The sequence below is a fragment of the Roseateles sp. genome, assembly GCF_039595295.1.
Taxonomy (GTDB): domain Bacteria; phylum Pseudomonadota; class Gammaproteobacteria; order Burkholderiales; family Burkholderiaceae_C; genus Roseateles.
Genome location: NZ_JBCNLU010000036.1, coordinates 1 through 46,685 on the forward strand (window position 1 = coordinate 1; position 46,685 = coordinate 46,685).

A 46,685-nucleotide genomic window follows, 5' to 3' on the forward strand; every position below is an offset into this window, starting at 1 on the left:
CTCGAGCCGCTGGACGCCTCGATGCTGGACGGCTACCTGGCCGGCGTGCTGGTGCAGCCGCGCCTGATCCCGATCGAGGAATGGCTGCCGCCGGTCTTCGATTACGAAGGCCGTGAGCTGCCGGACGACGTCGATCCCGCTTGGCTCGCCCGCATCCGGGGTCTGGTGGAGCGCCGCTTCGCCTCGCTGAACCAGAGCATGCTGGAGCAGGGCTGGTTTTACCCCGTCGTGCTGGATGTGGACGCCGAAGAGGGCACCGAAGGCGTCGACGCCGCGCCGGCGACGGAGAAGGCCGACGTTGCCGACGACACCTCGACCGCGGCCGCGACCGAAGGCGCCGATCCGGACGCCATCCCGCTGCCCGACGATCCCATCACCCGCGCGCTGCTGCCGTGGGTCGGCGGGTTCGAGTACGCCGCCGTGACCTTCCCCGACCTGCACGAGCAGGCCGACGACAACATCACCTTGCTGCTGGCGCGTCTGTACCGCCACCTGCCGGCCGAGACGCCGGAGGAGAAGGAGATCGTCGAGACGATGGATCGCGAGCATCCGCTCAAGAACATCGACGAGGCCATCGAAGACCTGATCCTGACGGTGGTCGACCTGCAGGAAGCAACCGAGCAGCAGCGTTATCACGTTGAGCAAGTGCGGCGTGACACGCCCAAGCTGGGCCGCAACGATCCGTGCCACTGCGGCTCGGGCAAGAAGTTCAAGAACTGCCACGGCGCCGCTTGAACCGTCATCCGAATCGCCAACGGTCTGCTTGAGCGCCCGAGCTCAGGCCCAGCGAATCCAGCCGGCCGCCGTGAGGCGCGCCGGCTTTTTCACAGCTCGATGACCAGATCGGGCCGGAAGTCGTCCTGCTCGCCCTTGTTGGCGTAGCCCAGCGGATTGGCGACGACGCGGCAGCGGTGCGGCAGGTCGCCGCGCGGGCCTGAGGGCGACTCGACGACGTAGTCCTGCATGCAATGCAGGTGGCCGTGCAGCCACAGGTCGGCGTAGGGCAGCAACTCGTCCAGCGAGTTGCAGAAGCCGGCCGTCCCCGGCGCCAGTCCGTAGCGCGGATCCGCGCTACGCAGGCTGGGCGCGTAATGCGTGACCACCACGGTCTTGCCGTCGAAGGGCTGGGCCAGCGCATCGCGCAGCCAGGCCTGACACTCCAGTGCGAGATCCCGTTGGCGCTCGGCCAGCATGTGCTCGCCGTCGATCAGCGTGGAGTAGCGCCGCAGATAGAAGTTGGCCGCACGGAAGGCCTTCTCGCGCGCGGCCAGCTGCTTGGTCGGCGTGGCCTCGAGCGCCGCCAGCGCGTCGAAGTCGGCCCACAGCGTCGTGCCCAGGAAGCGCACGCCGTCGATGTCGATGCGTTCCCGGTCCAGCCACTCGATGCCCAGGTCCGCGCAGGTCTGGCGCAGGCGGGCGTGGGCGACGGTGTACTCGATGCCGTCGTACTCGTGATTGCCCGGCACGTAGAGCACCCGTGGCCAGGGCGCGCCCTCGCGCTTCGGGGAGAAGCGGCCCAGTCCGAAATCGTCCGTCACCAGCTTGGATCCGGCCTGATAGGAGCCGACGTCGCCCGCGATCACCAGCAGATCCACGCCGGGCATGGCGGTAGTCTGGAAGTCGGTCTGGCGCTCCAGGTGGAGATCGGAAATCAGTTGCAGGCGCACGGCGGGCGTCGGGTCGGCGATTCGGAAGCCCGCATTGTCCACGTGCGGCCGGGCCCTGGCCGCGAGCCTCCGCCGCCCGACCGACTTGAAGGACAGGCCTCGATTGACCAGGATCAAGGGGCAGGTTCAATGCGGGATCGCCTGCGCCGGCGCGACGGCTTTCCGGGGGTCCGGTGTGCCACACTCGCCGGCGGCCGGACTCCCGGCCATTCAGCCATCAGAGAGCCATCACAGAGGACACGACACCGATGAAGATCCTGGTCGCCGTCGACGGCAGCACGTATTCCAAGCGCATGCTGGCCTATCTCTCCGCCCACGACGAGTGGCTGGGCGGAGCCCACGATTACACGATCGTGCACGTGGTCGCCGCGGTCCCGCCGCGCGCCGCCGCCGTCATCGACAAGGCCACGCTGGCCGAGTATTACCAGGAAGAAGCGGAGAAGGTGCTCAAGCCCATCCGCGCCTTCATGGACAAGCGCGGCATCAAGGCGCAGTACGTGGTGAAGACGGGTCATGCGTCGGAGGCGCTGACGGCGGTGGCGGCCAAGGGCCGCTTCGACCTGCTGATGATGGGCTCGCACGGGCACACCGCGCTGGGCAAGCTGGTGCTGGGATCGGTCGCCACGAAAGTCATGGCGAACTGCGACATCCCGGTGCTGTTGATCCGCTGAGCGTCGGCCAGCAACCAGTCGGGCCGCGTGATGCGGCCCGATCGTTGGAATCAGCTGCGGCGGGTGCGCATCCAGGACAGGGGCGACTCCGCCTCGACCGCTGCGGGCGAGGACTCGGATTCCAGCCCGTAATCGCTGCGGCGGAAGTCCTCGTACTCGCTGGCGTCACCGAAGCTCGCTTCCATGCCGAACGCGGTGCCCATGTCGGCGGGTTCCGGCTCGTGGACACCAGGGCTGTTGCGGCGGAAAAGGCGCAGGGCGGAGGCGAAACTCATGATGGACCTCGTCGGCAAGTACGGGGTTGTCCGGCACGGCGCCGATGCGGTGCGCCGCGAGTGTTGCCACAGTTTGAACCAACCCGTCTGCGGGGGAATCCCCAGATCCGGTGCCGATTGAAAACCCGCTCACAAATCCGCACAAATTGCGGTATAGCCGCCACAGGTATGGTGGAATAACCACGCCACCCTCTTAGGTAGGATCCCCCCTGTAATGAGGGGTGACTATGCTCACGGCCTCCAGCAAATCGCTCGAAGCCGTCCATTTGTCATGTCTCCGCTGATTCACAAGTCGCTGACCTGGGCCATCGTCAGCAGCGTGGTCCTCGTGTCCACGTGGCTGGCCAGTAGCGTTCAGGACGCACATGACCGAGGCGGTTTCCGTCTGCGTCTGGTTCAACAGGGCGCGGCCCCCGCATCCAGCGTCCAAGCACCCGCTTACCGCGTCATCCCGACCGTCGCGGAAGCCCATCTCCAAGGCGCGCCGGTCAAGCGTTGAGTTCAGCCGTCGGCGTCCGCGCCGACGATCCGCAGGCCCGGTCTGATCCGTGCCTCAGCCGCGCAGCGCCTCCCGCGCGCCCAGCGCCAAGGCCTCCCCGATCTGATCCAGCAGCGCCGGTGGCGATCTGCCTTCGGGCACTGCGGCCGTTTCGCCGCCCAGCTTCCATTGATGCCAGTACAAGGCGACCTCGACCTGCACCTGCGGCCGTAGCGCCACAAGCTCCCCGCTCGCCAGCAGCGGCCGCACCTGGAGCTCCGGCGCCACACCGATTCCCCAGCCCATCCGCACCGCATTCACATAGGCCTCGCTGGACGGCACGTAGCGCGCATTCAGCCGCGCCGAGCGCAACCCCATCGCCTGCCTGACCCATTGCTGCTGCGTGTCGTCCTTGCGGTTGAAGACCAGGAAGGGCACCTGCGCGAAGTTGGCGGCGCTCAGCCCTTGCGGAAGCGCCGACGCGATGAAGGCCGGACTCGCGATCGCGATGTAGGGCATCACCCCCAGCGGCTGCGCGATGCAGCCCCGCAGCGCCTGCGGCACCGTGGTCACGCAGCCCAGCACCTCGCCCTGGCGCAGCCAGTCGTGGGTGAAGTCCTGATCGTCGACGATGAGCTCCAACCCGAAGCCTTCCCGCAGCCCGCGCTGCACCAGCGGATCCAGCGCTGGCAGCACCCAGGTCGCCAGACTGTCGGCGTTGACGGCGATGGGCAGCCGCTCCGTCTGTGCCGACTGCACGCCCAACTCCCGCACCACGTCCGAGCGCAAGGCCGCCAGCTGGCGCGCATAGCGCAGCAGCCGCTTGCCGGGTTCGGTCAGACGCAGCGGTCGCGAGCGCACCACCAGCAACTGGCCGACCTGCGCCTCCAGGCTGCGCAGCCGCTGCGACACGGCGCTTTGCGTGATGGCCAACGTCTCGGCGGCGCGCTCGAAGCTGCGCTCGTCCGCCAGCGCGGCCAGGCAGTCCAGCCCGGCGGCGTCGAGGTCCTTCATGGTGGGCCTTTCATAAGCATCGCTAATGTCCCCGCTGAGATATTAATCCCGCTTCATGGAATCAGGGTGCCTCAAGACAATCCGCTGTTCCGCCGGCGTTACCGGCCCGGCCGGTCTGCGGCTTCCCCTGCTCATCTCCTCCACGACGCCATGTCCCCCTTCAGCGCGGCCCTGATGCAAGGCTGGCTCACCGGAGCCGGTCTGATCGTCGCCATCGGCGCGCAGAACGCGCTGGTGCTGCGCCAGGGGCTGATGCGTCAGCACGTCGCGCCGGTGGTCTTCCTCTGCGCGATCTCGGACATCCTGCTGATCTGCCTGGGCGTCTTCGGCCTGGGCCGGCTGATCGCCGCCAGCCCGCTGCTGATGGAAGTCTTCCGTTGGGGCGGCGCGGCGTTTCTGCTGAGCTACTCGGTCAAGGCCGGGATGCGGGCGCTGTCGCCCAAGGCGGGCCTACAGGCTCAGGCTGGGAGCGCCTCGCTGGGCGCGGTCCTGGGCAGCACGCTGGCCATGACCTATCTGAATCCGCATGTCTATCTGGACACCGTCGTGCTGCTCGGCACCGTCGGCGCGCAGCAGCCTGAGGGCATGCAGGCGCCGTTCGCCGCGGGCGCGTCGGTGGCCTCGTGGATGTGGTTCTCGCTGCTGGGCTTCGGCGCCGCGGCCGTGGCCGGGCCGTTGCGCCGGCCGGCGGTCTGGCGCAGCATCGACGCCTTGATCGCGATCGTCATGGCCGTGCTCGGACTGCAGCTGATCCTGCGTCCGCTGGCCTGACCCGAACCCCGTCCGCGGAACCACAAGTTCTCCCAGGAGTTCCTCCCATGAAAGTCATCGTCCTCGGCGCCGGCATCATCGGCATCCACACCGCCTGGTACCTGCTGGACCAGGGCCACGACGTGGTCGTCGTCGACCGCCAGCCCGACGCGGCGCTGGAGACCAGCTTCGCCAACGGTGCGCAGATCTCGGTCTGCTTCTGCGAGCCCTGGGCCAACGCCGGCGCCCCCTTCAAGGTCGCCAAATGGCTGCTGCGCGACGACGCCCCGCTGCTGTTCCGCCCGCGTCTGGACCCGGCGCAATGGCGCTGGGGCCTGAGCTTCCTGGGACAGTGCACGACGGCTGCGTTTGAGCGCAACGTCGAGCAGCTCGTCCACCTGGGCCGCTACAGCCACCAGTCGCTGCAGTCGCTGGTGGCCGAGACCGGCATCGAGTACAACCGCCTGACCAAGGGCATCCTGCATTTCTTCGGCAGCGAAGCCGACTTCGAAGCCGGTGCGCAAGGCGCGGAGATCATGCGTCGCCACGGCGTCGACCGCCGCATCCTGAGTCGCGAGGAGACGCTGGCCATCGAGCCCGCGCTGCGCTCCGCCGGGCAGGCCGTCTATGGCGGCACCTACACGCCCAGCGACGAGTCCGGCGATGCGCGCGTCTTCACGCAGGCCCTGGCCCGCCTGGCCGCCAAGCGCGGCGCGCAGTTCCACTGGAACCACGACATCGTGACCCTGCAGTCGCAGGGCGCGGAGATCGCCGGCGTCCAGATCAAGTCCCGCGAGACGGGCGCGACGCAATGGCTCAAGGGCGACGCCTACGTGGTCGCGCTGGCGTCGTACGCGCCGGGCCTGATGAAGTCGGTCGGCGAGCACCTCAACATCTATCCGGCCAAGGGGTACTCGGCCACGCTGCGCCTGAAGAAGCCGGAGCAAGCCAGCACCGTCAGCCTGCTGGACGACGCGCGCAAGATCGCGATCTCGCGCCTGGGCGACCACGTCCGCATCGCCGGCACGGCAGAACTCGTCGGCCTGGACACCAGCCTGGACAGCCCCACCTCCAAGGTCCGCTGCGAGTCCCTGGTGCGCCGCTACGAGGAACTCTTCCCTGGCGTGGCCGATCTGTCCGAGCCCAACTACTGGACCGGTCTGCGTCCCAGCACGCCGACCAACGTCCCCTACATCGGCCGCAGCCAGAAGGCGTCCAACCTGTGGATCAACGCCGGTCACGGCACGCTGGGCTGGACGCATGGCGCGGGCTCCGGCCGCGCGCTGGCCGAGCTGATGAGCGGCAAGCGCCCGGAGCTGGAGTTCAGCTTCTACGGCGATGCGCTGCCCGCCAAGGCGGTGCGCGTTCCGCAGACGGCCTGAGCTCTGCGAAGAAGGGCGCGGCTAGAATCCGCGCCCTTTTCCATTTCTGCCGCGTCATGTCTTCCTCGCTCTCCGACCTGCCGCGCGATTTCTGCGCGATCGACTTCGGCACCTCCAACTCCGCCGTGGCGGTGCCTGATGCCGCGCGCGCCGGCGCGATGCGGCTGGTGACGCTGGAGGGCGACCATCCGACCATGCCCACCGCGGTGTTCTATTTCGCCGAGGGTCGCCATGACGCTGACGGCCCGCCGCGGGCCTTCGGCCGCGCCGCGCTGGCCGCCTACGTCGAAGGGGTGGACGGGCGGCTGATGCGCTCGATGAAGAGCATCCTGGGCTCCAGCCTCATTGACCAGGTCACCGACGTGGGCGGCGGCCGCGGCGTGAAGTACGCCGACATGCTGGCCGGCTACCTCAAGCGCCTGCGCCGTCAGGCCGCCTCCGCCGACGGCCATGAGCCGCGCCGCGTCGTGCTGGGCCGCCCGGTCTACTTCGTCGACGGCGAGCCCGAGCGCGACGCCGCCGCGCAAGCCTCGCTGACCGCGGCCGCGCGCTCCGTCGGTTTCGAGGACGTGCACTTCCAGTTCGAGCCCATCGCCGCGGCCTTCGACTACGAGCAGCAGACCGAGCGCGAGCAGATCGTGCTGGTGGCCGACATCGGCGGCGGCACGTCCGACTTCTCGGTGGTGCGCGTGGGACCGGACCGCATCAAACGCCTGGACCGGCGCGAGGACATCCTGGCCAGCCACGGCGTGCACATCGCCGGCACCGACTTCGACCGTCACATCGAGCTGACCGGCATCCTGCGCGAATTCGGCTACCGCGCCCACGGCCCGTCGCGTCCCGGTCAGCCCCCGCGCGAAGTGCCCAGCGGCATCTACTTCGACCTGGCGACCTGGCATCTGATCAACACCTGCTACAGCCCGCAGCGCGTCATGGAGCTGCGCAACATGAAGAGCTTCTACGGCGACGCGCGTCACCATTCGCGCCTGATGACGGTGCTGGAGGAGCGTCTGGGGCATGAGCTCGCGCACCGCGCCGAGGACGCCAAGATCGCGGTGGCCGGTGGCGGCGGCTGCTCCATCGACCTGGGCCTGATCGAGTCGGGCCTGAACGTGGATCTGTCCGAGGACGCCGCGGTCGGCGCGCTGAGCGGCGACATCGAGCGCATTGCCGAGGCCGGCCGCGACACCGTGGCCCGCGCCGGGCTCAAGCCCTCGGACGTGGACGCGCTGTACTTCACCGGCGGCTCCACCGGCCTGCGCCTGCTGGCCGAGCGCATCGCCTCGGACTACCCCGAGGCGCGCCAGGTCCGTGGCGACCGTTTCGCATCGGTCGCCACCGGGCTGGGCCTGCATGCGGCGCGCTTGTTCGCTGCATGACTTAACTTGGGGATGACCCGGGGGGACGAGCCGGGACGCGCGGGGGAGGCGCTGCTAGATTGCCGCCTTTGCTTCACGTCCCGGATACATCTCGATGCAGCACCGCCCCTTGTCGCTGATCCTTTCCCTTGCCGCCGCCTTCGGCGGTTTCGCGTCCAGCGCGGGCGCCGCATCGACCGCCACGTCCGCGCCGTCCGCGTCGCCCGAAGCGGCCGCCGGCTCGCTGGCGCAGACCTACCGCCAGCCCTCCGCGGCCATGCGGGAAGTGCTGGACTCCAAGGCGCTGCCGACCTACCAGGTCTCCAGCGATCAGCGCACCCTGGCCATCATCGAGAACCGCAAGTACCGCGCGATCTCGGAGCTCGCCCGTCCGGTGCTGCGTCAGGCCGGTCTGCGCTTCGATCCCGCCACCGACAGTCCGCAGCTGCTGACCGTCATCGATGCGCTGACGCTGCGCGCGCTGCCTGACGGCGCCGAGCGCCGCATCGCGCTGCCCGCCGGCGGCGCCTTCCACCACCTGCGCTTCTCGCCCGACGGCAAGCGCTTCCTGCTGAACCGCCGCACCGACACGGCGGTCGAGCTGTGGGTGGGCGATGTCGCCAGCGGCCAGCTCAAGGCCGTGCCCAAGCTCAAGCTGCACACCTTCCTGGAAAGCGATCTGGTCTGGGTCAACGACCATGAAGTGCTGCTGCTGAGCGTGCCCGCCAAGCGCGGCGCGGCGCCGGCGTTCAGCGCGCCCTCGGGTCCGTCCATCCAGGAGTCGCTGGGCCGCAACTCGCCCGAGCGCACCCAGCAGGACCTGCTGACCAATGCGCAGGAGGCCGCGGTCTTCGCCTTCCATGCGACGTCGCAGCTGACGCGCGTCGATCTGAACACCGGCGCGGTCCATGCGGTCGGCGAGCCCGGCATGTTCACCCACCTGGAAGCGCTGGGCACCGGCGGGGGCCAGGTCTTGACCATGCGCCTGCTGGCGCCCTTCAGCTACCAGGTCGGTTGGGACGATTTCGCGGCCCAGGCCGAGGTCCGCGATGTGTCCGGCAAGGTCACGCCGGTGGGCCGTCGCAAGCTCAAGGAAGGCGTGCCGGTCGAGGGCGTCATCACCGGCCCGCGTCACTTCTTCGCCTCGCCGGGCGCCGATGCGGCCGTGTACTGGGTCGAAGCGCTGGACGGCGGCGACACCCGCGTCCAGGCGCCCAACCGTGATCGTCTGATGCGACTGGACGCGCCCTACACCGGCGCGCCGCGCGAGGTGTATCGCGTCGCGCAGCGCCTGTCCAAGCTGGACTTCCTGGAGGGCGGCCGCCAAGCGCTGGTGCAGGACTTCGACCTGACGAAGATGCGCACCTCCACCGAGCTGGTCACCATGGACGGCAGCGCCCCGGGCAAGCGCCTGGTGGAACGCTCCGTGCGCGACCGCTACCGCGATCCGGGCACGCCGCTGACCCGCACGCAGGCCAACGGCCGCCGCGCGGTGCGCGTCGACGGCGGGGCGCTCTGGTACTTCGGCGCCGGCGCGAGCCCCGAGGGCGACAAGCCCTTCATCGACCGCCTGACGCTGGCGGACAACAAGACCACGCGCGTCTTCCAATCCGGCCGCAACGGCGACACGGCGCATTACGAGCGCCCGCTCGCGGTGCTGGACGCCGCCGGCGCGCAGGTGCTGACGGTGCGCGAGAGCGTCAACGAGCCGGGCAGCGTGATCCTGCGCGGCGGCGCCACGCTGGCCGACATGAAGACGGTGACCGAGGCCAAGGACCCGACGCCGCAACTGCGCGACATCAAGCGCGAGTTCGTCCGCTTCAAGCGTGCCGACGGCGTCGAGCTGTCGTTCTGGATGTACCTGCCGCCGGGCTACAAGACCGGCGAGCGCCGCCCGACCTTCGTCTGGGCCTATCCGCTGGAGTACACCGACGCGTCGACGGCCGGTCAGGTCAGCGGCTCGGGCAACCGCTTCAACACCTTCGCCGGCACCAGCCCGCTGATGCTGCTGCTCGACGGCTACGTGGTGCTGATGGACGCGACCATGCCGGTGGTGGGCGATCCCAAGACGGTGAACGACACCTTCATCGCGCAGATCACCGCCAACGCGCAGGCCGTCATCGACAAGGCGGTGGAGCTGGGCGTGAGCGACCGCGAGAAATTCGTCGTCGGCGGCCACAGCTACGGCGCTTTCATGACGGCCAATCTGCTCGCGCACACCGACCTGTTCAAGGCCGGCATCGCGCGCAGCGGCGCCTACAACCGCACGCTGACGCCCTTCGGCTTCCAGAGCGAGCGCCGCACCTATTGGGAGGCGCAGGACGTCTATCAGAAGCTGTCGCCGTTCAACTTCGCGGACAAGCTCAAAGAGCCGCTGCTGCTGATCCACGGCGAGGCGGACAACAACTCCGGCACCTTCCCGATCCAGAGCGCGCGCCTGTACCAGGCGCTGGCGGGCACGGGCGGCAATGTGCGCTACGTCTCGCTGCCCTTCGAGTCGCACGGCTACTCGGCGCGCGAGTCGCTGGGCCACACGCTGTGGGAGATGAGCGACTGGATGCGCCGTCAGGTCGGACCGGGCGCGCCCACTGGCGGCGCCACCGACGCGAAGGCGCCGGCAGCGCGATAAGCGCAGGCGATAAGCGCAGGCGCTGAGCGCCGCGGCGCAGGCGTCGATCAGCGCGGCCCGCGAGGGCCGCGCGGTCCGCCGAATCCACCGGCTCCGCCGGAAGGACCACCCCTCGGAGGGCCCCCGCGCGAGGGACCGCCACGCGGTCCGGACCGTCGCGCCGCCGGACGCGGCGCCGCCTGCGGTCGCGACACGTCGGCCAGCAGCAGGCTGGCGCGGACCAGGCATTCGACCGCCTCGTCCAGATCGGCGGCTGGTTCCAGGCTCTCGATCTCCTCGAGCAGCGCCTCGGCGTCCTCGAGGTCCTCGGGATCCAGATGCATGTAGAGCTGCGCGAGCGGCTCCGTGAGCTGGCCCTCATCCATGTTCATCAGCGCGGGGAACAGGTCCGCGGCGAGCGCGAAACCCGCGACCCAAGGCAGCACCGTCTCCGACGGAGACGCGTCCTCGTCGAGCTCGAAGACCCAGGGGTCGAACCACTGGCGATCGTTGATCGCCTGCTTGAGCTCACGTTCGCGGCGTTGCACGAGTTGCAGCAACGGCTGCGGGTCGTAGCCGCCGGGCGCGGCGCGGCCTTCGTCGCTGTCCAGCACCCAGCGCCACCAGTCGGAGAGCGGCACCGGCTTGGGCTGCAGGATCACGGCGACCAGGAAGCCGTCGAGCATCGAGGCGTCGAGCGGTTCCAGCGGCTGGGGCACGTCGTCCAGCAGCGATTGCAGCTCGTCGAGATCGTCGTCGCTCCATTCGGGCGGAGGGGCCGAGACGGACGAGGCGCTGGCGCGCGCTCCTTGTGGCGGGCGACGAGGGGAATGCTGCTGGGGCTTCTTGGGCGCGGTCATGGGTCTCGATTATCCGGGTGAGCGTGCTTCGTGCGGCACCGAACACTGGTCGCGGTACCGAGCGCGGAATCAGGTCGCTATTTCCGTAATGCGGAGCGCTGTTTACACCTGCTGACCAATTTCCGGGGTGTTCCCACCTCCAGGGGATGTCACCCCCTCAGGGTTCGCCCTAGAGTCCATCTCATGCGTTCCCGAGCGACAAGCTCACCGAATGCACCGATCCCAACGACGTCCTTTCTAGGACTTGCAACGCCCGGTCAGCTCTGCTGGTCGGGCGTCCTTTTTTGTGGATCGCGACCCACCGGCCGCAGCGCTTAGCATCGCGCGATGGCTTCTTCCGAATGGCTCGACACGGCATCGGTTTTCGATGCGCGCGGTTTCATCACGATCCCAGGCCTCCTTCCGGCCGCAGGGCTGGCATCACTGGCTCCTGTCCTCCTGTGCGACGGCGCGGTCGGTGGTTCCCGCTGCCTGCTGGCCCGTGCCGAGATCGCCGCGCTGGCGGTCCAGCTGGCGGCGCATCCGGAGGTGAGGGCGCTTGTGTCAGCGGAGCACGTCGCTGTCCAGTGCACCTACTTCGAGAAGTCGACCGATCGGAACTGGCTGGTCCCCATCCATCAGGACCTCAGCATTCCGGTCGCGCGACGAGTCGAATCAGAGCGGCTGCGAGGGTGGTCCGAGAAAGAAGGATCGATCTTCGTGCAGCCGCCTGTCGAGGTGCTGGAACAGCTCCTCGCGGTGCGCCTGCATCTGGACGATTGTGGAGAGGATGACGGGCCTCTGCGTCTGGTCGCCGGATCGCACCGACTGGGCATCGTGGGCCCGGAACGCGCCATTGCGGAGCGCGGCGCGCGTGGCGAGACGACATGTGCCGCGCGTGCCGGCGATGCGCTGGTGATGCGCCCGCTGGCGCTTCATGCCTCGTCGAAGTCCAGCGGCACCAGTCGACGACGTGTTCTGCACTTCCTCTACGGTCCGCCGACCTTGCCGGAGGGCTTGGACTGGGCCGTGGGGATACGCCTCGACGCGGGCACGCACTCGGCCGAGAAGTAGGTCATCCGGCGGCCCGCTCCCGCTTCTCCGCCCCCAACGCCGCCAGATGCACCATCGCCGCGCCGCCGAAGGCCAGGGCGTCCTCGACCGCCGCGACCGGGAAGTCGCGTCCCAGCGCCTTGGACAGCCGGCTGCGCAGCGCGTGGCCCGCATAGGTGGCGACGACCGCGCCCATCGCGCCGGCGAAGGCCGCGGGCCACGAGCGCCCGCCCGCAAGCGCCGCCCCTGAGATCGCGCCGCTTGCCGCGCGCGCCACGACGCCCACGGGCTCGGTGCGATCGGGCGTGGACGGCAGCTTGTCGACGACGAGCTCGCCGAGCGCCATCGGCGTGGTGAGCGCGACCGAGCGCGTCGTCGCGAGGAACGCCAGCGGCGAGTCGCTCACGTCGACCCAACCGAGCCGGGCCGCCCATGCGGTGGTCGTCAGCGGCGCGCTGGTCCGCGGCCCCGCCGTCGCGCCCAGCAGGAAGGCGAGCGCGAGCGTGCGACGCGAGTCAGCCGGCTTGGCGGCGACCACGGGCACGCCTTGCTCGCGCGCCTCGCGCACCACCGCGGCGCCCGCGCGCGCGTGTCGGAAGAAACGTCGCAGCAGTCCGCGCGCCGCTTCGGTGAACGCGCCGTAGACCAGGTGCGAGACGTAGGAATAGGGATGCGATTGCAGCGGCGCCCGGGTGATCGGATCGCCGAAGCGCAGCGCGGGAACGAGTGTCTCGTCGACCACGGTGGCGGCCGCGATGCCGAAGACGGTGCCTCGCCCGCAAGTCGCCCGCGGATCGATCTCCGCCGCGAGCCCGTAGACGCCGCCGACCAGCGAGCCCATCGCGTAATGCACCGCCTCGCCGGCGGCGGGTCGGCGTCGCGCCGGCAGCCGACGCCCGCTCAGCAGCGCAAGACGATCGGCGGCGCGCTCGGTGGAGGGCCAGCCCTTGACGCCCGAAGTGATGCCGATCTGCGCCAGCCCGGACTGAAAGGCGGTCATCGCCGCCGCGCCGATCAGACCGCCGAGCAGTCCTGACGCCGTGCCCAGGCAGAGATCCTTGCCGTCATGCGTGTCCATGCGCGTTCCTGTTGACGTCGGAAACGTGCACGCGGCAAGGGCCGTGCCCTCAGGCGCCGATCTGTCGATATGCCGATGCGTTGATGAGTTGATGCGCGAAGCCCCGATGCCCAGGGCGCTTCGCTCAGTCCATGCCTTCGGGCACCGGCAGTCCTTGCTTGCGGAGCTTGCCCGCAATGCCCGGCGCGGCCGCGCGCGCCGCGTCCAGATCGCGCTGCGCCGCCGCGGCGTCGCCCAGCTTCATCAGCGCCAAGCCGCGGCCGTAGCGCGCGCCCGTCAGCCGGGCGTCCAGTTGGAGCGCCTGATCGAAGGCTTCCCGCGCCCGCCGCGCGTCGCCCATGCGGAGCTGCACCCAGCCCAGCGAGTCGCGATAGATCGCGGATTGCCCGTCCTTGGCATTCGCCCGCTTGCAGTCCTGCAGCGCGAGCGGCAACTCCAGTCCCAAACGGGCGCGCAGCCAGCAGCGCTCGTTGAGCATGGGGGCCAGGGTGAGGTCGTCGGGGTGGGCGGTCTCCCACTGCGCCCATTGGGCGAGCGCCTCCGGCGCCATGCCGTAATGCGCGTAGATCGAGCCCATGACGAGGCGGAAGTTGCCCGAGGGCGGCAGCGCGCGGTCCAGCGCCGCCACGTCCGCCAGCGTGGCGGGACGGTTGTCCGACACGCGCAGCGTCGCGCGCAGCATCAGCGCATCGACCATCGCCGGATCCAGCCGCAGCGCCTCGTCGGCATCGGCCACGGCGCCGTCGCGTTCATTCATCGCCATGCGGACCTTCGCGCGCAGCACCCGGTGATGGGCGTCCTCGGGCTTGAGTTCGACCGCGCGATTCAGGTCCTTGAGCGCGTCCTCCTTGCGACCGGCGTCCAGCGCGATCGAGCCGCGCCGGGCCAGTGCGTCGGCGTCGTTCTCGTTCACCGGCGGCGGCGCCGAGGCGTAGCGCTGGTCGAAGTTGGAGGGGGCGGCGCCGGGCAGGGCGACGAAGGGCGCGCCGCCGTTCCAGGTCGCGTAGACCTTGCCTTGCAGGTAGGACACGTAGACCCGGTGCGACAGGAAGTAGTCCAGGCCGAGCAGCATGCCGTGGCTGTTGCTGTCGACGTCGTCGACGAGCAGGCGTTGATGGGTGATCTTCTCGCCGCCGAGCTGGAAGCTGTCGATGTCGGCGAGCCAGCGCGCGCTGTGGTCGTCGCCCAGACCGGCGGCCCGGCCGAAGGGCTTCATCTGGTCGGCGGTGATGCCGGCGCGGCGCGCCGATCCCAGCGCCAGCGTCGACGCGGGCGCGCCCGTGTCCATCAAGGCGCTGACCTTCACGCCGTTGATCCGCACCGGCACGCGAATGCCGGTGTCGCGCTCTCCGGCGACGCTGTCCATGTCGGCCTCGATCACGGGCGCGTCGCCCGCCCAATAGGCCATGCTGGCCTTCCTGCAATCGCCCTTGGGCAGCACGAGCCGCACCACCCCATGGGCCAGGTCGTACTCGGTGTCGGCGACGGCCAGGATGTTGCGCCCGAGGATGCCGCGGATGCCGTTGCCGAGCTCGCTGCCGCCGACGACGAAGTCGATCCGGTTGAGCTCGACGCCGCTGAGGCCGACCTTGGCGACGGTGGTGAGCCGCGCCTCGACGCCGCCGGTGTAGCCGGAGATGTGGGTGCCGAAGGGCAGCATGCGCTGCTTGAGCTTGAGCTCGTCGGCGGTGGAGGGCGTGAGGAAGCTGTAGAAGGCGCCGCTGTCGACCAGCATCCTCACTTCGGCGCCGTTGAGCGTGAGGGTCGCGACCGGACGCGATTCGACGATCTTGACCGGGATGGTCATCGGCTGCATCTGACAGTCGGCGGCATGGACGACCTGCGCGGCGCTCGACGCGATCGTCATCAGCAGGGCCGCCGCAGCAGCCTTCACGGTCCGGATTCGGGCGCCGGCGCGCGGCAGGCCGAACGGGCGCCGCTCGTTGTTCTTCTCTCTCACGGTCACACTCCCTCGAGTCTGGAATGCCGCGCGGTGCTTGTTCTGTTGCGCGGCGAGCGGGACTCTACTGCAGGCGTGTGACGGGGGCGATGGCCGCGGAGAGGGAGGATCGCGGCGGGATCAGTGGGTCAAGCTTTCCCGCACATGCGCGAGCGCGGCGACGACCTTGTACGAGGGCACGCCGCGGGTGTGCAGCTGCTTGGCGGCCTGCAGCAGCACCAAGTCCTGGAAGCTGAAGCGCAGACGCGTGTCGGGCGACAGCAGATCCTCGGCGACCAGCGCCTTGATGTAGCTGCGCGGCAGGCCGGTGATGTCGTGGGCCTGCTTCATGGAGAAGGGGGCGGGCGATGCGGTGGTGGCGGGCATGGTGGGCTCCTCTTGCGTTGGAGCCAACGGTACCGGGCCGCTTTGCGCGGCACTGCCGGAGAAGCGCGCCACGATGTGTAGGACGTGAGGAGGGCGGCCCGATCACACGCCCTGCGCGCAGCGCATCTCCATCGCCGGCGCGGGCGCGTGCTCCTGCAGCTTCAGCACCGGCACTTGCGCGCAGTTGGCGCAGCCGATCAGCAGCGCGGCGGCGGCCGTTGCGAATGAGGATCCCAGGAGTCGATGCGGAGCAGGCATGGCGAGGGTCAAGAGGAGCGCCTCGCGTCAACGCCGCGTTAGCTCCTGCGCGATTCGACGACCGCATCGTCAGCGTGCTGTTGCGCATCCGGCGTATCGTCCTCGCCTCCTCTCGATCCCGCCATCGCCATGTCCTCGACCCCGCGCAGCCCGGCCCGCCGCCGTCTCCTCCAGCAAGCCGCCGGCGCGACCGGCCTGGCGCTCCTGCCGCCAAGCGTCCAGCTCGCGCTGGCCAAGGCGCAGGCGCTGGAGCGCCCCGCCTCGCTCAAGGACATCAAGCACGTCGTGCTGCTGATGCAGGAGAACCGCTCCTTCGACCACTACTTCGGCACCATGGCCGGGGTGCGCGGCTTCGACGATCCCGAGGCGATGACGCTGCAAGGGCCGCATGCCGGCAAGTCCGTGTTCCAGCAGCCGGATCCGCAGAACCCCGATGGCTTCCTGCTTCCCTTCCATCTGGACACGCGCAAGACCAGCGCGCAGCGCATCCCGTCGACCAACCACAGCTGGAAGGTCCAGCACGAGGCCTGGAACGGCGGCCGCATGGACAACTGGGTGCCCGCGCATCGCAAGGCCGAAGGTGAGAACGGGCCCTACACCATGGGCCATTACCGCCGTGAGGACATCCCCTTCCATTTCGCGCTGGCGGAGGCCTTCACGATCTGCGACGGCTATCACTCGTCGTTGATGGGGCCGACCTGGCCCAACCGGATGTACTGGATGACAGGCACCATCGATGCCGACGGCTCGCATGGCGGCCCGGTCATCAGCAACAAGAAGATCCCCGGCGGGTACACCTGGACCACGTATGCGGAGCGGCTCGAGGCCGCGGGCGTGAGCTGGAAGGTCTACCAGCAGCAGGACAACTACGGCACCAACATGCTCGAGCTGTTCAAGAGCTTCATGGAGGCGCCCAAGGACTCGCCGCTGCGGGTGAAGGGGCTGACGCGCGGACCCGAAGGACAGTTCGAGGACGACGCCCGCAACGATCGCCTGCCCACCGTGTCCTGGATCCTGCCGACCAGCTTCCAGTCCGAGCATCCGCAGTTCACGCCCGCCGAAGGCGCGGCTTTCATCGCCAGCAAGATCGAGGCGATCGCCGCCAATCCCGAGGTGTGGGCAAAGACCGTCTTCATCCTCAACTACGACGAAAACGATGGCCTCTTCGACCACGTCGCGCCGCCGGTGCCGCCGGCCGGCACGCCGGGCGAGTTCGTGAAGGGCGTGCCCGCGGGTGGCGGCTTCCGGGTGCCGGCCATCATCGTGTCGCCTTGGACCGCTGGGGGGTGGGTCAGCAGCCAGCCTTTCGATCACACCTCGGTGCTGCAGTTCCTGGAACGCATCACCGGCGTGAAGGAGCCCAACATCAGCGAGTGGCGGCGTCGCACGTTTGGGGATATGACGTCGGTGTTCGGGTTCGAGGAGCCGAAGGCGACGAGCTTCCCGGTGATGCCGGATGCGAGGGCAGCGCTGGTCGAGGCGAAGGCGGCGATCGATGCGCTGCCCAAGCCGGTGTTGCCGAGTGGCAATCAGGCGGCGCCGAGGCAGGAGAAGGGCGTGCGTAAGCGCAGGGGTTGATGGCGCGCTGCGCGCGCCGCCACGCTCCCCCGCCAGCCCTCTCCCGTACTACTCCCTCGCCCGCATTACTCCCTCGCCCGCGGGGCGGGAGAGGGCAGGGGAGAGGGTGGGAGCGTGGCAGTGCGCCAGAGCCCGAAGACCCTCTCCCCCGCCCTCTCCCGCAAGCGGGCGAGGGAGCAGGTCGGGGCGTGCGAGATGGTGGAGCGCGTGGGGGCGGGGGAGGTGGTGGAGTAGAGCGTGGGGCGGGCGGGGCCAGCTAGAAGCCCGCGCCGATCGCCGTCCTCAGATGCTCGACCAGCAGCTTCACGCCTTGTGGGGTGTGACTGCTCCAAGGATGGATGGCGTAGATCGCGTCGCCGAAGAAGCCGACCGCGCGCCAGTCCGTCAGCACCTCCACCAGCCGGCCTTCGCGCACCGCGTCGCGGGCGCTGAAATCCGGCAGCAGCGCCAGACCCAGACCCGACAGCGCGGCGTCGCGCAGCACCTCGCTGTTGCTCGCGCGGAAGTGGCCTTGCACGGGAATGCGCATTCGCTCGGGTTCGGGGCCGTCGTCGCGGCGCTCGAAGAACCATTGCGCCGGGCCGGGCCGCAGATACGGCAAGCAGCGGTGCTGGGCGAGCTCCGCCGGATGCCGCGGCGTGCCGGCGCGCGCCAAGTAGGCGGGGCTGGCCGTCAGCAGCGCGCGCGAGGCGCAGAGCTTGAACGCGACATGCGTCTCCGGCGGCGCGTTGGTGTGGCGGATCGCCAGATCGAAGCCCTCCTGTGCCAGCGGCACCAGACGGTCCGAGAGATCCAGCTCGATGCGCAGCGCCGGATAGCGCTCGAAGAAGGCCGGCAGCGCCGGGGCCACGTGTTGCCTGCCCAGCGCGACTGGCGCCGTCACCCGCAGAACGCCGCGCGGCGCACCGGCCGCCTCGCGGGCCTCGCTCAGGCTGCGCGTGAGCAGCGCGAGCCCGGGCTCGGCTTGCTCGACCAGTCGCAAGCCGGCCTCGTTCAGCCTCACCGAGCGGGTCGTGCGCTGCACCAGCTGCTGGTCCAGATGCCGCTCCAGATCGGCGATGCGCTGGCTCACCGCCGCCTTGGACAAGCCTAGCCGCTGGGCCGCCTGCGTGAAGCTGCCCAGCCGCGCGACCGCGATCAGCGCCTGCAACTGCGGCCAGAGCAGCTCATCGCGGGCCTCCGGGCGAAGGATGACGTTCGTCCCATCGGAAGCCGACGTCGCGCCCTCGGACAGCCTGTCGGGTGAGCGAGCGGACGGGGACGAAGGCGACGGCGTTCTGGTGGTCGAGGGCATGGCGATTCATCCGGGAGACAGCCCCGCGCTCGGGGGCTCGACGGCAGGTCGGTCCGAGGTGGACTGTTCAGTATGCCGAACAATATGGTCAGTGATCTGGGCTAGGCAGCGCTCAAGGGCCTGCCTAGACTTGGCCGCATTCCCAGATCAGGAGACGCCCGTGAGCCAACGCCCTTCGACTCCCGCATTCACCGACGCCGCCGACGTCACCCACTTCATCGCCGGCGAGCGCCGGCCCGCGACGTCGGGTCGCTCGCAAGCCGTGTTCAATCCGACGACCGGCCAGGTCGCCCGTCAGCTGCAACTGGGCAGCGCGGCCGACGTGGATGCGGCGGTCGCCGCCGCGCAGGCCGCCTTCCCGGCCTGGTCCGACGCGCCGCCGCTGCGCCGGGCGCGGGTGATGTTCAAGTTCCTGGAGCTGCTGAATCAGCACCGCGACCGCTTCGCCGCGATGATCACCGCCGAGCACGGCAAGGTCTTCACCGACGCGCAGGGCGAGGTCACCCGCGGCATCGACATCGTCGAGTTCGCCTGCGGCGTGCCGCAGCTGCTCAAGGGCGACTTCACCGAGCAGGTGTCCACCGGCATCGACAACTGGACGACGCGCCAGGCGCTGGGCGTGGTGGCGGGCATCACGCCCTTCAACTTCCCGTTCATGGTGCCGATGTGGATGGCGCCGCTGGCCATCGCCACCGGCAACGCCTTCATCCTCAAGCCCAGCGAGCGCGATCCCTCGCCCAGCCTGCTGATCGCCGAGCTGTTCAAGGAAGCCGGTCTGCCGGACGGCATCTTCCAGGTCGTGCAGGGCGACAAGCAGGTGGTGGACGCGTTGCTGCACCACACCGACGTGCGGGCGCTGAGCTTCGTCGGCTCGACGCCGATCGCGCAGTACATCTACGAGACCGGCGCGAGGAACGGCAAGCGCGTGCAGGCCTTGGGCGGCGCGAAGAACCACATGGTGGTGATGCCTGACGCGGACATCGATCAGGCGGTGGATGCGCTGATCGGCGCGGCCTACGGCTCGGCGGGCGAGCGCTGCATGGCGATCTCGGTGGCGGTGCTGGTGGGCGACGTGGCCGACCGCATCGTCCCGAAGCTGGCGGAGCGCGCCCGTGCGCTGAAGATCAAGGACGGGATGGTGCTCGACGCCGAGATGGGGCCCATCGTCACGCGCGAGGCCCGCGACCGCATCGAGGGCACCATCGCGCTGGGCGTGGAGGAGGGCGCGTCGCTGGTGGTCGACGGCCGCGGTCATCGGGTGGACGAGCACCCGGAGGGCTTCTTCACCGGCGGCACGCTGTTCGATCACGTGAAGCCGGACATGCGCATCTACAAGGAAGAGATCTTCGGTCCGGTGCTGGCCTGCGTGCGCGCGCAGGACTTCGGCGAGGCGTTGGCGCTGGTGAATGCGCACGAGTTCGGCAACGGCGTCGCCTGCTTCACCAGCGACGGCAACGTGGCCCGCGAGTTCGCGCGCCGTGTGCAGGTGGGGATGGTGGGCATCAACGTACCCATCCCGGTGCCGATGGCCTGGCACGGATTCGGCGGCTGGAAGAAGAGCCTGTTCGGCGACATGCACGCCTACGGCGAGGAGGGTGTTCGCTTCTACACCAAGCAGAAGAGCGTCATGCAGCGCTGGCCCGCGAGCATCGGCAAGGGCGCCGAGTTCGCGATGCCCACCAGCAAGTGACACGCGAGCCTCGGGGCATCAAAGCCCCTCGCCCGCGAAGTGAGAGAGGGGTTGGGGTGAGGGCCGTCGCACACCAGAGGGAAGCGCCCCCAACCGCATCGGCTACCCTACCCGGATGTTCCCCAGCGGTCCCACCCCCTCCGACCTCACGACCACCTCACCGGCCGTACTCGAAGTCGCGCCCCTGAGCGAGCTGCTCGACCGCGCCCGCCAGGCGCAGCGCGACGCGCGGCTCGACGAGGGCCAGACCCTGGCCGATGCCGTCTGGCATCGCGCCGACGCCGAGGGCTTCATCAACGAGCAGGCCGAAGCTGGCCGTCTCCGCGCCTTCTTCCGCCTGCGCCGCGGCGACCTGCGCGGCATGCTGGACGTCGGCGAGCGATCCCTGCGCCTGATGCGCCCGCTGGGCGCCAGCCCCGGCCTGTGCGAGCTGCTCCGCTGGATGAGCCTGGCCGCCTGCGAGCTCGGCGACTACGAGCAAGGCCTGAGCTGCGCCCATGAGGCGCTGAAGCTCGCCGGCGAGCTGGGCGATGCACGGCTGCATGCCGTCACGCTGAACGGCCTGGGCGCCTGCTTCGAGCGCATGGGCGATCCCTGGCAGGCCGAGCGCCTGATGAGCGAGGCCGCCGGCCAGTTGCGCACCTCGCCCACGCCCTATGAGCGCGTCATCACGCTCACCAATCTCTGCACCGTCGCGCTTGGCGCCTATCAGCTGCAACGCGACGGCGCCGCGCCGGACGAGGCCGCGCGCACCTTGGAACGCGCGCTGGCGCTCGCGAGCGAGGCGCGCCCGTACTCGCTGGAGCTCGGTGACCGCTATGGCATCGCGCTGACCGCCTCCAACTTCGGCGAGGTGCTGCTGCTCTCAGGCCGGCTGGACGAGGCCGAACCGCTGCTGCTCGAAGCCCGCGATGAATGCGTGCGCGCCGGCTTCCGCCTGCTGGACTGGCGGCTGCGCTGCATGCTGGCGGAGCTGCAACTCGCGCGCGGTCAGGCGGCCGCCGCGTGGAAGGCGCTGGAGGCGCTGCGAGCGGAGACCGATCGGGTTGGCGATCCCGCGCCCGATGCGGTTGCGGCCGTTGCGGCGGATGCGGTGCCGGTCGTCGCTGGCGATGCCGATCTGGCCCGCTTCCCCGCGCCGCTGTTCATCCGCCTGCGGCTGCATCAGGCCAGTTACCGCGCGGCCAAGGCGCTGGCGCTGCTGGGGCCGGCGCTGTACCACCTGGAGCAGGCTCGCGCGCTGGAGCGCCGCCGCGCGGTGGCGCAGCTCACGGCGCAGTCGCATTACTTCGTGTCGCGAATGGAAGCGGAATTCGCCGCCGATCCGGCCGCCACGGCGGAGCGCGATTCGGCTGCCTTCAAGGATCCGCTGACGGGTCTGGGCAACCGGCGCTGTCTGGAAGCGCGGCTGCCGCCGCTGCTGCGTGCCGCCGAGCAGGAGGAACGCCCCCTGACTGTCGCCCTCATCGATGCCGACGGACTGCGCAACATCAACGAGCGCCACGGCCTGGAGATCGGCGACCGCGTGCTGCAGGAGCTGGCGCAGCTGCTGCGCGAGAACACGCGCGGCAGCGATCTGCTGCTGCGCTGGGGCGGCGAGGAGTTCCTGGTCGTGTTCCCGGACACCGTCGCCGATCGGGGCTTCGAGGTCTGCGAGCGCATCCGCGCCAGCGTGTCGGTGCATCCGTGGAGCGAGCTCGCGCCTGGGCTGGACGTGACGCTGAGCATGGGGCTGGCCAGTGCGCCGCCCTTCGCGACCGATCTGCTCATCGCGCGCGCCAATGCGGCCGTCGAGCGCGCCAAGCACCTGGGGCGGAATCGGGTGGCGCTGGCCTGAGAGCCCGAAGACCCTCTCCTTTACCCTCTCCCGCCTACTCCCTCTCCCGCTTGCGGGAGAGGGCAGGGGAGAGGGTCTTTGGGCTCCCCCAACTGGCGCCCGAGACATTCAACGACCCCGAAGACCCTCTCCCCCACCCTCTCCCGCAAGCGGGCGAGGGAGTCACTCGTGCGGTCTCCCGGGGTGAGGGTGGGACCGCCGCAGTACGCCGTCGCTTCTGCGCCACCTTTGATCCGCCTGTCGCCCTGGAAGCCCTATCCGGGGACAGGTCTTGCGGGAAAACCTGCATCCGCTGTTTCTAAAATGAGAAGAGTTCTCATCTAGCGGGTAAATCCCCCGATGAGCCCCGGCCTCGGCAGCCGGCCGCGAGACCCGCGCGCCGCCGCTACCGGACCCTTCGCGCCAGCCTGATTCCACGCCTCTTCCGCGTCCCGCGACCTTGCCGTCGCGCGCGTCACGCGGTCCCCGGGGTGGAACGTAGCAAGCCTTCATCGTCCAACCACCAGCCCCGCCAGGGGCGCGGTGCGCCCGAGTGCGCGCCGGCACGGGCTCGCGCCCTCGAATCGACCTCATGTCCCGCTCGACTTCCTCCGCCCTCCAGGTCCTGCCCGTGGCCGCTGCCGTCGCGCTGCTGCTCTCCACCGCCGCCGCCGTCGCACAGGTCACGCCCGCCGCCTCGTCGACCTCTGCCGATGCCGCCGCGCCGTCCGAGGCCGACAGCGCCACCCCGTCCGACGACGCCACCACCGACGCCAAGACCGCCGGCGACCGCCGTCGCGCGCTTGACCGCGTGACCATCAGCGCCGCGCGCAAGAAGCTCGAAGGCGCCAGCACCAGGCTGCCGCTGACCGCGCGCGAGACGCCGCAATCCGTCAGCAGCATCGACGCCGAGCGGCTCGAGAACGAGACCCTGATCAGCATCAACGACGTGATGCAGACCATCACCGGCGTCAACGTGTCCTTCTACGACACGCAGCGCCCGCTGTACTTCGCGCGTGGCTTCCAGATCACCGACTTCCAGGTCGACGGCATCCCGACCTACAGCGGCGGCACCAACCAGGAATACGACACCGTCTTCTACTCGCGCATTGACGTGATCCGTGGTGCCAACGGCCTGACCACCGGCGCGGGCATCCCCTCGGCCACGGTGAACATGATCCGCAAGCGGCCCGAGAAGACCTTCTCCGCCTATGGGGCGATGGTGTGGGGCTCCTGGGACCATCACCGCGTCGAGGCCGACGTCAACACGCCGCTCACCAGCGACGGCCGCGTGCGCGCCCGCTTCATCGCCGCGGCGCAGGAGCGCGATTCCTTCCGCGACCGCTACAGCGAAACCAAGACCGCCTTCATGGGCGCCGTCGAGGCCGACCTGCTGCCCGGCACCACGCTGACCGTCGGCTATCAGGACCAGAACAACACGCCCAAGGCGCCGATCTGGGGCACCATCCCGCGCTTCGCCTCGGACGGCTCGCTGGCCAACCTGTCGCGCGCGACGAGCTTCTCGCCCTCCTGGACCCGCTGGTCGCGCCAGAACGGCACGGTCTATGCCTCGCTCGAGCAGCAACTGGGCGCGGACTGGGCGCTCAAAGTCATCGCCAATCACAGCGAGGGCGACAGCTTCAGCCTGCGCACCTACGGCAGCGGCTATCCCGATCCCAAGACCGGTGCCGGCATGAAAGTGCTCGCGGCCGTCGGCCAGAGCTGGGAGAAGCGCGACAGCCTTGATGTCTACGCCTCGGGCACGCTGTCGCTGTTCGGCCGCGCGCATGACATCGTCATCGGCGCCAACGGCGTCAAGACCACGACCACCACGCCGACCTACACCTCGCTGGCGTCGTGGAGCTACGCGATCCCGGACATCCGCACCTGGGACGGCACGGCGCCGATGCCCACGTTCAGCGCCACCGGCGCCAAGCGCATCGCCACCACCGAGCAGAGCGGCATCTTCGGCACCGCCCGCTGGCGCCTGACCGAGCCGCTGTCGCTGATCACCGGCGCCCGCGTGAGCTGGTGGAAGACCGGCACCGACGCCTTCAACGCGGCCGGCAACTTCACCGGCAACAGCGGCGCCTACAAGGTCACCGGCGAGGTCTCGCCCTACGTGGGCTTCGTCTACGACCTGCTGCCGTCGCTGTCGGTCTACGCCAGCTACACCGATCTGTTCAAGCCGCAGAACTACAAGGACAAGAACAACAACCTGCTCGCGCCCATCCGCGGCAGCAACACCGAGATCGGCCTGAAGGGCGACCTCTTCGACAAGCGCCTGGCGCTGTCCTTCGCCGTCTTTGAGGCCAAGCAGGACAACTACGCGGTGCGCGACTCGTCGCAGCCCGAGGGCTCGCTGCCCGACGGCGGCTCCGCCTACATCGGCGTGAACGGCACCAAGACCAAGGGCTTCGAGTTCGACGCGGCCGGCCGCATCACCGACCGCTGGACGCTCGATGCCGGTTACGCCAACACCCGCATCACCCGCGCGGCCACCGACCTGATCTATGCCAACCTGCCGCGTCACACGGTGCAGCTGAGCACCAGCTATCGCATGCCCGGCGCGTGGGAAAGGCTGACGGTCGGCGCGGGCCTGAACTGGCAGAGCACGGTGACGGGCTACGGCATCCCGCATCCGACGCTGGGCACGGTGACGGTGACGCAGCCGTCCTATCTGCTGCTGAACCTGAACGCCAACTACCAGCTCAATGATCACGTCAGCCTGGGCCTGTCGGTGCGCAACGCGCTGGACAAGACCTACTGGGCCAATCTGGACTACCCCAACTACGGCGACCCGCGCAGCGTGATGGTGAGCCTGCGCGGCCGCTTCTGATGAGCAAGGCCAAGGACGCGCGCGACGCCCGCCTGCCGTGGCGCTATCGGGGGGCGGTCGCCTCGCGAGCCGTCGCGGCGCTGGGCGGCGGCTATCTGCTGGCCTCGGCGCTGGGCGGCGCCATCGGCGCGTACTTGCAGCCGGTGCTCGGCGACAGCCGCGCCGAGGCCGCCATCACCGGCGTGATGGCAGGCTTCGTCGCCTACGTGATCGCCTTCATGACGGCCTTCGCCACCCGTAGCGCGTGGCGCGCCTGGGTCTGGATCCTCGGGCCCGCGCTGCTGCTGGGCGCGATCACCTGGGGGCCGCGCTGGCTCGCTTGAGACCTGACCCTTCACCCGCTCTCCTGCTCTCCCGCTGTCGTCGCGTGTCCCGCTCCTTCATCTCCTCCACCATGAATCGACACCCCGCCCTGTCCCCCTTGCCGTCGAGCCGGGAGTCCACATGAGAACCGACGGCGCGCGCGAAGGCTTCCGCCAAGCGATGGCGTGGCTGCACACCTGGACCGGTCTGGTGCTGGGCTGGCTGCTGTTCGCGATCTTCCTGGGCGGAACCTTCGCCTTCTTCAAGAACGAGCTCAACCTGTGGAGCCGCCCCGAGCTGCACGCGCTGCCGCCCGCCGGTCCGCTGACGGCGACCCCGCTGGCGGGCTACGAGGACGCGATCCGGCGCCTTGCGCCGCAGGCCACCAGCTGGCGGCTGAGCGTCCCGGACGAGCGTCATCCGCAAGCCTCGGTCTTCTATCGCAACGCGCCGGCGGCGCCGGGCCAGCGCGCGCGCTTCGAGCAGCGCCATCTCGACCCGTCCAGCGGCGAGGTCATCCCGGTGCGCAAGACCTTCGGCGCGGGCGAGTACTTCTATCGCTTCCACTTCGAGCTGCGCTCGGCGCAGCAGAGCAAGTGGATCCTGGAGGGCCGCTGGGTGGTGGGCCTGGCGACGCTGCTGATGCTGGTCGCGCTGCTGAGCGGCGTGGTCACGCACCGGCGCATCTTCAAGGACTTCTTCACCTTCCGCCCCAAGTCCAAGGCGACGCAGCGCGCCTGGCTGGACGCGCACAACGTGTGCGGCGTGCTGGCGCTGCCGTTCTATCTGGTCATCACCTTCAGCGGGCTGATGACGATGCACAGCATGTACCTGCCGGCGCCGATCGACGCGGCCTTCGGGAAGCAGTCATCGGCGTACTTCAGCGAGCTCAGCGGGGACGCGGTGCCGCGTGGCCGAGCACGCGAGGGTGAGGCGCAGAGCCCGCTGCCCGCCATCGGCGTAGCCGGGTGGGAGAAGGTGCTGAACGACGTGCGGCGGCAGATGCCGGAGGGCCGCGTCGAGGGGATCGGCCTGCAACGTGAGGGCTCGCGCACGGTGATCGAGTTCACGCCGAATGACGGCGATCGCTTGCAGTACCGGGGGCCGCGCCTGTTCTACGACGCGGAGTCGCTGATGTTGATCCGACGCGCCGACAACGAGCGGCCGGCGGCGAAGACCTATGGCGTGCTCTACGGCCTGCATGTGGCGCGCTTCGCGGACATGTCCTTGCGCTTCGTGCTGGCGGGGCTGGGGCTGTTGGGCACCGCGATGATCGCGACCGGGCTGGTGTTGTGGAGCGTCAAGCGTCGCGCTGATGCGGAGCGTCGCAAGGTGGGGGTGGGGCGTGGGCACAAGCTGGTGGATGCGCTGAACATCGGTGCCATCGCGGGGTTGCCGATCGCGATGGCGGCGTTCTGCCATGCGACGCGATGGCTGCCGCTGGACATGGCCGAGCGGCCGGATGGGGAGATCAAGGTCTTCTATGGCGTGCTCGCGCTGGGCTTCCTGGCCGCGGCGCTGGGGGCGCGATGGCGGCATCTGTTCGTTGCCGGCGCGATGGCGTGGGCGGCGCTGCCGGTGATGGACATCGTCGGCGGATGGCCGTTCTGGCAGGCGGGCGCGACGGTGCGGGCGGTGAATGCGGGCTTCGTCGTGATCGCGGCGCTGCTGGCGGTGATGGCGTGGAAGTGCGGGCCGCGGGCGGCGCCGCCGGTGTGCAGGAAAGCCGGTCAGACGGCGAAGGCGCCGAGCACCGCGACGGAGGGCGCGTGATGGACTTGCTGCATCCGATGCTCTGCTCGTTCGCGGCCTTCGCGGCGCTGTGCCTGGCGATGGAGCGCCATCATGAGGATGCGCTGGAGGCCGAGCCTAGCGCGCGGCGCGTGCGCAGGTTGCGGGTGGCGGCGGCGGTGGCCTTCTTGGCGTCTTGGTGGACGGTGATCCCGCGCAGCGATTACGGTATCGCGTGGACGATGTGGACCGTGCAGTTGACTGCCGGCGCCGTGGCCGTGGTGGCGCTGATCACGTGGTGGCCGAAACGGCTGCCCGCCGCAGCGCTGGCTGTCGGCGCGGCGGCGGTGATGCTCATGCCGTTGACGGCGCCAGGGTGGAGGTGATGGGCTCGCTGTGTGGCACGGCCCTCACCCCTACGCCTCCGTCTCCACCGCCTGCACCACATTCCGCCCTTGCCCCTTGGCCCGATAAAGCGCCGCATCCGCGCGCCGCATGACCTCCGCCGCGCTGACGTCCTTGGCTGACGACTCCGCCACCCCGAAGCTCGCTGTCAACGGCCACTTCTGCCCATTCCACTCGAAGGGCAGTCCCTCCAGCACCGCCCGCATGCGCTCCGCCACCAGCATCGCGCCGGCGATGTCGGTGTGCGGCAGCAGCGCGCAGAACTCCTCCCCACCGAGCCGCCCCAGCAGATCCACCTCGCGCAGACAACACGACGCGATCCCCACCAGCGCCTTCAACGCCGCGTCCCCCGCCGCATGCCCCAGCGTGTCGTTCAGCTGCTTGAAGCGATCCATGTCCAGCAGCACCACCGCATAGCCGTGGCCGCGCATCTGCCGCGCGTGCTCGACATCCATCGCCTGCGACAACGCACGCCGATTGAGCGCGTCCGTGAGCGGATCCCTCTCCGTGAGCCGACGAATCTGCAACACCAGCTTCATCAGCAGCAGAAAGGCCATCCAGCCGTTGATCGCCATCGCCAGCACCAGCGAGGCCCATAACCACGCGACATTGAACGGGCTGCGGACGTCCAGCTCCGCCACCTGCGCCGGCGCCAGCAGCGCCGCCACCAGGCGCGACAGCACCAGCAGCGCCACCACCAGCAAGGGCAACGCGATGACCGACGCGGTGCGCGCCCGCAGCCCGCGCCGACGCAGCAGCCGGAAGGCGTCCAACCCGGCGAACAGACAGAAGCCGCTCATCGCGCTGTCCATCAGCAGTTGCCGGCGCAGCGGCTCCGGGCCGATGACCAGCATGGCGCTCAGCAGCGGCACCGCCGCGACCACCGCGAGCAGATTGCGCCACGGCGCCGGCCGCTCTCCGATCAAGGGCACCGAGACGCGGATCAGCCCGAAGGCCGCCAGCGACAGCAGGTCCGCCACGAAGGCCTGCATCGGCAGCAGATGCGGGAAGAATCCGCCGTCGTTGAGCAGGAAGGACGCGGCCAGCAACGTGTTCGCGCCCGCCAGGCTGGCGCAGCCCCAGGGCGACTCGCGCAGGCCCACCGCGATCATGAGCCACACCACCGCGGCGACCGCGAAGATCGCCACCAGCGCCGCGATCATCGAGCTGGGATCGGTGGCCGGCATCAGGCGAACTCCGCCTCGTCGGCGCTGCGCAGCACGCGATTGCGGCCGCGCGCCTTGGCCGCGTACATCGCGGCGTCCGCTCGCGCCAGCGCGCCGCGCCCTTGCAGGTCCTCGCGCCGCATCGTCGCCACGCCGAAGCTCGCGCTCAGGGGCCAGGTCTTGTCATCCCAGTCCAAGGGCCGCTCCTGCAGCAGGCGGCGCAGCCGCTCGGCCACCAGCGTCGCGCCGGCGATGTCGGTGTCGGGCAACAGGACGGCGAACTCCTCGCCGCCGATGCGGCCGAAGGCGTCGGTGTCACGCAGCGTCTCGCCGATGACGGTCGACAGATGCTGCAGCGCGGCGTCGCCTCCGGCATGTCCCAGCTCGTCGTTGATGCGCTTGAAATGGTCGACGTCCAGCACCACCAGCGCGTGGCCGCGGCCGCGGTCGACCTGCGCCTGCAAGCGGGCGAGCTGCTCCTCCAGCGCACGCCGGTTCAGCAAGCCGGTCAGTGCGTCGCGCCGCGTGAGGTGACGCACGCGCGCGATCAGGCGCTGCAGCACCAGCGCCACCAGACCTGTCGCGATGGTCAGGTTGACGACCAGCCGCAGCAGCGACAGCGGCGCGTTGTCGGCCATGCCGGACAGCGCCAGCGCAGGCGGCAACCAGCCCAGCAGCTCCGCGGCCCGCCACAGGCAGACGCCGGCCAGCACCGCGTAGGGCAGCAGCAGCGTGCCGGTGAGCAGCAGGCCGAAGCCGGCGCCGATCGCGATGTCCCGTGCCGCCATCACGGTCAGTAGGGCCCCGGAGACGTTGTCGACCACGCGCGCGGCGGCCAGGTTCGGATAGGACAGGGCGGCCGCGAGCAAGGAGATCCCCACGATGGCGGCGATGTCGCCCAGCGGGCAGCGCGCCCGCATCAGGCCGCGGACGCCGGCGGTGAGCAGGCCGGACGCCAGGATGCTCAGCGGCAAGGCGACGGAGATCTCCAGTGACCCCGTCAGCCCCGGCCACCACGACAGCGCCAGCAGGCCGTGGTGCGCGGAGATCAAACGCGCGGCGCGCGGCGCGATGCGCAGCGCTTGGCCCAGCAACAGCCAGACGACGCAAGCGACAGCGTCGAACACGGCAATCACCATCAGCAACGTGTCGGCGTCGAGCGGCGGCATGCGGGCCATCATCGCAAAGGGCTGAGAGGCACACAATCGTGCGCACGACAGCCGATGTCCCCCGTTCCACGGCGCCTTGTGCGGCCAGGATCCCGCGGTGGACTGCCGGCGCGGCGAGAGGCCGGGCGAGGCCCTCGCCCGGCAAATCCGAGGCCCGGGCGGGCGCCGTTGGCGCGCCTATCGGAAAGCGGGCGCCGCCGGGGCTCAGCGCCGCTCGACCAGTACCGGCGTCAGCGCCATCGCGGTACGGACGCGCTCGGCGGCTGCCCGCGCATCCTCGCGGCTGCTGAACGGGCCGGCCTGCAAGCGGTGCAGGTTCTTGTCCTTGAAGATGGTCAGCATGGGCGCGAGCTCCTCCATGCCGCGGGTGAACTGCTCGCGCAGCTGCTCCGCACCCTCGAGGCGGGAGAAGGCGCCGAACTGCAGCCAGAAGCCTTGCGCGGCCGCGATCTTCAGCGCCGGGACCGGCGCGCGCGAATCGGTCGCGGCGATCGCGCCGGCGGTCGCGGTGGCGACCGCGTCGGCCTTGGACTGGCCCGCGGGCGGCAGATCGCTGCCCGGGGGCAGGGCGGTGATCGGAATCTGCACCATGCCGTCCGAAGCCGGTGCCGCCGCCGCGATCACCGGAGCCGGCGTCACCGGCGGCCGCAGCTGCGCGGTGGTCGGCAGGGTCGGCGCGCCGCTGGGCGTGGCGGCGGCGTAGACCGGCGTGTCGGGCGCGACCTTGGGATCGGGCGACAGCGTGTCGCGGTCCTTGGTCCAGGCGCCGGTGCGGATGTCCTCGTAGGTGATGCGCTCGATCTCGACCGGGGCGACGCCGTGCAGCACGTCCAGCTTGAGCGCGGCGGTGTAGCTCAGGTCGATGACGCGGCCCTTGTGGAAGGGACCGCGGTCGTTGATGCGGACGATGACCTCGCGGCCGTTCTTGGGGTTGCGGACGCGGGCGTAGCTCGGGATGGGCATGGTCGCGTGGGCGGCCGTCATCGCATACATGTTGTAGACCTCGCCGCTGGAGGTCGGCTTGCCGTGGAACTTGCGCCCGTACCAGGACGCCAGGCCCTTCTGCACCAGCGGCTTGTCGTCGGCCACGGGCTCGTAGCGCTCGCCCAGGACCTCATAGGGCTTGTTGGGCCCGCCTTTACGGATGTTCTCCATCTTGGGCATCGCGTTGGGGATGCTCTGAAGGTCGGACGGGATGTCGGTGCCGGGGCCGTCCTTGTCGGGCCAGGTGGTGATCTTGGGACCGCCCGGGACGGGACGGCTGGGGGCGGGACCGCGGCTGGCGCAAGCGGCCAGGATCAGGGCACACGTCAGGACGGCCAGGCGCTGGCCGGCGGGGCGGGCTTCAAACATGGGCGCAACCCTAGCAATGCGCCACGGTTTTGCCAAGGTTATGCTCCACGCTCGCTTTTTGCGTTTCCCCTGCTTTCCTCCCCTTACCGGTCCTTGCGACCGTCCAGTCCGCACCGTCATGAGCACCTACATCTTCCCCCCAGCGCCGCAGGCCGCCGTGGCCGTGCGCGGCAGCGACGCGCGCTACGCCGTCAGCCGGATCTTCTGCGTCGGCCGCAACTACGCGGCCCACGCGCGCGAGATGGGCAGCGATCCCGATCGCGAGCCGCCGTTCTACTTCACCAAGCCGGCCAACGCGCTGGCGCCGTCGGGCGGGACCATCCCCTACGCACCCGGCACGAAGAACCTGCATTACGAGATGGAGCTGGTGGTGGCCATCGGCAAGCCGGTCTTCAAGGCCACGCCCGAGCAGGCCGCCGACGCGGTCTGGGGCTACGCCGCCGGTCTGGACATGACGCGCCGTGACCTGCAGAACGAGGCCAAGGCCATCGGCCGCCCGTGGGATCTGGGCAAGGGCTTCGAGCACTCGGCCGTGATCACCGAGCTGGTGCCGCGCAGCGAGCAGGGCGAGCTCAGCAAGGGCGCGATCACGCTGTCCGTGAACGGCGTCGAGAAGCAGCGCGGCGACCTGTCCGACATGATCTGGAGCATCCCCGAGCTGGTGGCCAATCTGTCCCAGTTCTATCACCTGGAGCCGGGCGATCTGATCTACACCGGAACGCCCGAGGGCGTGGGCCCGGTCAAGCCGGGCGACAAGATCGTCGGCGTGATCGAGGGCTTCGGCGAGCTGACGATCACCATCGGCGACGCCGAGTAAGCGCTCGGGCCGACCGCATGTTCGATCACAACGAGACCCTGGACGAGGCCCGCGCGCGCAACATCCGCGATGCGCTGTTCGAGGACATCGGCATCAGCGACTGGACCGCACGCCTCGTGCCGGCGGACCGCCGCGTGAAGGCCCATGTCCGGGTACGCGAGGCGGCGGTGCTGTGCGGCCGCGACTGGTTCGAGGGCGTGTTCTCGGCGCTGGACGGGTCCTCGCGCATCGAGTGGCTCTACGAGGAGGGCGCCGACATGGCGCCCGACACCGTGGTCTGCCGCATCGAGGCCGACGGTCGTGCGCTGCTGTCGGCGGAGCGGCCGGCGCTGAACTTCCTGCAACTGCTGTCGGGCACGGCGACCACGACGCGGGCCCATGCCCGCGCGATCGAGGGCGCGAGCCCGAATCCGCGCGGCTGCGTGGTGCTGGACACGCGCAAGACGCTGCCGGGTCTGCGCCTGGCGCAGAAGTACGCGGTGCGCGTGGGCGGCGGTGCGAATCAGCGTCTGGCGCTCTACGACGGGATTCTGATCAAGGAGAACCACATCGCGGCGGCGGGCGGCGTGTCGCAGGCGCTGCGCGCGGCACAGGCCTTGAACGCCGGCGTGTCGGTGCAGGTCGAGGTCGAAACGCTGGATCAGCTGCGCGAGGCGCTTGGCGCCGGCGCGGTCAGCGTGCTGCTGGACAACTTCAGCGAGCCGATGATGCGCGAGGCGGTGACCATCGCCGGGGGTCAGGCCTTGCTTGAGGTGTCGGGCGGCGTGGCGCTGGACCAGCTGCGCTGGATCGCGGCGACGGGCGTGGACCGGATCTCGGTCGGGCGCCTGACCAAGGACGCGAAGGCGGTTGATTACTCGATGCGGGTCGACGGCTGACGCTGGCTCAAACATCAGCGAGCTCTGCAATTCGGCGCCATATCTGGCGCCGAACTTCTTTCTGACACTGGCGGCCTTCTTCGAAGGAGTCAGCCAGGATGGAAGCAAGCAATGACGAACGCGTGCCCGACGCCAATGCCGGGGCGCTCCGGGAGATCCTGAGCCGGTGGTCGGCCAGCATGGCGGCGCTGGTGCTCAACGAGGTCGAGGCGCGGCTGCGGCTCATGGCGGAGCTGCGTGGGAAGCTCGACGTGATTGGCGTTGATGAAGTGCACGAGTTGCAGCCGCTCTTCAAGCGCGGGCTGTGGATGCTCGGGTCGGAATTCGAGTCGGCGGAATTCACGTCCAACGTGGGCATGACGCGCGTGATCCGGCAGCTGCTCAAGCTGCCGACGGAATGCGGCTCCCGCAACCGTCCCGACTTCGTCGTTCTGCCCGAATCCAGCGTCGGCCTCTACGCCTGTCCTTCCTATGACGGCGGCCACGAGGTGGACGGCGTCGCTCGCATCGTGATCATCGAACTGAAGACGACCGGCAAGGAGATCGGCGACGCCGAGCGGGCTCAGGTGTGGAAGTACATCAAGGAGCTGCGAAGCAAAGGCTGCCTCCGGCCCGGCTCGAAGGTGGATGGCTACGTGCTGGGCTCGGCGATAGAACGCGGCGAGGAAGAGCCATTCGTCTATGGAACGCTGGGGACCGTGACGCTCATGCGCTACGACACGCTGCTGGAGCGTGCCGAGCGCCGGCTGCTCAATCTCTACGACAGGATCAAGGACGCGCCCTTTCTGACCCCGCCCTCCAGCATCTCCGGGCCCGCGCCCGCGGCCCTGCCGCAAATGGCCAAGACCGAGACCGAGACCGAGAACGGCCACGCCGCAGCCTGACGCGCGCCGCACCGTGGCGGGCACCCGCCCAGTGCCCGCCACACCAATCTTGTGCGCAAGCCTGGTGCGCGGATGATCGCCAGCCTTGCATACAAGACCGGTGCACCTGGGAAGGCGCGCTGACGCGGCGGCTGGCACGGAAGCTGCAAAGCCCCGTGCATGGGCACCACCGCCACCGACATCAGCCAACGCATCATCGAAGCGGTGCTGGCGCAGAAGCTCGCCCCCGGCACGCGGCTGGGTGAGCAGCAGCTGGCCATGCTGTTCGACTGCAGCCGCACCATCGTGCGGGAGGCGCTGACCCGGCTGGCCGCGCGCGGCATCGTCACGGTCAGCGCGCGTCGCGGCTGGTATCTGATCGAGCCCTCGCGCGATGACGCCCGCGAGGCCTTCGAGGCCCGCCGCGTCATCGAGCTCGGCCTGCTGCGCGGCCGACCCGCGCTCGACAAGCCCGCGCTCACGCGATTGAAGAAGCACCTCGCGCAGGAGAGGGCCGCGCTGCGCGGTGACGATGTGGGCGCGCGCAGCTTCCTCCTCGGCGACTTCCACGTCTGCCTGGCCGAGTGCCTGGGCAACAGCCTGCTCGCCGACGCGCTGCGCGACTTCACCGCGCGCACCACGCTGATCGCGATGCTCTACCAGTCCTCTCACGACGCCGCGCAGTCCTGCCAGGAGCATGTCGCCATCGTCGCCGCGCTCGAGCAGGGCGACGCCGCCCGCGCGGAGGCGCTGATGGCCGAGCACCTCGCCAGTGTGCAGTCGGCGCTGCAGCTCGAAACGCCGACCGACGACCCGCTGCATCAACTGCGCCAGGCGCTCGCGCCGGTGACGCCGACCGGCACCGCCTCCGTCCTCCCGGCCTCGCGCCGATCGCGCGCGGCGCGGTCCGGCGAGACCGAGTCCTCCGAATCCGCCCCCGCCCCCTACCTAGGAGCCTTGCTATGAGCCACGCAGACCGTTCCTCCCCCCGTTCGTCCGACCGTTCGCTGATGCCGCGCCGCGTGCTGCTGGCCGCCGGTCTCGGCCTCCTCGCGCTGGGCGCTCAGGCGCAGACCGCGCTGGACACGATCACCAAGTCCAAGACCATCAAGATCGCCATCCCCACCGACTACCCCCCCTACGGTTTCGTCGGCCCGGACATGAAGCCGCAGGGCCTTGACGTCGCGATGGCCGAGCTGATCGCCGCCAAGCTGGGCGTGAAGGTCGAGCTGGTCCCCGTGACCAGCGCCAACCGCATCCCCTATCTGCAGACCAAGAAGGCCGACCTGGTCATCTCCACGCTGGGCAAGAACCCGGAGCGCGAGAAGGTCATCAACTTCAGCGCCGCCTACGCGCCCTTCTTCCAGGCCGTCTTCGCGCCCAAGAACGTCACGGTCAAGAGCTTCGCCGACCTGGCCGGAAAGTCCGTCGCGGTGACCCGCGGCGCGATGGAGGATCAGGAGCTGGCCAAGGTCGCGCCGGCCTCGCTGGAGTTCAAGCGCTTCGAGGACAACAACGCCACCATCGCCGCCTTCGCGGCCGGCCAGACGCAGGTGCTGGCCACCAGCGCCGCCGTCGCCGGCAACCTGATGCAGCGTCAACCCGGGCTGAACGTCGAGTACAAGCTGCTGCTCAAGGACAGCCCCTGCTTCGTCGGCGTCGCCAAGGGCGAGGACGCGCTGCTGGCCAAGGTGAACACGATCATCGCGGCCGCCAAGCAGGCCGGCGAGCTGGAAGCGCTCTCCAAGAAGTGGCTGGGCCGCGGCGCCGGCGAGCTACCGCTGTGATGCGGCGCGCGATCGCGCCGGCCGTGGATATCCAGCGTCGCTGACGTCCCGGACTCGCGCGCCGCGCATGGATCGACTCCCGGTACTTCCCGCGATGAGGACCTTCCCATGATCGAGTTCGACTTCGGCGCCGTCCTCGCCGAATGGCCGCTGCTGCTGCGCGGTCTGGCGTGGACGGTCGGTCTCACCGCGGTGGCAGTGCCGCTGGGTTTGCTCATCGCCACCGCGGGCGCCTGGTCGCGCGTCTGCGGTCCGGCGTGGCTGCGCCGCGCGGTCGGTGCCTACGTCGAGGCGCTGCGCAACACACCGTTCATCGTCCAGCTCTTCTTCATCTTCTTCGGGCTGCCGTCGCTGGGCGTGAAGCTCTCGCCTGAAGCGGCCTCGCTGATCGCGATGACGCTGAACCTGGGCGCCTACGGCACCGAGATCCTGCGCGCCGGCATCCAGGCCGCGCCGCGCGGGCAGTGGGAGGCGGCACAAAGCCTGGCCCTCGGTCCGATGCAGGTCTTCACGCGCGTGATCCTGCCGCCCGCGTTCAAGCGCGTGTGGCCGGCGCTGACCAGCCAGATCGTCATCGTGATGCTGGGGTCGGCGGTGTGCGGGCAGATTTCCACCGAGGAGCTCAGCTACGCCGCCAACCTCATTCAGAGCCGCAACTTCCGCGCCTTCGAGGCCTTCATCATCGCGACGCTGATCTATCTGGCGTTGTCGATGGCGGTGCGCCGCTTGCTGCTGTGGGCCGGTCCGCGCTGGTTCTTCGGCCGCAGGCCCGCCCGGACGTCAACCCCGATGGCATCGGCATCGCCCAGCGGCGCGGGAGCCCGTCCATGATCGAGTTCACCCTCTGGGACATCCTGCGCAACCTGGCGCTCGCGCTGCGCTGGACGGTGGCGCTGTCGCTGATCGCTTTCATCGGCGGCGGGCTGGTGGGCGCGGCGCTGCTGTGCCTGCGTATCGGTCTGGGCCCGTGGACGCGGCGCGCGATCGGCGTCTACATCGCGGTCTTCCAAGGGACGCCGCTGCTGATGCAGCTCTTCCTCGCCTACTTCGGGCTGGCGCTGCTGGGCATTGAGGTGTCGGCGTGGACGGCGGCCTCGCTGGCGCTGACGCTCTACACCAGCGCCTACCTGGCGGAGATTTGGCGCGGCTGCGTCGAGGCCGTGCCGCAAGGCCAATGGGAGGCCGCGCGCAGCCTGGCGATGAGCTTCGGCGAGCAGCTGCGCCATGTGATCCTGCCGCAGGCGATGCGGCTGGCCATCGCGCCGACGGTGGGTTTCCTGGTGCAGGTGATCAAGGGGACCGCGCTCGCTTCGGTGATCGGCTTCGTGGAGTTGACCAAGGCCGGCGGGATGATCGCCAACGCGAGCTTCAAGCCCTTCCTGGTCTTCGGCTGCGTGGCGTTGTTCTATTTTGCGCTGTGCTTCCCCGTGAGCCTGGCCGCCCGACAACTGGAAAGGAAACAGCATGGCCGCGCTGCCTGACGACATCGCTGAGGATCAACTGCCGCGGGTCACGCCCTTTCCCGGCGTGCCCATCGTGCGCATCACCGCGTTGCGCAAGTCCTACGGGAACAACGAGGTGCTCAAGGGCATCGACCTGGACGTGATGCGGGGCGAGGTGATCGCGCTGATCGGCAAGAGCGGCTCGGGCAAAAGCACGCTGCTGCGCTGCATCAACGGACTGGAGCAGTTCCAGGACGGCTCGCTGCGCGTGGCCGACAAGCCGCTGCTGCACGACAGCGCGATGGCGATGCGCGCGCTGCGTCAGCAGGTCGGGATGATCTTCCAGAGCTTCAATCTGTTCCCGCACCTGAGCGTGGGTCGCAACGTGATGCTGGCGCCGACGCTGGTGAAGCGGCGCTCCGACAAGGAGGCCGCGGAGCAGGCGCGGGCGCTGCTGGCGCGGGTCGGTCTGGCGGAGAAATTCGACGCGATGCCGGATCAGCTGAGCGGCGGTCAGCAGCAGCGGGTCGCGATCGCCCGTGCGCTGGCGATGGAGCCGCAGGTGCTGCTGTGCGACGAGATCACCTCGGCGCTGGATCCGGAGCTGGTCGGCGAGGTGTTGCGCGTCGTCGAGTCGCTGGCGGAGGAGGGCATGACGCTGCTGATGGTCACGCACGAGATGAGCTTCGCGCGCAAGGTGGCGGATCGGGTGATCTTCATGCATCAGGGCCGCGTGCATGAGATCGGTCCCCCGGCGGATCTGTTCGGGTCGCCGCGCACGCCGGAGCTGAAGCAGTTCCTGTCGTCGCTGCACGATTGAGATCGGTGGGGCGCGTTACGCGTCACGCGTCGCGCTTGGCTCGAGTGACGCGTGTGTCTTTCGCAACGATGGTGCGGCGGATCGGATCCGCAGTGAATGTCATCTGAAACGCCCGCCTGACCGATCCTTGCAGGGGCGCCGACTCGGACAAGTCGGAATCCCGGGAATGCCGATGGAATCGGCCTTTCAAGCGATCGGGGCGTCGATAGACTGCCTCGTCATGAGCCAGCGTCATTCCCTTGTCGGTACCGGTCTTTACTCCACCTACGAAGCCTCACGGCTCGTGGGCGTGGACTTGCGCAGCGTGCGTCGATGGCTGAAAGGCAGCTCGCGCAGGACGAAACACGGCATCCGCACCACACCTCCGCTCTGGCTGCTTCAGTACTGGGACGACGAGGAGATCGGCGACCGGTATGTGCTCGGGTTCAAGGATCTGATGGAACTGCGGGTGGTGGCGAAGCTCGTGGCGCAAGGTGTCTCGTTGCTGACGATTCGCGCGGCCATCGCCATTGCTCAGGAGCAGATCGGACCGTATCCGCTGCAGTCGCGGCGCTTCCTGACGGATGGGAAGCGGATCTTCATGGACATCGTCGGCGTCGGCGGGCAGCCATCGCGCTTGCTGGACGTCCAGGCACGGCAACTCGTGCTCGACGCCGTGATTCGGCCCTCGCTGTTCGACGGTGTCGAGTTCGATGGGGAGGGCAACTCGCTGCGCTGGTTCCCCGTTCCGAATGAGCGAGTGATCGTGCTTGACCCGGCGCGGTGTTTCGGAAAACCCATCCTGCTGCGTACCAACGTGGCGACGGACACGCTGTCGCTCTCGCATCGCGCCGAGAAGGGCAACACCGAGTTCGTCGCGCGCATCTGGCGAGTGACGCCTGAGGAGGTGATGGCGGCTGTCGCCTTCGAGGAGGGACTGGCGGCATGAAGTTCATCTTCGACAACAACCTGTCGATCGACCTGGCCAAGGCGATTGGCGAGCTGTCCCGTCAGGAGTGCGTCGTGGAACGCGTTCACCACCTCAAGGACCTTTTTCCTCAAGGCGCCAACGATGTGGTGTGGCTCAACCGTCTTCAGGATCACGGTGCCAACTGGGTGGTCGTCACCAACGACAAGCTCAAGAAGCAAGGCGGAGACGAGCGGGCGACATTCCATCGCAACGAGCTGATCGGCTACGTACTCGACCCGCAATGGAATGGCCAGGGCTTCTGGGCCATCGCGGAACGACTCGTCGAATGGTGGCCGATCATCCTGGAGCACGTGAAGACAGCGCGGAAGGGGCTCTACCGCGTGCCCTGGAAGACCAGCTCCGCTCGCAAGTTGACTTCCTTCTGATTTCTGCCTCGCTGGCTAGACTCCGTCATCCCATTTTGGAGCTCGTCATGCCTGACCGACGCTCGATCCTCCGATCCACGCTCGCGCTGAGCTCGGGCGCCATGGCGATGTTCTCGATGTCCGAAGCGACGGCGGCGCCGCCGATGCCGACAAGCGACGTCAACCCCGTCCGCGATGCCGAGATCGCCTTCGCCGCGACGATGGCGCGTCGGGACTTCAAGGCCTTTGCCGATTTCGTCGCCGAGGATGCGGTCTTCATCAATGGCAAGACGCCGCTGCGCGGAAGAGCCGCGGTGCTCGCGTCATGGAAACGCTTTTTCGAGGGCGCGGAGGCACCGTTCTCCTGGGCGCCCGACCTGGTCGAGGTGCTCCCGGACGGCAAGCTCGGCTACAGCACCGGGCCGGTCCATGTGAAGGGCAAGGTTGTCGCGCGCTTCGCATCGACGTGGCGGCTCGATCCCGATGGGCGTTGGCGCGTGGTCTTCGACAACGGCAGCGATGTCTGCGATTGCAAGGAATGAGACCTCAGTCCATTCCGCTCACGCGAACCAATCCTCGTCCGGCAACTGCTCGAACACCCGTTTCAGCCCGCCGCCCCAGCCCTGGCTGATCGTGGTGAAGTAAGGGTCGTCCTTCGTGATCCGATGCGGTTCCGCCGGCGCGAAGCTGTCGGTCTTGTAGAGCAGCATGTCGATCGGCAGCCCCACCGACAGATTGCTCCGGATCGTCGAGTCGAACGAGATCAGCGCGCACTTGGTCGCCTCCGCCAGCGAGCTGTCGAAGTCGATGACGCGGTCGATGATGGGCTTCCCGTACTTGGACTCGCCGATCTGCAGATAGGGCGTGTCCTCGGTCGCTTCGATGAAGTTGCCTTGCGGGTAGACGTGGAAGATGCGCGGCGTCTCTCCCCGGATCTGCCCGCCGACGATGAAGTTGGCGCCGAAGTCCACGCCCTGGTTCAACTGGCCGTTGCCCTCGCTGTCGCGGATGACGACCTCCTTCAGCGTCCGGCCCACCAGCTCCGCCACGTCGTACATGGACGTGAGGCTCATCACATGCGGGCCTTCGCCCTTGGCGCGTTGGCGCAGCAGGCTCACCACGCTCTGCGTCGTCGCCAGATTGCCGGCGGTGAGCAGCGTGATCAGGCGATCGCCCGGCTGCTCGAAGAGATTCATCTTGCGGAAGGTCGCGATGTGGTCCACGCCCGCATTCGTGCGGGAATCCGAGGCGAACAGCAGGCCGGTACGCAGCCGCATGGCAACACAGTAAGTCATGGGTCTCAAGCGTAGCGCATCAGGCTTGCTGGGCGCCGTGGCCGCGCGTCCTCACTGCTGATCGCCCGTGCCGGGCTTCACGAGCACCTCGGCCCGCATCGTCTCCAGCCCACCCCCCGTGCGCACGCCGCGCACCGGGCAGGCGTCCAGGTAGTCCGCCCCGATCGCCAGCTTCACATGCCGGCCGTCGGCCAGGCATTGGTTGCTGATGTCGTAGCCCAGCCAGCCGCCTGCCATGCTGCTCGCGTCGTCCTCGGGCTTCGCGTCGGGCAGGCGGACCTCGGCCCAGGCGTGGCTGGCGACGTGCTCCGCGTCCGTGGCCAGATAGCCCGAGACGTAGCGGGCCGGCAGCCCCAGCAGCCGCGCGCAGCAGACGAAGACCTGCGCGTGGTCCTGGCAGACGCCGCGTCCCGTCTGGAAGGCCTCCGCCGCGGGCGTGGCCGCGTCGGTGTAGCCCCGCAGATAGGGCATGCGCTCGCCGATGGCGGACATCAGCATCAGCAGCGCCCCGTGGGCATCGGCTTTGGCCGCGTCCGCGAAGCCGGCGGCGAAGCCGCGCAGCGCCTCATCGGCGCGTGTGAGCACGCTGTCCCGCAGGAACAGCGGCGCCGGCAGCTCGTCCTCCGGATCGGGCCGCGGCGGGCCGTCGTCGGTGATGACCTCGCCCATGGCCCGCAGGACGATGTCGCGGCGCGGACCGTCCAGGCTCAGCACGTGCATGGTGTTGCCGAAGGCGTCGGCGCAGCTGCTCGCCGGGGCCGGCAGTGCCAGACCCCAGTGCAGGATCCGCAGCCCGCGCGAGCGCCGCGGCGTCAGCCGCAGGTACTGCGTGCTGCGGGACAGCGGGGCGTCGTAGTCGTAGACGGTCTCGTGCGAGATGTGCAGATGCATGGCCGGAGCTCCTGAATGGCCGAGGCGCGATGAGCAATGAGCAAAGAGAAATGACAGCGACAAGCGCCGCTCATTGCGCCTCGAAGTAGGCCTGCTGGATGTCCAGGCTCAAACGTGCAGAGTCCTCCAGGAAGCCGGTCAGCCAGATGTGCAGGCCCTGCTCAAGGATCTCGTCCACCGCACCGTACTCCAATCTCAGCGCCAGCCGACCGGCGCTCTGCTTGACACTGCGGCCCGCGTCCTGCGCGCCCTCGCGCGATTCGATCTGCGGCAGTACCGAGCGGATCTCGTCGCAGCAGGCGCGCAGCGAGCGCGGTACGTCCGGCCGCAGGATCAAGAGCTCCGTCACGCGGCGGCCGTTCAGGCTGTCGCGATAGGCCGCGTGATAGGCCTCGAAGGCCGACAGCGATCTCAGCAGCGCGTTCCAGGCGTAGAAGTCGGGCGCGCTCTCGCTGGGCGCGTCCACCGGCGCCAGCGAGTCCACCGCCGGCGCGATCAGCTGCGACTTCACGTCCAGCAGGCGCGCCGTGTTGTCGGCCCGCTCGACGAAGGTCCCCAGCCGGATGAAGCAATACGCATCGTTGCGCTGCAGCGTCCCGTAGGTCGCGCCGCGGAAGAGGTGCGACCGCTCCTTCACCCAGTCGAAGAAGGACGAGGGCTCCACCACGCCCTTGCGCGCGAGTTCGCGCGCCTCCAGCCAGCTGGTGTTCAGGGCTTCCCACATCTCGGCGGTGATCTGGCCGCGCACCGCATGCGCGTTCTCGCGCGCCTGGCGGAGGCAGGACAGCACCGAGGCGGGGTTCTCCAGATCCATCCCCATGAAACGGAAGAGCTGCTCCGCGCTCAATCGCGGATGGCGCGCCTGATAGGCCTCCAGCGTGCCGGTGATGGCCAGCGGCGCGGCCAGCTCCGTCGCCGCGCCGCGCGATTGCGGCAGCAGCGACAGCGAGTGCGTGACGTCGAGCATGCGCACCAGGTTCTCGGCGCGTTCCATGTAGCGGCTCATCCAGTAGAGCTGTGCGGCGGTACGGCTGAGCATCTCAGTTCTCCAGAATCCAGGTGTCTTTCGTCCCGCCGCCCTGCGACGAGTTGACGACCAGCGAGCCCGCCTTCAGCGCGACCCGCGTCAGCCCGCCCGCGACCATGTTGACCTCGCGGCCCGAAAGCACGAAGGGCCGCAGGTCGATGTGGCGCGGCGCGATGCCGCGCTCGACGAAGGTCGGGCAGCTGGACAGACACAGGGTGGGCTGCGCGATGTAGTTGGATGGGTTGGCCCGCACCCGCTGCTTGAAGTCCTCGACCTCCGCCGCCGTCGACGCCGGCCCCACCAGCATCCCGTAGCCGCCGGCGCCGTGGACTTCCTTCACCACCAGCTCGGCCATGTGGTTGAGCACGTGATCCAGGTCGGCCGGCTTGCGGCATTGCCAGGTGGGCACGTTGTGCAGGATGGGTTCCTCGCCCAGGTAGAAACGGATCATGTCCGGCACGTAGGGATAGATGGACTTGTCGTCCGCCACGCCGGTGCCGACGGCGTTGGCCAGCACCACGTGGCCCTGCTTGTAGACCGACAGCAGCCCCGGCACGCCCAGCATCGAGTCGGCGCGGAAGGCCAGCGGATCGAGGAATGCGTCGTCGATGCGGCGGTAGATCACGTCCACGCGCTTGGGACCCACCGTCGTGCGCATGAAGACGAAGCCGTCCTTGACGAACAGGTCCTGGCCTTCGACGAGCTCCACGCCCATCTGCTGCGCCAGGAAGGCGTGCTCGAAGTAGGCGGAGTTGAAGGGGCCCGGCGTCAGCACCACGACGGTCGGGTTGTCGGCGGGGCTGGCCTGACGCAGCGTGTTGAGCAGCAGCGCCGGGTAGTGTGCGACGGGAGCGATCGGATAGCGGGCGAAGAGTTCCGGAAAGAGCCGCATCATCATCTTGCGGTTCTCCAGCATGTAGCTCACGCCGGAGGGCACGCGCAGGTTGTCCTCCAGCACGTAATAGCCGCCGTCGGAATGCCGGATCAGGTCCACGCCGGTGATGTGCGCGTAGATGCCCAGCGGCAGGTCCAGTCCCTGCATCGCCGGCTGGTACTGCGCGTTGGCGAAGACCTGCTCGGCCGGGATCAGGCCGGCCTTGACGATCTCATGGTCGTGATAGATGTCCCAGAGGAAGCGGTTCAGCGCGGTCACGCGCTGGCGCAGGCCGCGCTCGAGCATCTGCCAGTCATCGGCGGGGACGATGCGCGGCACGGTGTCGAAGGGGATGAGTCGCTCGGCGCCGGCCTCGTCGCCGTAGACGGCGAAGGTGATGCCGACCTTGTGGAAGAGCAGATCGGCCTCGGCCCGCTTCTTGGCCAGTGCGTCGGGCGTCTGCGCGTGCAGCCAGTCGGCGAAGGCCTGGTAGCTGGGCCGGATGGCGCCGCTTTGCAGCAGCATCTCGTCGTAATGGCCGGCGGCCGGAAGGGTCAGCGCATGCATGGGGTCTCCAACGCGGCGCCGCCGACGGCCGGCGGCCCGCCCCGAGCGTGATTGCAAGGCCCGTGCCCAGCGCCGAGCGCCGGCGGGGCTTGACGGCTACCACAGCTTGCCCGTTTCCGGTGCGTGCGGGAAGGCCGCCCCGGGGCGGTGCCTCGGCCTTGCCCGTGACTGGTGCAGTGGCAATACTCCGCGTTGCGCCCCGACGCGCCAGTCGCTACAACTGCTGCAATGCCCAACGACGCCCAGGTCCTCACTTCCCCCGATGCCGCCCCCTCCGGAGAGCCGCCGCCCGTTCCCGACGCGGGCGCCTACGTGCCGCCCCGCGGCTCCCGCGCGTCGCTGGGCCGCTGGCTCACCGCGATGGTGCTGGCCGCGGTGGCGGTGGCGCTGCTGAGCTCCGCGCTGCTGATCGAGAACTTCGCCCGCGCCCATGCCGAGCGCCGCGCCGTCGAGAGCCTGCGCCAGGTCGCCGTCGACTTCCGCGACGCGCTGGATCGCGGCATGGCGCAGCAGTTCAAGGAGGTCCGGGTGCTCGCGCAGCTGGAGCCCTTCCGGCGTTTCGAGGATCCCGAATCGATGCGCCGCGCGCTGGACCAGATCCAGGTCGGCTTCGACCACTTCGCCTGGCTGGGCGTGACCGACGGGCAGGGCAAGGTCGTGGCGGCGGCGGGTGGTCTGCTGGATGGTGTCGACGTCTCCAAGCGCCCCTGGTGGCAGGGCGCGCGCAAGGGCTCGCCCTTCGTCGGCGACGTGCATGCGGCCTTGCTGCTGGAGAAGCTGCTCCCTCGTCAGAGCGAGCCCTGGCGATTCGTCGACTTCGCGGTGCCGCTGCTGGATCCGCGCGGCCAGCTGCAGGGCGTGTTCGGCGTCCACCTGAGCTGGGGCTGGGCGCGCCAGATCAAGAGCGAGCTGATCGACGCCACCATGTCCTCGCATCAGGCCGATGCACTGGTGCTGGGCAAGGACGGCTCGGTGATCCTCGGACCGGCGGAGCTGGAGGGCAAGCCCGTCGCGCTGCCGCCGGAGACCGGCATGGGACTGCGTCAGCACGAGGCCGACGGCATCGACTACTTCGCCGTCAGCGTACCCAGCGAGGGCTACGGCGCGTACCCGGGCCTGGGCTGGACGGTGCTGGTGCGGCAGCCGGTGGCTGTCGCGCTGGCGGACTACTACCGGCTGCGTCGCCAGATCGTGCTGAGCGCGGTGCTGCTGCTGACGCTGGCCGTGCCGCTCAGTTGGTGGCTGGCGCGGCGCATGAGCCGCCCGTTGGACGAGCTGACCGGCGCGCTGGCGCGCCGCCATCACTTCGGCGAGGGCGCGCTGCCGCAGGTCGGCGGCTATCGCGAGGCGGCCGTGCTGTCGCATGCCTTGCAGGAGCTGTCCGCGCGGCAGGCGGCGCAGGATCGCTCGCTGGCGGAGCTCAATGCCTCTTTGGAGCGGCGCGTGCAGGAGCGCACCGTCGAGCTGCAGGAGGCGATGACCCGGCAAGAGTCCAGCGAGCGCCGTTTGCGCACGATCGCCGACAACCTGCCCGTGCTGATCTCCTACATCGACGCGGACCAGCGCCTGCGCTTCCTGAACGCGACCTTCCGCAGCTGGATGGGGATGGAGCCCGATCAGGTGCTGGGCCGCACGCTGGAGGAGGTCGTCGGGCCGGTGCTCTACGCGCCGCGGCTGCAGTTCCTCAAAGGCGCGCTGGCGGGCGTGCGGCAGCGCTTCGAGACGCGCTCCGAATCCAACGGCATCAACCGCGACCTGCTGACCGAGTACGTGCCCGACATCCGCCCGGACGGCACGGTGGCGGGCGTCTACACGCTGGCGACCGATATTTCCGCGTTCAAGCAGGTGGAGCGGGAGTTGGACCAGCTCAGCCGCATCGATCCGCTGACGGGCTTGCCGAATCGGCGCCAGTTTGAATCGCGCCTGTCGGAGGCGCTCGCGCGCACGCGCCGCAACGAGCGGACGTTGGGGCTGATGTTCCTGGACCTGGACCACTTCAAGCGGGTGAACGACTCCCTGGGCCATGCGGCCGGCGACGTGGTGCTGAAGGTCTTCGCGGACCGGGTGCGCGGCGTGATTCGCGAGACCGATCAGCTCTGCCGCTTGGCCGGCGATGAGTTCGTGCTGATTCTGGAGAACCTGAACGAGCCCGGCGAAGCGGCGGCCGTGGCGCAGAAGGTGCTCGACGCGGTGATGCAGCCGCTGAGCTTGCAGGGTCAGGACTTGACCTTGTCCACGAGCATCGGCGTGGCCTGCCATGTCGGCGGGCCGGAGAGTGAGGCTGCGCTGCTGGGCCGCGCCGACGATGCGCTCTATGCCGCCAAGGCCGCGGGTCGCGGCTGCTGGCGCACGGCCGAATGAACGAGAAAACCGATGCCGCGCATGCGGTGTAATCCGTCGATGGCTTCTTCAGAACTCTCACCCGACGACGCACCGCGACCCGAGCTGCGGTTGCGCATGCGCGTCACCGTCGGCGATGTGATCGCGGTCGGTCCCGGCAAGATCGCGCTGCTCGAAGCGCTCGACGAGACGGGCTCGATCACGGCGGCGGCGAAGTCGCTGGACATGTCTTATCGCCGGGCCTGGCTGCTGATTGACGAGCTCAATCGGGCGTTGAAGGAGCCTGCGGTCGCCACGGCTGCCGGTGGCGCCAAGGGGGGCGGCAGCGCGCTGACCGAGACGGGCCGGGCGCTGGTCGGGCTGTATCGGCAGATCGAGGCGACGGCCCTGCAGGCTTGCAAGTCGGAGATCCGGCAGCTGATGAAGTTGCTGGCGTCTTGAGGGCCGGGCGGGGCGGGGAGGGGCTGGGGACGGCCCCGGAAGACCCTCTCCCCCGCCCTCTCCCGCAAGCGGGAGAGGGGGCAAGACAAGCGCTCCGGGAAGCGGGCAAGGGGGCAAGACAAGCGCTGGTGACTCCCTCTCCCGCTTGCGGGAGAGGGCAGGGGAGAGGGTCTTCGGGCTCTCCCCCGCCGACCCCACGCAATATCCTGATATATATTGCGTGCCTCC

43 protein-coding genes are annotated in these 46,685 nt (G+C 69.3%); 27 read left to right on the top strand and 16 right to left on the bottom strand.

Annotated features, from left to right (window positions below):
* A partial coding sequence (locus tag ABDW59_RS19980) for a UPF0149 family protein (protein WP_343632368.1) occupies positions 1 to 735 on the top strand: 735 nt, incomplete at its 5' end.
* 89 nt (positions 736 to 824) lie between these two features.
* Here the strand turns inward: ABDW59_RS19980 and ABDW59_RS19985 are convergent.
* Complete coding sequence (locus ABDW59_RS19985; protein WP_343632370.1) at positions 825 to 1,667, bottom strand: metallophosphoesterase; 843 nt, start codon at positions 1,665 to 1,667, stop codon at positions 825 to 827.
* Between the two features lie 248 nt (positions 1,668 to 1,915).
* Here ABDW59_RS19985 and ABDW59_RS19990 point away from each other — a divergent pair, with 248 nt between their 5' ends.
* Positions 1,916 to 2,338, top strand: a complete 423-nt coding sequence (locus ABDW59_RS19990) for a universal stress protein (protein ID WP_343632372.1) — start codon at positions 1,916 to 1,918, stop codon at positions 2,336 to 2,338.
* A gap of 50 nt (positions 2,339 to 2,388) precedes the next feature.
* Here the strand turns inward: ABDW59_RS19990 and ABDW59_RS19995 are convergent, their stop codons facing one another.
* Complete coding sequence (locus ABDW59_RS19995; protein ID WP_343632374.1) at positions 2,389 to 2,613, bottom strand: hypothetical protein; 225 nt, start codon at positions 2,611 to 2,613, stop codon at positions 2,389 to 2,391.
* 553 nt (positions 2,614 to 3,166) lie between these two features.
* On the bottom strand, positions 3,167 to 4,105 hold the full coding sequence (locus tag ABDW59_RS20000) for a LysR family transcriptional regulator ArgP (RefSeq protein WP_343632376.1): 939 nt from the start codon (positions 4,103 to 4,105) through the stop codon (positions 3,167 to 3,169).
* A 150-nt stretch (positions 4,106 to 4,255) separates the two neighbouring features.
* Here ABDW59_RS20000 and ABDW59_RS20005 point away from each other — a divergent pair, with 150 nt between their 5' ends.
* From ABDW59_RS20005 to ABDW59_RS20020, 4 genes are all read left to right on the top strand, one after another.
* Entirely contained in the window at positions 4,256 to 4,876 is a 621-nt protein-coding gene (locus ABDW59_RS20005) for a LysE/ArgO family amino acid transporter (RefSeq protein WP_343632378.1), read from the top strand.
* Positions 4,873 to 6,237: a D-amino acid dehydrogenase gene (locus ABDW59_RS20010; RefSeq protein ID WP_343632447.1), complete on the top strand. Its 1,365-nt coding sequence runs from the start codon at positions 4,873 to 4,875 to the stop codon at positions 6,235 to 6,237. Before ABDW59_RS20005 ends, ABDW59_RS20010 begins: the two co-directional genes overlap by 4 nt.
* 56 nt (positions 6,238 to 6,293) lie before the next feature.
* Entirely contained in the window at positions 6,294 to 7,616 is a 1,323-nt protein-coding gene (locus ABDW59_RS20015; protein WP_343632380.1) for an Hsp70 family protein, read from the top strand.
* 94 nt (positions 7,617 to 7,710) lie between these two features.
* Complete coding sequence (locus tag ABDW59_RS20020) at positions 7,711 to 10,224, top strand: prolyl oligopeptidase family serine peptidase (protein WP_343632382.1); 2,514 nt, start codon at positions 7,711 to 7,713, stop codon at positions 10,222 to 10,224.
* Between the two features lie 47 nt (positions 10,225 to 10,271).
* Here ABDW59_RS20020 and ABDW59_RS20025 read toward each other — a convergent pair whose 3' ends face one another.
* Positions 10,272 to 11,063, bottom strand: coding sequence for a YecA family protein (locus ABDW59_RS20025; protein ID WP_343632384.1), 792 nt, complete (start codon positions 11,061 to 11,063; stop codon positions 10,272 to 10,274).
* Positions 11,064 to 11,390: 327 nt separating this feature from the next.
* On the opposite strand from ABDW59_RS20025, the gene ABDW59_RS20030 reads away from it, so the two are divergent.
* Positions 11,391 to 12,116 (top strand): phytanoyl-CoA dioxygenase family protein, encoded by a 726-nt coding sequence (locus ABDW59_RS20030; RefSeq protein ID WP_343632386.1) that lies wholly within the window; start codon positions 11,391 to 11,393, stop codon positions 12,114 to 12,116.
* Between the two features lies 1 nt (position 12,117).
* Here ABDW59_RS20030 and ABDW59_RS20035 read toward each other — a convergent pair whose 3' ends face one another.
* The 4 genes from ABDW59_RS20035 to ABDW59_RS20050 all read right to left on the bottom strand — a co-directional run bounded on the left by ABDW59_RS20035 (position 12,118) and on the right by ABDW59_RS20050 (position 15,757).
* Positions 12,118 to 13,173 carry a DUF4126 family protein gene (locus ABDW59_RS20035; protein ID WP_343632388.1) on the bottom strand — a complete coding sequence of 352 codons (1,056 nt, stop codon included), beginning with the start codon at positions 13,171 to 13,173 and terminating at the stop codon, positions 12,118 to 12,120.
* A 124-nt stretch (positions 13,174 to 13,297) separates the two neighbouring features.
* A complete protein-coding gene (locus tag ABDW59_RS20040) occupies positions 13,298 to 15,133 on the bottom strand; it encodes an aspartyl protease family protein (RefSeq protein WP_343632390.1) in 1,836 nt (611 codons plus the stop codon).
* Between the two features lie 120 nt (positions 15,134 to 15,253).
* A complete protein-coding gene (locus ABDW59_RS20045; protein WP_343632392.1) occupies positions 15,254 to 15,499 on the bottom strand; it encodes a hypothetical protein in 246 nt (81 codons plus the stop codon).
* A 102-nt stretch (positions 15,500 to 15,601) separates the two neighbouring features.
* Complete coding sequence (locus tag ABDW59_RS20050; RefSeq protein WP_343632394.1) at positions 15,602 to 15,757, bottom strand: hypothetical protein; 156 nt, start codon at positions 15,755 to 15,757, stop codon at positions 15,602 to 15,604.
* A gap of 129 nt (positions 15,758 to 15,886) precedes the next feature.
* Here ABDW59_RS20050 and ABDW59_RS20055 point away from each other — a divergent pair, with 129 nt between their 5' ends.
* Positions 15,887 to 17,335 carry an alkaline phosphatase family protein gene (locus ABDW59_RS20055; protein ID WP_343632396.1) on the top strand — a complete coding sequence of 483 codons (1,449 nt, stop codon included), beginning with the start codon at positions 15,887 to 15,889 and terminating at the stop codon, positions 17,333 to 17,335.
* Between the two features lie 256 nt (positions 17,336 to 17,591).
* On the opposite strand, the gene ABDW59_RS20060 is transcribed toward ABDW59_RS20055, so the two are convergent.
* Positions 17,592 to 18,629, bottom strand: coding sequence for a LysR family transcriptional regulator (locus ABDW59_RS20060; RefSeq protein WP_343632398.1), 1,038 nt, complete (start codon positions 18,627 to 18,629; stop codon positions 17,592 to 17,594).
* Between the two features lie 160 nt (positions 18,630 to 18,789).
* Here ABDW59_RS20060 and ABDW59_RS20065 point away from each other — a divergent pair, with 160 nt between their 5' ends.
* From ABDW59_RS20065 to ABDW59_RS20090, 6 genes are all read left to right on the top strand, one after another.
* Positions 18,790 to 20,319, top strand: a complete 1,530-nt coding sequence (locus ABDW59_RS20065) for a CoA-acylating methylmalonate-semialdehyde dehydrogenase (RefSeq protein WP_343632400.1) — start codon at positions 18,790 to 18,792, stop codon at positions 20,317 to 20,319.
* A gap of 115 nt (positions 20,320 to 20,434) precedes the next feature.
* Positions 20,435 to 22,156: a tetratricopeptide repeat-containing diguanylate cyclase gene (locus ABDW59_RS20070; RefSeq protein WP_343632402.1), complete on the top strand. Its 1,722-nt coding sequence runs from the start codon at positions 20,435 to 20,437 to the stop codon at positions 22,154 to 22,156.
* 571 nt (positions 22,157 to 22,727) lie between these two features.
* Entirely contained in the window at positions 22,728 to 24,974 is a 2,247-nt protein-coding gene (locus tag ABDW59_RS20075; RefSeq protein WP_343632404.1) for a TonB-dependent siderophore receptor, read from the top strand.
* Positions 24,974 to 25,297, top strand: a complete 324-nt coding sequence (locus ABDW59_RS20080) for a DUF3649 domain-containing protein (protein ID WP_343632406.1) — start codon at positions 24,974 to 24,976, stop codon at positions 25,295 to 25,297. Before ABDW59_RS20075 ends, ABDW59_RS20080 begins: the two co-directional genes overlap by 1 nt.
* A 121-nt stretch (positions 25,298 to 25,418) precedes the next feature.
* The gene (locus tag ABDW59_RS20085; RefSeq protein WP_343632408.1) at positions 25,419 to 27,050 is read left to right on the top strand and encodes a PepSY-associated TM helix domain-containing protein; all 1,632 of its coding nucleotides are present in this window, start codon (positions 25,419 to 25,421) and stop codon (positions 27,048 to 27,050) included.
* Complete coding sequence (locus ABDW59_RS20090) at positions 27,050 to 27,394, top strand: DUF3325 domain-containing protein (protein WP_343632410.1); 345 nt, start codon at positions 27,050 to 27,052, stop codon at positions 27,392 to 27,394. Before ABDW59_RS20085 ends, ABDW59_RS20090 begins: the two co-directional genes overlap by 1 nt.
* A gap of 30 nt (positions 27,395 to 27,424) precedes the next feature.
* Here the strand turns inward: ABDW59_RS20090 and ABDW59_RS20095 are convergent, their stop codons facing one another.
* From ABDW59_RS20095 to ABDW59_RS20105, 3 genes are all read right to left on the bottom strand, one after another.
* Positions 27,425 to 28,600 (bottom strand): GGDEF domain-containing protein, encoded by a 1,176-nt coding sequence (locus ABDW59_RS20095; RefSeq protein WP_343632411.1) that lies wholly within the window; start codon positions 28,598 to 28,600, stop codon positions 27,425 to 27,427.
* The gene (locus ABDW59_RS20100; protein WP_343632413.1) at positions 28,600 to 29,748 is read right to left on the bottom strand and encodes a GGDEF domain-containing protein; all 1,149 of its coding nucleotides are present in this window, start codon (positions 29,746 to 29,748) and stop codon (positions 28,600 to 28,602) included. The genes ABDW59_RS20095 and ABDW59_RS20100 overlap by 1 nt, the downstream gene beginning before the upstream one ends.
* Before the next feature lie 204 nt (positions 29,749 to 29,952).
* The gene (locus tag ABDW59_RS20105) at positions 29,953 to 31,101 is read right to left on the bottom strand and encodes a septal ring lytic transglycosylase RlpA family protein (protein WP_343632415.1); all 1,149 of its coding nucleotides are present in this window, start codon (positions 31,099 to 31,101) and stop codon (positions 29,953 to 29,955) included.
* Between the two features lie 118 nt (positions 31,102 to 31,219).
* Here ABDW59_RS20105 and ABDW59_RS20110 point away from each other — a divergent pair, with 118 nt between their 5' ends.
* From ABDW59_RS20110 to ABDW59_RS20160, 11 genes are all read left to right on the top strand, one after another.
* Positions 31,220 to 31,918 (top strand): fumarylacetoacetate hydrolase family protein, encoded by a 699-nt coding sequence (locus tag ABDW59_RS20110; protein WP_343632417.1) that lies wholly within the window; start codon positions 31,220 to 31,222, stop codon positions 31,916 to 31,918.
* 17 nt (positions 31,919 to 31,935) lie between these two features.
* Entirely contained in the window at positions 31,936 to 32,796 is an 861-nt protein-coding gene (gene nadC / locus ABDW59_RS20115) for a carboxylating nicotinate-nucleotide diphosphorylase (protein ID WP_343632419.1), read from the top strand.
* Positions 32,797 to 32,918: 122 nt separating this feature from the next.
* Positions 32,919 to 33,680, top strand: coding sequence for a hypothetical protein (locus ABDW59_RS20120; protein ID WP_343632421.1), 762 nt, complete (start codon positions 32,919 to 32,921; stop codon positions 33,678 to 33,680).
* A 159-nt stretch (positions 33,681 to 33,839) separates the two neighbouring features.
* Positions 33,840 to 34,625 (top strand): GntR family transcriptional regulator, encoded by a 786-nt coding sequence (locus ABDW59_RS20125; RefSeq protein WP_343632422.1) that lies wholly within the window; start codon positions 33,840 to 33,842, stop codon positions 34,623 to 34,625.
* The gene (locus ABDW59_RS20130) at positions 34,622 to 35,446 is read left to right on the top strand and encodes a transporter substrate-binding domain-containing protein (protein WP_343632423.1); all 825 of its coding nucleotides are present in this window, start codon (positions 34,622 to 34,624) and stop codon (positions 35,444 to 35,446) included. The genes ABDW59_RS20125 and ABDW59_RS20130 overlap by 4 nt, the downstream gene beginning before the upstream one ends.
* 108 nt (positions 35,447 to 35,554) lie before the next feature.
* Entirely contained in the window at positions 35,555 to 36,277 is a 723-nt protein-coding gene (locus tag ABDW59_RS20135) for an amino acid ABC transporter permease (RefSeq protein ID WP_343632424.1), read from the top strand.
* A complete protein-coding gene (locus tag ABDW59_RS20140) occupies positions 36,274 to 36,927 on the top strand; it encodes an amino acid ABC transporter permease (protein ID WP_343632426.1) in 654 nt (217 codons plus the stop codon). Before ABDW59_RS20135 ends, ABDW59_RS20140 begins: the two co-directional genes overlap by 4 nt.
* Entirely contained in the window at positions 36,911 to 37,708 is a 798-nt protein-coding gene (locus tag ABDW59_RS20145; RefSeq protein ID WP_343632428.1) for an amino acid ABC transporter ATP-binding protein, read from the top strand. Before ABDW59_RS20140 ends, ABDW59_RS20145 begins: the two co-directional genes overlap by 17 nt.
* A gap of 220 nt (positions 37,709 to 37,928) precedes the next feature.
* On the top strand, positions 37,929 to 38,636 hold the full coding sequence (locus ABDW59_RS20150; RefSeq protein WP_343632430.1) for a DUF433 domain-containing protein: 708 nt from the start codon (positions 37,929 to 37,931) through the stop codon (positions 38,634 to 38,636).
* On the top strand, positions 38,633 to 39,043 hold the full coding sequence (locus tag ABDW59_RS20155; protein WP_343632432.1) for a hypothetical protein: 411 nt from the start codon (positions 38,633 to 38,635) through the stop codon (positions 39,041 to 39,043). The genes ABDW59_RS20150 and ABDW59_RS20155 overlap by 4 nt, the downstream gene beginning before the upstream one ends.
* Positions 38,944 to 39,564, top strand: coding sequence for a nuclear transport factor 2 family protein (locus tag ABDW59_RS20160; RefSeq protein WP_343632434.1), 621 nt, complete (start codon positions 38,944 to 38,946; stop codon positions 39,562 to 39,564). The genes ABDW59_RS20155 and ABDW59_RS20160 overlap by 100 nt, the downstream gene beginning before the upstream one ends.
* 18 nt (positions 39,565 to 39,582) lie before the next feature.
* Here ABDW59_RS20160 and ABDW59_RS20165 read toward each other — a convergent pair whose 3' ends face one another.
* The 4 genes from ABDW59_RS20165 to ABDW59_RS20180 all read right to left on the bottom strand — a co-directional run bounded on the left by ABDW59_RS20165 (position 39,583) and on the right by ABDW59_RS20180 (position 43,676).
* On the bottom strand, positions 39,583 to 40,317 hold the full coding sequence (locus tag ABDW59_RS20165) for a proteasome-type protease (protein WP_343632436.1): 735 nt from the start codon (positions 40,315 to 40,317) through the stop codon (positions 39,583 to 39,585).
* A gap of 51 nt (positions 40,318 to 40,368) precedes the next feature.
* Positions 40,369 to 41,208, bottom strand: a complete 840-nt coding sequence (locus ABDW59_RS20170) for a transglutaminase family protein (RefSeq protein ID WP_343632438.1) — start codon at positions 41,206 to 41,208, stop codon at positions 40,369 to 40,371.
* A gap of 70 nt (positions 41,209 to 41,278) precedes the next feature.
* Positions 41,279 to 42,247: an alpha-E domain-containing protein gene (locus ABDW59_RS20175; protein WP_343632440.1), complete on the bottom strand. Its 969-nt coding sequence runs from the start codon at positions 42,245 to 42,247 to the stop codon at positions 41,279 to 41,281.
* Between the two features lies 1 nt (position 42,248).
* A complete protein-coding gene (locus tag ABDW59_RS20180; RefSeq protein WP_343632441.1) occupies positions 42,249 to 43,676 on the bottom strand; it encodes a circularly permuted type 2 ATP-grasp protein in 1,428 nt (475 codons plus the stop codon).
* A 228-nt stretch (positions 43,677 to 43,904) separates the two neighbouring features.
* Between ABDW59_RS20180 and ABDW59_RS20185 the strand changes: the two genes are divergently transcribed.
* Both ABDW59_RS20185 and ABDW59_RS20190 read left to right on the top strand, forming a co-directional pair.
* Positions 43,905 to 46,037 carry a diguanylate cyclase gene (locus ABDW59_RS20185; protein WP_343632443.1) on the top strand — a complete coding sequence of 711 codons (2,133 nt, stop codon included), beginning with the start codon at positions 43,905 to 43,907 and terminating at the stop codon, positions 46,035 to 46,037.
* 39 nt (positions 46,038 to 46,076) lie between these two features.
* The gene (locus ABDW59_RS20190; RefSeq protein ID WP_343632445.1) at positions 46,077 to 46,457 is read left to right on the top strand and encodes a LysR family transcriptional regulator; all 381 of its coding nucleotides are present in this window, start codon (positions 46,077 to 46,079) and stop codon (positions 46,455 to 46,457) included.
* The last annotated feature ends 228 nt before the right edge of the window (positions 46,458 to 46,685 follow it).

Bases quoted from the DNA above. Each gene is read 5' to 3' on its own strand.
- ABDW59_RS19990 (WP_343632372.1), top strand. From the start codon at position 1,916: ATGAAGATCCTGGTCGCCGTCGACGGCAGCACGTATTCCAAGCGCATG.
- ABDW59_RS19995 (WP_343632374.1), bottom strand. From the start codon at position 2,613: ATGAGTTTCGCCTCCGCCCTGCGCCTTTTCCGCCGCAACAGCCCTGGT.
- ABDW59_RS20000 (WP_343632376.1), bottom strand. From the start codon at position 4,105: ATGAAGGACCTCGACGCCGCCGGGCTGGACTGCCTGGCCGCGCTGGCG.
- ABDW59_RS20005 (WP_343632378.1), top strand. From the start codon at position 4,256: ATGTCCCCCTTCAGCGCGGCCCTGATGCAAGGCTGGCTCACCGGAGCC.
- ABDW59_RS20015 (WP_343632380.1), top strand. From the start codon at position 6,294: ATGTCTTCCTCGCTCTCCGACCTGCCGCGCGATTTCTGCGCGATCGAC.
- ABDW59_RS20020 (WP_343632382.1), top strand. From the start codon at position 7,711: ATGCAGCACCGCCCCTTGTCGCTGATCCTTTCCCTTGCCGCCGCCTTC.
- ABDW59_RS20025 (WP_343632384.1), bottom strand. From the start codon at position 11,063: ATGACCGCGCCCAAGAAGCCCCAGCAGCATTCCCCTCGTCGCCCGCCA.
- ABDW59_RS20030 (WP_343632386.1), top strand. From the start codon at position 11,391: ATGGCTTCTTCCGAATGGCTCGACACGGCATCGGTTTTCGATGCGCGC.
- ABDW59_RS20035 (WP_343632388.1), bottom strand. From the start codon at position 13,173: ATGGACACGCATGACGGCAAGGATCTCTGCCTGGGCACGGCGTCAGGA.
- ABDW59_RS20045 (WP_343632392.1), bottom strand. From the start codon at position 15,499: ATGCCCGCCACCACCGCATCGCCCGCCCCCTTCTCCATGAAGCAGGCC.
- ABDW59_RS20050 (WP_343632394.1), bottom strand. From the start codon at position 15,757: ATGCCTGCTCCGCATCGACTCCTGGGATCCTCATTCGCAACGGCCGCC.
- ABDW59_RS20055 (WP_343632396.1), top strand. From the start codon at position 15,887: ATGTCCTCGACCCCGCGCAGCCCGGCCCGCCGCCGTCTCCTCCAGCAA.
- ABDW59_RS20060 (WP_343632398.1), bottom strand. From the start codon at position 18,629: ATGCCCTCGACCACCAGAACGCCGTCGCCTTCGTCCCCGTCCGCTCGC.
- ABDW59_RS20070 (WP_343632402.1), top strand. From the start codon at position 20,435: ATGTTCCCCAGCGGTCCCACCCCCTCCGACCTCACGACCACCTCACCG.
- ABDW59_RS20075 (WP_343632404.1), top strand. From the start codon at position 22,728: ATGTCCCGCTCGACTTCCTCCGCCCTCCAGGTCCTGCCCGTGGCCGCT.
- ABDW59_RS20080 (WP_343632406.1), top strand. From the start codon at position 24,974: ATGAGCAAGGCCAAGGACGCGCGCGACGCCCGCCTGCCGTGGCGCTAT.
- ABDW59_RS20085 (WP_343632408.1), top strand. From the start codon at position 25,419: ATGAGAACCGACGGCGCGCGCGAAGGCTTCCGCCAAGCGATGGCGTGG.
- ABDW59_RS20090 (WP_343632410.1), top strand. From the start codon at position 27,050: ATGGACTTGCTGCATCCGATGCTCTGCTCGTTCGCGGCCTTCGCGGCG.
- ABDW59_RS20095 (WP_343632411.1), bottom strand. From the start codon at position 28,600: ATGCCGGCCACCGATCCCAGCTCGATGATCGCGGCGCTGGTGGCGATC.
- ABDW59_RS20100 (WP_343632413.1), bottom strand. From the start codon at position 29,748: ATGCCGCCGCTCGACGCCGACACGTTGCTGATGGTGATTGCCGTGTTC.
- ABDW59_RS20105 (WP_343632415.1), bottom strand. From the start codon at position 31,101: ATGTTTGAAGCCCGCCCCGCCGGCCAGCGCCTGGCCGTCCTGACGTGT.
- ABDW59_RS20110 (WP_343632417.1), top strand. From the start codon at position 31,220: ATGAGCACCTACATCTTCCCCCCAGCGCCGCAGGCCGCCGTGGCCGTG.
- nadC (WP_343632419.1), top strand. From the start codon at position 31,936: ATGTTCGATCACAACGAGACCCTGGACGAGGCCCGCGCGCGCAACATC.
- ABDW59_RS20125 (WP_343632422.1), top strand. From the start codon at position 33,840: ATGGGCACCACCGCCACCGACATCAGCCAACGCATCATCGAAGCGGTG.
- ABDW59_RS20130 (WP_343632423.1), top strand. From the start codon at position 34,622: ATGAGCCACGCAGACCGTTCCTCCCCCCGTTCGTCCGACCGTTCGCTG.
- ABDW59_RS20135 (WP_343632424.1), top strand. From the start codon at position 35,555: ATGATCGAGTTCGACTTCGGCGCCGTCCTCGCCGAATGGCCGCTGCTG.
- ABDW59_RS20140 (WP_343632426.1), top strand. From the start codon at position 36,274: ATGATCGAGTTCACCCTCTGGGACATCCTGCGCAACCTGGCGCTCGCG.
- ABDW59_RS20145 (WP_343632428.1), top strand. From the start codon at position 36,911: ATGGCCGCGCTGCCTGACGACATCGCTGAGGATCAACTGCCGCGGGTC.
- ABDW59_RS20150 (WP_343632430.1), top strand. From the start codon at position 37,929: ATGAGCCAGCGTCATTCCCTTGTCGGTACCGGTCTTTACTCCACCTAC.
- ABDW59_RS20155 (WP_343632432.1), top strand. From the start codon at position 38,633: ATGAAGTTCATCTTCGACAACAACCTGTCGATCGACCTGGCCAAGGCG.
- ABDW59_RS20160 (WP_343632434.1), top strand. From the start codon at position 38,944: ATGGTGGCCGATCATCCTGGAGCACGTGAAGACAGCGCGGAAGGGGCT.
- ABDW59_RS20165 (WP_343632436.1), bottom strand. From the start codon at position 40,317: ATGACTTACTGTGTTGCCATGCGGCTGCGTACCGGCCTGCTGTTCGCC.
- ABDW59_RS20170 (WP_343632438.1), bottom strand. From the start codon at position 41,208: ATGCATCTGCACATCTCGCACGAGACCGTCTACGACTACGACGCCCCG.
- ABDW59_RS20175 (WP_343632440.1), bottom strand. From the start codon at position 42,247: ATGCTCAGCCGTACCGCCGCACAGCTCTACTGGATGAGCCGCTACATG.
- ABDW59_RS20180 (WP_343632441.1), bottom strand. From the start codon at position 43,676: ATGCATGCGCTGACCCTTCCGGCCGCCGGCCATTACGACGAGATGCTG.
- ABDW59_RS20185 (WP_343632443.1), top strand. From the start codon at position 43,905: ATGCCCAACGACGCCCAGGTCCTCACTTCCCCCGATGCCGCCCCCTCC.
- ABDW59_RS20190 (WP_343632445.1), top strand. From the start codon at position 46,077: ATGGCTTCTTCAGAACTCTCACCCGACGACGCACCGCGACCCGAGCTG.